The organism is Pantoea folii (assembly GCF_056678875.1).
Window position 1 is genome coordinate 1 of sequence record NZ_JBWXON010000009.1, and the last position, 57,671, is coordinate 57,671.

Annotated in this window: 46 protein-coding genes, 1 riboswitch and 1 other annotated feature (1 of these 48 running past the window's edge); of the genes, 26 read left to right on the top strand and 20 right to left on the bottom strand. The window is 54.4% G+C overall.

The window, feature by feature from the left end:
- Positions 1-99: 99 nt before the first annotated feature.
- Positions 100-981 carry an MDR efflux pump AcrAB transcriptional activator RobA gene (gene robA / locus AC1MDE_RS11995; RefSeq protein WP_058959375.1) on the bottom strand — a complete coding sequence of 294 codons (882 nt, stop codon included), beginning with the start codon at positions 979-981 and terminating at the stop codon, positions 100-102.
- A gap of 194 nt (positions 982-1,175) precedes the next feature.
- Here robA and creA point away from each other — a divergent pair, with 194 nt between their 5' ends.
- Complete coding sequence (gene creA, locus AC1MDE_RS12000; RefSeq protein WP_479398009.1) at positions 1,176-1,649, top strand: protein CreA; 474 nt, start codon at positions 1,176-1,178, stop codon at positions 1,647-1,649.
- A 48-nt stretch (positions 1,650-1,697) separates the two neighbouring features.
- On the opposite strand, the gene arcA is transcribed toward creA, so the two are convergent.
- On the bottom strand, positions 1,698-2,414 hold the full coding sequence (arcA, locus tag AC1MDE_RS12005) for a two-component system response regulator ArcA (protein ID WP_034826183.1): 717 nt from the start codon (positions 2,412-2,414) through the stop codon (positions 1,698-1,700).
- 609 nt (positions 2,415-3,023) lie between these two features.
- Between arcA and AC1MDE_RS12010 the strand changes: the two genes are divergently transcribed.
- The 5 genes from AC1MDE_RS12010 (at position 3,024) to thrC (ending at position 8,753) form a co-directional block, all read left to right on the top strand.
- On the top strand, positions 3,024-3,713 hold the full coding sequence (locus AC1MDE_RS12010) for a tRNA/rRNA methyltransferase (RefSeq protein WP_038649173.1): 690 nt from the start codon (positions 3,024-3,026) through the stop codon (positions 3,711-3,713).
- Between the two features lie 202 nt (positions 3,714-3,915).
- A complete protein-coding gene (gene thrL / locus AC1MDE_RS12015) occupies positions 3,916-3,987 on the top strand; it encodes a thr operon leader peptide (protein WP_128601299.1) in 72 nt (23 codons plus the stop codon).
- Positions 3,923-4,045, top strand: a sequence feature (Thr leader region). (Overlaps the previous gene by 65 nt.)
- A gap of 26 nt (positions 4,046-4,071) precedes the next feature.
- A complete protein-coding gene (gene thrA, locus AC1MDE_RS12020; RefSeq protein ID WP_479398010.1) occupies positions 4,072-6,534 on the top strand; it encodes a bifunctional aspartate kinase/homoserine dehydrogenase I in 2,463 nt (820 codons plus the stop codon).
- Positions 6,535-6,536: 2 nt separating this feature from the next.
- A complete protein-coding gene (gene thrB / locus AC1MDE_RS12025; protein WP_045815960.1) occupies positions 6,537-7,466 on the top strand; it encodes a homoserine kinase in 930 nt (309 codons plus the stop codon).
- A gap of 3 nt (positions 7,467-7,469) precedes the next feature.
- A complete protein-coding gene (gene thrC / locus AC1MDE_RS12030) occupies positions 7,470-8,753 on the top strand; it encodes a threonine synthase (RefSeq protein ID WP_058959372.1) in 1,284 nt (427 codons plus the stop codon).
- A 62-nt stretch (positions 8,754-8,815) separates the two neighbouring features.
- Here the strand turns inward: thrC and yaaA are convergent, their stop codons facing one another.
- Entirely contained in the window at positions 8,816-9,592 is a 777-nt protein-coding gene (gene yaaA / locus AC1MDE_RS12035; RefSeq protein ID WP_058959371.1) for a peroxide stress protein YaaA, read from the bottom strand.
- A gap of 213 nt (positions 9,593-9,805) precedes the next feature.
- On the opposite strand from yaaA, the gene tal reads away from it, so the two are divergent.
- From tal to nhaR, 7 genes are all read left to right on the top strand, one after another.
- A complete protein-coding gene (tal, locus tag AC1MDE_RS12040) occupies positions 9,806-10,759 on the top strand; it encodes a transaldolase (protein ID WP_034826122.1) in 954 nt (317 codons plus the stop codon).
- A 123-nt stretch (positions 10,760-10,882) separates the two neighbouring features.
- A complete protein-coding gene (gene mog, locus AC1MDE_RS12045; protein WP_058959370.1) occupies positions 10,883-11,470 on the top strand; it encodes a molybdopterin adenylyltransferase in 588 nt (195 codons plus the stop codon).
- 113 nt (positions 11,471-11,583) lie between these two features.
- Complete coding sequence (locus tag AC1MDE_RS12050; RefSeq protein WP_058959369.1) at positions 11,584-12,885, top strand: MFS transporter; 1,302 nt, start codon at positions 11,584-11,586, stop codon at positions 12,883-12,885.
- 212 nt (positions 12,886-13,097) lie between these two features.
- On the top strand, positions 13,098-15,008 hold the full coding sequence (gene dnaK / locus AC1MDE_RS12055; RefSeq protein ID WP_058959368.1) for a molecular chaperone DnaK: 1,911 nt from the start codon (positions 13,098-13,100) through the stop codon (positions 15,006-15,008).
- A 103-nt stretch (positions 15,009-15,111) separates the two neighbouring features.
- On the top strand, positions 15,112-16,257 hold the full coding sequence (gene dnaJ, locus AC1MDE_RS12060; protein ID WP_034826114.1) for a molecular chaperone DnaJ: 1,146 nt from the start codon (positions 15,112-15,114) through the stop codon (positions 16,255-16,257).
- Between the two features lie 167 nt (positions 16,258-16,424).
- Complete coding sequence (gene nhaA, locus AC1MDE_RS12065; RefSeq protein WP_058959367.1) at positions 16,425-17,603, top strand: Na+/H+ antiporter NhaA; 1,179 nt, start codon at positions 16,425-16,427, stop codon at positions 17,601-17,603.
- A gap of 34 nt (positions 17,604-17,637) precedes the next feature.
- Complete coding sequence (gene nhaR, locus AC1MDE_RS12070; RefSeq protein ID WP_058959366.1) at positions 17,638-18,540, top strand: transcriptional activator NhaR; 903 nt, start codon at positions 17,638-17,640, stop codon at positions 18,538-18,540.
- Positions 18,541-18,592: 52 nt separating this feature from the next.
- Here the strand turns inward: nhaR and rpsT are convergent, their stop codons facing one another.
- Positions 18,593-18,856, bottom strand: coding sequence for a 30S ribosomal protein S20 (gene rpsT, locus AC1MDE_RS12075; RefSeq protein ID WP_034826107.1), 264 nt, complete (start codon positions 18,854-18,856; stop codon positions 18,593-18,595).
- A 318-nt stretch (positions 18,857-19,174) separates the two neighbouring features.
- Here rpsT and ribF point away from each other — a divergent pair, with 318 nt between their 5' ends.
- The 10 genes from ribF to folA all read left to right on the top strand — a co-directional run bounded on the left by ribF (position 19,175) and on the right by folA (position 32,918).
- Positions 19,175-20,113, top strand: a complete 939-nt coding sequence (gene ribF / locus AC1MDE_RS12080; protein ID WP_058959365.1) for a bifunctional riboflavin kinase/FAD synthetase — start codon at positions 19,175-19,177, stop codon at positions 20,111-20,113.
- 27 nt (positions 20,114-20,140) lie between these two features.
- Entirely contained in the window at positions 20,141-22,960 is a 2,820-nt protein-coding gene (gene ileS / locus AC1MDE_RS12085; protein WP_097118314.1) for an isoleucine--tRNA ligase, read from the top strand.
- Positions 22,960-23,463, top strand: a complete 504-nt coding sequence (gene lspA / locus AC1MDE_RS12090; protein ID WP_058959362.1) for a signal peptidase II — start codon at positions 22,960-22,962, stop codon at positions 23,461-23,463. The genes ileS and lspA overlap by 1 nt, the downstream gene beginning before the upstream one ends.
- Before the next feature lie 3 nt (positions 23,464-23,466).
- Positions 23,467-23,937, top strand: coding sequence for an FKBP-type peptidyl-prolyl cis-trans isomerase (gene fkpB, locus AC1MDE_RS12095; RefSeq protein ID WP_034826099.1), 471 nt, complete (start codon positions 23,467-23,469; stop codon positions 23,935-23,937).
- Positions 23,918-24,871: a 4-hydroxy-3-methylbut-2-enyl diphosphate reductase gene (gene ispH, locus AC1MDE_RS12100; protein ID WP_034826097.1), complete on the top strand. Its 954-nt coding sequence runs from the start codon at positions 23,918-23,920 to the stop codon at positions 24,869-24,871. The genes fkpB and ispH overlap by 20 nt, the downstream gene beginning before the upstream one ends.
- A 222-nt stretch (positions 24,872-25,093) precedes the next feature.
- Positions 25,094-25,909 carry a 4-hydroxy-tetrahydrodipicolinate reductase gene (gene dapB, locus AC1MDE_RS12105; RefSeq protein WP_058959361.1) on the top strand — a complete coding sequence of 272 codons (816 nt, stop codon included), beginning with the start codon at positions 25,094-25,096 and terminating at the stop codon, positions 25,907-25,909.
- A 471-nt stretch (positions 25,910-26,380) separates the two neighbouring features.
- Complete coding sequence (gene carA / locus AC1MDE_RS12110; RefSeq protein ID WP_058959360.1) at positions 26,381-27,529, top strand: glutamine-hydrolyzing carbamoyl-phosphate synthase small subunit; 1,149 nt, start codon at positions 26,381-26,383, stop codon at positions 27,527-27,529.
- A 13-nt stretch (positions 27,530-27,542) separates the two neighbouring features.
- The gene (gene carB / locus AC1MDE_RS12115) at positions 27,543-30,767 is read left to right on the top strand and encodes a carbamoyl-phosphate synthase large subunit (protein ID WP_058959359.1); all 3,225 of its coding nucleotides are present in this window, start codon (positions 27,543-27,545) and stop codon (positions 30,765-30,767) included.
- Between the two features lie 241 nt (positions 30,768-31,008).
- Entirely contained in the window at positions 31,009-32,151 is a 1,143-nt protein-coding gene (locus AC1MDE_RS12120) for a porin (RefSeq protein ID WP_479398011.1), read from the top strand.
- 287 nt (positions 32,152-32,438) lie between these two features.
- The gene (folA, locus tag AC1MDE_RS12125; RefSeq protein ID WP_058959357.1) at positions 32,439-32,918 is read left to right on the top strand and encodes a type 3 dihydrofolate reductase; all 480 of its coding nucleotides are present in this window, start codon (positions 32,439-32,441) and stop codon (positions 32,916-32,918) included.
- A 185-nt stretch (positions 32,919-33,103) separates the two neighbouring features.
- Here folA and apaH read toward each other — a convergent pair whose 3' ends face one another.
- The 6 genes from apaH to lptD are packed head-to-tail and all read right to left on the bottom strand — an operon-like array spanning position 33,104 to position 39,928.
- Positions 33,104-33,973: a bis(5'-nucleosyl)-tetraphosphatase (symmetrical) ApaH gene (gene apaH / locus AC1MDE_RS12130; RefSeq protein WP_058959356.1), complete on the bottom strand. Its 870-nt coding sequence runs from the start codon at positions 33,971-33,973 to the stop codon at positions 33,104-33,106.
- A gap of 51 nt (positions 33,974-34,024) precedes the next feature.
- Positions 34,025-34,402 carry a Co2+/Mg2+ efflux protein ApaG gene (gene apaG / locus AC1MDE_RS12135; protein ID WP_034826077.1) on the bottom strand — a complete coding sequence of 126 codons (378 nt, stop codon included), beginning with the start codon at positions 34,400-34,402 and terminating at the stop codon, positions 34,025-34,027.
- 4 nt (positions 34,403-34,406) lie between these two features.
- The gene (gene rsmA / locus AC1MDE_RS12140) at positions 34,407-35,231 is read right to left on the bottom strand and encodes a 16S rRNA (adenine(1518)-N(6)/adenine(1519)-N(6))-dimethyltransferase RsmA (protein WP_034826076.1); all 825 of its coding nucleotides are present in this window, start codon (positions 35,229-35,231) and stop codon (positions 34,407-34,409) included.
- Entirely contained in the window at positions 35,224-36,216 is a 993-nt protein-coding gene (gene pdxA / locus AC1MDE_RS12145; protein ID WP_058959355.1) for a 4-hydroxythreonine-4-phosphate dehydrogenase PdxA, read from the bottom strand. Before pdxA ends, rsmA begins: the two co-directional genes overlap by 8 nt.
- Positions 36,206-37,501 (bottom strand): peptidylprolyl isomerase SurA, encoded by a 1,296-nt coding sequence (gene surA / locus AC1MDE_RS12150; protein ID WP_034826072.1) that lies wholly within the window; start codon positions 37,499-37,501, stop codon positions 36,206-36,208. The genes pdxA and surA overlap by 11 nt, the downstream gene beginning before the upstream one ends.
- A gap of 54 nt (positions 37,502-37,555) precedes the next feature.
- Entirely contained in the window at positions 37,556-39,928 is a 2,373-nt protein-coding gene (gene lptD / locus AC1MDE_RS12155) for an LPS assembly protein LptD (RefSeq protein ID WP_058959354.1), read from the bottom strand.
- A 181-nt stretch (positions 39,929-40,109) separates the two neighbouring features.
- Between lptD and djlA the strand changes: the two genes are divergently transcribed.
- Positions 40,110-40,922: a co-chaperone DjlA gene (djlA, locus tag AC1MDE_RS12160; protein WP_058959353.1), complete on the top strand. Its 813-nt coding sequence runs from the start codon at positions 40,110-40,112 to the stop codon at positions 40,920-40,922.
- 67 nt (positions 40,923-40,989) lie between these two features.
- Here the strand turns inward: djlA and rluA are convergent, their stop codons facing one another.
- From rluA to polB, 3 genes are all read right to left on the bottom strand, one after another.
- Positions 40,990-41,649, bottom strand: coding sequence for a bifunctional tRNA pseudouridine(32) synthase/23S rRNA pseudouridine(746) synthase RluA (rluA, locus tag AC1MDE_RS12165; RefSeq protein ID WP_058959352.1), 660 nt, complete (start codon positions 41,647-41,649; stop codon positions 40,990-40,992).
- A 20-nt stretch (positions 41,650-41,669) separates the two neighbouring features.
- On the bottom strand, positions 41,670-44,576 hold the full coding sequence (rapA, locus tag AC1MDE_RS12170; protein WP_058959351.1) for an RNA polymerase-associated protein RapA: 2,907 nt from the start codon (positions 44,574-44,576) through the stop codon (positions 41,670-41,672).
- Positions 44,577-44,728: 152 nt separating this feature from the next.
- Positions 44,729-47,089, bottom strand: coding sequence for a DNA polymerase II (gene polB / locus AC1MDE_RS12175; RefSeq protein ID WP_480344577.1), 2,361 nt, complete (start codon positions 47,087-47,089; stop codon positions 44,729-44,731).
- 166 nt (positions 47,090-47,255) lie between these two features.
- Here polB and AC1MDE_RS12180 point away from each other — a divergent pair, with 166 nt between their 5' ends.
- On the top strand, positions 47,256-48,020 hold the full coding sequence (locus tag AC1MDE_RS12180) for a DedA family protein (protein WP_058959349.1): 765 nt from the start codon (positions 47,256-47,258) through the stop codon (positions 48,018-48,020).
- Here the strand turns inward: AC1MDE_RS12180 and thiQ are convergent.
- The 4 genes from thiQ to sgrR form a co-directional block, all read right to left on the bottom strand.
- Entirely contained in the window at positions 48,017-48,718 is a 702-nt protein-coding gene (gene thiQ / locus AC1MDE_RS12185) for a thiamine ABC transporter ATP-binding protein ThiQ (RefSeq protein WP_058959348.1), read from the bottom strand. The genes AC1MDE_RS12180 and thiQ overlap by 4 nt on opposite strands.
- Positions 48,702-50,288: a thiamine/thiamine pyrophosphate ABC transporter permease ThiP gene (thiP, locus tag AC1MDE_RS12190; protein ID WP_479398014.1), complete on the bottom strand. Its 1,587-nt coding sequence runs from the start codon at positions 50,286-50,288 to the stop codon at positions 48,702-48,704. The genes thiQ and thiP overlap by 17 nt, the downstream gene beginning before the upstream one ends.
- Positions 50,288-51,274, bottom strand: a complete 987-nt coding sequence (thiB, locus tag AC1MDE_RS12195) for a thiamine ABC transporter substrate binding subunit (RefSeq protein WP_058960913.1) — start codon at positions 51,272-51,274, stop codon at positions 50,288-50,290. Before thiB ends, thiP begins: the two co-directional genes overlap by 1 nt.
- A 47-nt stretch (positions 51,275-51,321) precedes the next feature.
- A riboswitch (TPP riboswitch) is annotated at positions 51,322-51,416 on the bottom strand.
- 35 nt (positions 51,417-51,451) lie between these two features.
- On the bottom strand, positions 51,452-53,113 hold the full coding sequence (gene sgrR, locus AC1MDE_RS12200) for an HTH-type transcriptional regulator SgrR (protein WP_058960912.1): 1,662 nt from the start codon (positions 53,111-53,113) through the stop codon (positions 51,452-51,454).
- 253 nt (positions 53,114-53,366) lie between these two features.
- Between sgrR and AC1MDE_RS12205 the strand changes: the two genes are divergently transcribed.
- On the top strand, positions 53,367-54,548 hold the full coding sequence (locus AC1MDE_RS12205) for an MFS transporter (protein ID WP_479414743.1): 1,182 nt from the start codon (positions 53,367-53,369) through the stop codon (positions 54,546-54,548).
- An 83-nt stretch (positions 54,549-54,631) separates the two neighbouring features.
- Here the strand turns inward: AC1MDE_RS12205 and leuD are convergent, their stop codons facing one another.
- The 3 genes in view from leuD to leuB are tightly spaced (at most 4 nt apart) and all read right to left on the bottom strand, a layout consistent with a single transcriptional unit that may run on beyond the window.
- Positions 54,632-55,237 (bottom strand): 3-isopropylmalate dehydratase small subunit, encoded by a 606-nt coding sequence (leuD, locus tag AC1MDE_RS12210; protein WP_038649091.1) that lies wholly within the window; start codon positions 55,235-55,237, stop codon positions 54,632-54,634.
- Between the two features lie 3 nt (positions 55,238-55,240).
- Positions 55,241-56,647 (bottom strand): 3-isopropylmalate dehydratase large subunit, encoded by a 1,407-nt coding sequence (leuC, locus tag AC1MDE_RS12215; RefSeq protein ID WP_058960909.1) that lies wholly within the window; start codon positions 56,645-56,647, stop codon positions 55,241-55,243.
- A gap of 4 nt (positions 56,648-56,651) precedes the next feature.
- Positions 56,652-57,671, bottom strand: partial view of a 3-isopropylmalate dehydrogenase gene (gene leuB, locus AC1MDE_RS12220; protein ID WP_058960908.1) — the 3' portion only. 72 nt of this gene lie beyond the right edge of the window; 1,020 of the gene's 1,092 nt are visible here — the last part of the coding sequence; its start codon lies beyond the right edge, outside the window; the stop codon is at positions 56,652-56,654.

Here is a 57,671-nt window from a genome sequence, read left to right on the forward strand (position 1 = left end):
ACCCAAGGGCGGTAAAAAAGAAGCCGCAACGTTATCCGTTGCGGCCTCCATTAAGATCTTAACTGACAAGCATTACGTCATCATGACGGCATTTTCATATCAGCGATTCTGCTGCGGGCGAATGGGAATCAGGTATTCGCAACGGATTTCCGTTGGCGGCTCGCTGCGTTTCTTACCGCCATGCGTGAAGAAACGCTCAATATCCTGGCCCTGACGACGCACCAGACCCAACGTTGGCATACAGGTGCCGTATAGCAGCAGAATGAACTCACCTAGTGCGCTGCGCGCACCGTTATAGGTGAACTGCACGTAATCCCCGGCTTCGAGAATCACCTTTTGATTCGACTGCATGCTCAATGCCTGTTGATCGGCAGGCACTGCCGTGGTGTAGAGAATCTCCTGCTCATCATCCTTTTCATGGCTGGCACGTACCTGATGCAGACCGTATAACACCGGTGGCACGGTATCAGTTTCCAGCAGGAACTGTTTCCAGAAATGGATGCGCATTTCGTCACGGTAGCTGGAAATTTGCTCCAGCGTACAGGTGTAACTTTGCGTTTGCCCGACCAGCACCGTTTCCGGCAGCGTGACAAACGTGGCCTCAGGCATGTGGTGATCGTCGAGACGAATCGGCGGGCGAATGCCGAAGGAGTTCCATTCCGATGAGCGACGATACCAGGCGGGCGTTTGATTAAACTGCTTTTTAAACGCACGGGTAAAAGTCTGCTGTGAATCGAAGCGGTATTGTAAAGCGATGTCGAGGATCGGGCGGCTGGTCAGGCGCAAGGCCACAGCGGCTTTCGACAGGCGACGCGCGCGGATGTAAGCGCCGATGGCGTGGCTCGTCACTTCCTTGAACATACGCTGCAGGTGCCACTTGGAGTAGCCCGCTTTCAACGCAACATTATCTAATGAAAGGGGTTGATCCAGATGGCTCTCCAGCCAGACAAGCAAATCGCGAATGATACCGGCTTGGTCCATAAAACATCCTCATAACTCTCTGGTGGCGCAACTATGAAGTCGTCGAATAATAGCACGAAATGCACAAAAGCGTGGGGGCGGTTTGTCAATCGGCTGTGTTAAATCAATGCGGGCTACAACCCGTTTAGGTTTGGTTCCGGGTTCAATTGACAGTACATTACAGTCTCATCTATTCGATTGGCAATGGTAACTCAATGACAATAGCTCGCTTTCTTATAATCACGCTGGTAACGGCTGTGTTCAGCGCGGGTGTCCAGGCCGAGGAAGTTGGCTCGGTAGACACGGTGTTCAAGATGTTTGGCCCCGATCATAAGATCGTGGTGGAAGCCTTCGATGACCCCGACGTAAAAAATGTAACCTGTTATATCAGCCGGGCGAAAACAGGTGGGATCAAGGGCGGATTAGGTCTGGCGGAAGATACTTCCGACGCGGCCATCTCCTGCCAGCAGGTTGGGCCTGTAGAGCTTAGCGATAAAATCGCACAAGGCAAGGCGCAAGGAGAAGTGGTCTTCCAAAAGCGCACTTCATTGGTATTTAAGAAGCTGCAGGTGGTGCGCTTCTATGATCAAAAACGTCATGCGCTGGTTTACCTGAGCTACTCAGATAAAGTGGTGGACGGTTCGCCGAAGAATGCGCTGAGCGCTGTGCCAATCATGCCGTGGCATTGAGGCATAAAAAAACGCCCTGATGGGCGTTTTTCTTTTACTGCAGCAAACTTAATCCTGCAATTCACCACAGAAGCGATACCCTTCGCCATGAATGGTGGCGATGATTTCTGGCGTATCCGGGGTGGATTCGAAATGCTTACGAATGCGGCGGATGGTGACATCCACGGTGCGGTCATGCGGCTTCAGCTCACGACCCGTCATCTTCTTCAGCAGATCGCCACGGGTTTGAATCTTGCCCGGGTTTTCGCAGAAGTGCAGCATCGCGCGGAACTCACTGCGTGGCAGCTTATACTGTTCACCGTTCGGGCTGATCAGTGAGCGGCTGTTAATATCCAGCTCCCAGCCGTTAAAGCGATAGCTTTCAACCGCGCGACGTTCTTCACTTGGCATCGCCAGATTCATGGTGCGCGATAACAGGTTGCGTGCACGAATCGTCAGCTCACGTGGGTTAAACGGTTTAGTGATGTAATCATCGGCGCCAATCTCCAGGCCGAGGATTTTATCCACTTCGTTATCACGACCTGTCAGGAACATCAGCGCAACGTTTGCTTGTTCACGCAATTCGCGTGCCAGCAGCAAACCGTTTTTGCCTGGCAGGTTGATATCCATGATCACCAGATTGACGTCATTTTCCGTCAAAACCTGATGCATCTCGGCGCCGTCGGTGGCTTCATAGACCACGTAACCTTCCGCCTCAAAAATACTTTTGAGGGTGTTACGCGTGACCAGTTCGTCTTCAACGATAAGAATGTGCGGGGTCTGCATGTTTCGCTACCTAAAATTTGCCAACAAATCGAAAACAGGGCGTACGATGGCTGCGTTTACTGTTCATCAAAACAGCGTGCCTTACGCAACCGGTGTACGAAATAATCTTCGGAATACACCATCCATCTATGTCAACTTCAGTGTTAGCTCAGCCAGTCAGGATGAATATTTGCGTGCCCCGTGGGTATCGGACTGGCGCTTATCCTAACCGTATTAACAGCAACCTAACAGCACCAACAACAACCGATAAGCATAAAAACAACGCTTCGTTGACTTATATCAAATGCAAGTGTAGCACGTTAACACTTTTATGAAAAACTTCTCCAGGAATGCCAGCTTAGCTCACAAAAAGCAGCATTTTTGCTACATTTTGGCTGCATAACGGTAAAACTAAAACCTGCAGGAAATAATATTTTAATAATATGAAAAACAATAGATTTATATTAATTAAGCGTGAAAATTTTAGTTATATCCCACAATATCTTCTCCCCATCGCTTTTATCCTCTTTTAACATCCTTAACATCTTATTTTCTCTTGTCCGTGCGGTTGGTATTTTTGCCACTGCATGCCAACATAGGGCGAGTTGTTAACAGTTCGATGGAAAAATCATGCATTTCCCCCTAATCCTTGTCTCACCCGCCCGTCCGGAAAATATCGGCGCGGCCGCTCGTGCCATGAAAACCATGGGTTTTAGCGAACTGCGTATTGTCGCCAGCGATGCCTGGCAAGACCCGGCTGCGCGTCGTGTTGCGCACGGTGCCGGTGAGATTCTCGATAACGTCAAAACCTACGCCACGCTGAGTGAGGCGCTGGCCGATGTCGATTTCTCGGTCGCCACCACCGCCCGCAGTCGTGCGAAGTTCCGCTACTACGCCACGCCGGCGCAAGTCGAAACCATTCTGCAGGAGAAGCGCCAGTGGCTGAGCCGAATCGCGCTGGTATTTGGTCGTGAAGACAGTGGCTTAACCAATGAAGAGCTGGATCAGGTCGATCTGCTGACCGGCATTCCAATGGCCAATGATTATCCTTCACTCAACCTCGGACAGGCGGTAATGGTGTACTGCTATCAGCTGTCGGCGCTGAATCAGGTCGCGGCAGAAGTGAAAGAAGTGGCGAACGAACACCAGCTGCAGGCGCTGCGCGAGCGCTTCCACCAGCTGCTGGTGAAACTGGAGGTGAGCGACGATGCCAAAATGGCGGACTGGATCGATCAGCGCATTGGCCTACTGGAACAGCGCGATAGCGCCATGCTGCATCGCCTGCTACATGATGTAGAAAAAAAACTTATAGATAAATAATCGGTGAATATCGTTTTTAATAGTGACTGATCGGGAAACAGGGCGATCAGTCGAACGATCCCAATATGATTTATGCGCAGACACCGAACTCTGCGCAGTCGCCTCAAAATAGCGGCTAAGACAAATTCGTTGACTTAACGTGCGCTTTGCTTTACTTCTGGAAGGCAGACGGACAAGACAAAGACAGACAGAAAAAATATCAATGCGTAATCACAGCCTGAACACCACAATTATTATTACCACCACCATTACCACAGGTAACGGTGCGGGCTGACGCATACAGGAAAAACAAAGAAAAAAGCCCGCACCTAAACAGTGCGGGTTTTTTTTTCGGCAAAAATTCAGGAGAGCTTCAATCATGCGAGTGCTGAAATTCGGCGGAACCTCAGTAGCCAATGCGGAACGTTTTCTCCGCGTGGCAGATATTCTGGAAAGCAACGCGCAACAGGGACAGGTTGCCACCGTGCTCTCTGCGCCAGCGAAAATCACCAATCATCTGGTGGCGATGATTGAGAAAACCATCAGCGGCCAGGACGCACTGACGAATATCAGCGATGCCGAACGTATTTTTGCCGATCTGCTGCAGGGCCTGGCGGAGGCTCAGCCGGGCTTCGATTATGATGGCCTGAAAACCCGCATCGAGCTGGAATTTGCCCAGCTGAAACAGGTGCTGCACGGCATCAGCCTGCTGGGACAGTGTCCGGATGCAGTGAACGCCGCCATCATCTGCCGTGGTGAGAAGCTCTCTATCGCTATCATGGAAGCGCTGCTGCAGGCGCGCGGCCATAAAGTCACGGTGATCGATCCGGTGGAGAAACTGCTGGCCGTTGGTCACTACCTCGAATCCACCGTGGATATCGCCGAGTCAACCCGTCGCATCGCGGCCAGCCAGATCCCAGCCGATCACATGATCCTGATGGCCGGTTTTACCGCCGGTAACGAGAAGGGCGAACTGGTGGTGCTGGGCCGTAATGGCTCTGACTACTCGGCGGCGGTGCTGGCTGCCTGCTTGCGTGCGGACTGCTGCGAGATCTGGACTGACGTAGACGGTGTTTACACTTGCGATCCACGCCAGGTGCCGGATGCGCGACTGCTGAAGTCGATGTCCTACCAGGAAGCGATGGAGCTGTCTTACTTCGGCGCGAAAGTCCTTCATCCGCGCACCATTGCTCCGATTGCCCAGTTCCAGATTCCTTGTCTGATCAAAAATACCGCCAACCCGCAAGCGCCCGGCACTTTGATCGGTGGCGAAGGCGAGCTGAATGAGAACCCGGTGAAAGGCATCACCAACCTGAATAATATGGCGATGTTTAACGTCTCCGGTCCTGGTATGAAAGGCATGGTCGGCATGGCAGCACGCGTGTTTGCCGCGATGTCGCGTACCGGTATCTCGGTGGTGCTGATCACCCAATCCTCTTCTGAATACAGCATCAGTTTCTGCGTACCGCAGAGCGAGCAGGCGCGTGCGCGCCGTGTATTGGAAGAAGAGTTCTATCTGGAGCTGAAAGATGGCCTGCTGGATCCACTCGATGTGCTGGAGCAGTTGGCGGTGATTTCCGTGGTCGGCGATGGCATGCGCACCTTGCGCGGCATCTCCGCCAAATTCTTCTCGGCGCTGGCGCGTGCCAACATCAATATCGTGGCGATTGCGCAGGGTTCCTCTGAGCGTTCCATCTCGGTGGTGGTGAGCAATGATGAAGTGACCACTGGCGTGCGCGTGGTGCATCAGATGCTGTTCGCCACCGATCAGGTGATCGAAGTGTTCGTTGTCGGTGTCGGCGGTGTCGGCGCGGCGTTGCTGGAGCAGCTGCATCGTCAGCAGGCGTGGCTGAAAGAGAAGCACATCGATCTGCGCGTGTGCGGTATCGCCAATTCTCGCGCGCTGTTAACCAATGTGCACGGCATCGATCTCAGCGACTGGAAAGGCGCGCTGAGCGAAGCCAAAGAGCCGTTCAATCTCGGTCGTCTGATGCGTTTGGTGAAGGAGTATCACCTGCTGAACCCGGTGATTGTGGACTGTACTTCCAGCCAGGCGGTGGCCGATCAATATGCTGACTTCCTTGCTGAAGGTTTCCACGTGGTGACGCCGAACAAAAAGGCCAATACCTCGTCGTGGAATTACTATCAGCAGATGCGTGCGGCCGCGGCGAAATCGCGTCGTAAGTTCCTGTACGACACCAACGTCGGTGCTGGTCTGCCAGTGATCGAAAACCTGCAAAATCTGCTGAATGCCGGTGACGAGCTGATCAAATTCTCCGGTATTCTCTCCGGTTCACTCTCCTTTATCTTCGGGAAACTGGACGAAGGCGTTTCACTGTCTGAAGCCACCAAAATGGCGCGTGAGATGGGCTTCACCGAGCCGGATCCGCGTGACGATCTTTCAGGCACCGATGTGGCGCGTAAACTGCTGATTCTGGCGCGTGAAGCGGGTCATCAACTGGAGCTGAGCGATATCGAGATTGAGCCGCTGCTGCCAGCTGAACTCACCGACATCGCTGACGTCGAGCAGTTTATGGCCCGCCTGCCGGAACTGGATGATGCTTTTGCCGCCCGCGTTGCCAAAGCGCGTGATGAAGGTAAAGTGTTACGCTTCGTCGGCGCCATTGAAGAAGGCGGCGTCTGCAAAGTGAAAATCGATGCGGTGGACGGCAACGATCCGCTGTACAAAGTGAAGAACGGCGAGAACGCGCTGGCGTTTTACAGCCGCTATTATCAGCCGATCCCGCTGGTTCTGCGTGGATACGGCGCGGGGAATGATGTCACAGCGGCCGGCGTGTTTGCCGACTTGCTGCGTACACTGTCGTGGAAGTTGGGAGTTTGATGATGGTAAAAATTTATGCACCGGCCTCAATAGGTAACGTCAGCGTCGGCTTTGATGTGCTGGGCGCGGCGGTTTCGCCGGTGGATGGCACTCTGTTGGGTGACTGCGTATCGGTAGAAGCGGCCGACAGCTTCAGCCTGGTGAACACCGGGCGCTTTGTCAGCAAGCTGCCAACCAATCCGCAAGAGAACATCGTTTATCAGTGCTGGGAACGTTTCTGCCAGGCGATTGGTAAAGAAGTGCCTGTCGCGATGACACTGGAAAAGAATATGCCGATCGGTTCCGGTCTGGGTTCCAGCGCCTGCTCGGTGGTCGCGGGTTTAATGGCGATGAACGAGTTCTGCGGCAAGCCATTGAACGATACCGAGCTGCTGGCCTTGATGGGCGAGCTGGAAGGGCGTATTTCCGGCAGCGTGCACTTTGATAACGTCGCGCCTTGCTTCCTCGGCGGTGTACAGCTGATGATTGAAGAAAACGGTATCATCTCACAGGATGTGCCGTGCTTTGATGACTGGCTGTGGGTGATGGCCTATCCAGGCATTAAAGTCTCAACCGCTGAAGCACGCGCGATTCTGCCTGCGCAGTACCGCAAAGACGATGCCATCAAGCATGGCCGTCTGTTAGCGGGCTTTATTCACGCCTGTCATACCCGCCAGCCGCTGCTGGCGGCTAAACTGATGCAGGATGTGATTGCAGAACCTTACCGCACCAAACTGCTGCCGGGCTTCGCTGAGGCGCGCCAGGCGGCTGCCGACATCGGCGCGTTGGCCTGTGGTATTTCGGGCTCCGGCCCGACACTTTTCGCCGTTTGCAACGAGATGGCAACGGCACAGCGGATGGCAGACTGGCTGAGCCAGCACTATCTGCAGAACGATGAAGGCTTCGTCCATATCTGCCGTCTTGATACGGCTGGCGCACGTAACTTGGGATAACGCATGAAACTCTACAACCTTAAGGATCACAACGAGCAGGTTAGTTTTGCTCAGGCCGTTAAACAGGGCCTCGGCTCGCAGCAAGGGCTGTTCTTCCCGCTCGAACTGCCGGAATTCGAACTGACCGACATCGATGCGATGCTGGAGATGGATTTCGTCAGCCGCAGCAGCAAAATTCTCTCTGCTTACATTGGCGATGAGATTGCCGCGCACCAGTTGGCTGAGCGCGTGAAAAACGCCTTTGCCTTCCCCGCGCCGGTGGCGAAAGTCAGTGCAGATGTGGCGTGCCTCGAACTGTTCCACGGCCCCACGCTGGCATTCAAAGACTTCGGCGGCCGTTTCATGGCGCAAATGCTCTCTTATGTGTCAGGCGCTGATGAGCAAATCACCATTCTGACCGCGACCTCCGGTGATACCGGCGCCGCCGTGGCACATGCCTTCTACGGCATGGAAAACGTGCGTGTCGTTATCCTCTATCCGCAGGGCAAAATCAGCCCGCTGCAGGAAAAGCTGTTCTGTACGCTGGGCGGCAACATTGAAACCATCGCGGTGGAAGGCGATTTCGATGCCTGCCAGGCGCTGGTGAAGCAGGCGTTTGATGATGAAGCGCTGAAGAAAGCGATTGGCCTGAACTCGGCTAACTCCATCAACATCAGCCGCTTGCTGGCGCAGATTTGCTATTACTTCGAAGCGGTGGCGCAACTGCCACAAGAGCAGCGCAATCAATTGGTGGTTTCCGTGCCAAGCGGTAACTTTGGTGACCTGACCGCAGGCCTGCTGGCGAAATCCCTCGGCTTGCCGATCAAGCGCTTTATCGCTGCCACCAACGCCAACGACACCGTGCCACGTTTCCTGGGCAACGGCGAATGGCTGCCGAATGCGACAGTGGCAACCCTGTCTAACGCTATGGACGTCAGCCAGCCGAACAACTGGCCGCGCGTGGAAGAGCTGTTCCGTCGTAAAACCTGGCGCCTGACCGATCTGGTGTCTGGCGCGGTATCGGATGAGACCACCAAAGCCACCATGCGTGAGCTGGCGGAAATTGGCTACATCTCTGAACCGCACGCGGCGATTGCCTATCGCATGCTGCGCGACAACCTGCAGGAAGGCGAGTTCGGCCTGTTCCTCGGCACCGCGCATCCGGCCAAGTTTAAAGAGAGCGTGGACGAGATTCTGGGTCAGGAATTGCCGCTGCCAAAAGAGCTGGCAGAGCGCGCTGAGCTGCCACTGCTGTCGCATAATATGGCGGCAGACTTCGCTGAACTGCGTAAGTTCTTGATGAAGTAATGCAAACAGGCGCGCGACCATGCGCGTTTTGAAGAGTAAGGTCGCCATGATGGCGACCTTTTTTATTTCTGTTCGTGGCGCTTAAACACCAGCTCGTTACCTTTGCTCTCATCAGCCGCAAAGAAGTAGCCATCAACATCAAACTGTTTCAGCTGCTCGGGCTTGCTCAGGCGGTTCTGAATTACATAGCGGCTCATCAGGCCACGCGCTTTCTTGGCGTAAAAACTGATCACTTTAAACTTGCCGTTCTTCTCATCAAGGAACACCGGCTTGATCAACTCACCGTTCAGTTGCTTCGGCTTCACCGCTTTGAAGTACTCATCAGATGCCAGGTTGATCAGCACCTCATCGCCTTGCTCGGCCATCGCTTCATTGAGTTTCTGCGTCAGTAAATCACCCCAGAAACCGTAGAGATCTTTCGCCGCCGGGTTGGCCAGCTTGATGCCCATTTCCAGACGATAAGGCTGCATCAAATCCAGTGGGCGCAGCACGCCGTATAAACCGGACAGCATGCGCAGGTGCTGCTGGGCAAAATCGAAATCTGCATCACTGAACGTTTCAGCCTGCAAACCGGTGTACACGTCGCCTTTAAACGCCAGAATTGCCTGTCGGGCATTTTCGAGCGTGAAGGGCGGCTGCCACTGGTTGAAGCGATCGGCATTCAGATGTGCCAGTTTGTCGCTGATGCTCATTAGTGAACTGATCTGCGCCGGTGAAAGATCGCGCGCAACATCGATCAGCTGTTGTGATTTTTCTAACAGTGTTGACTGCGTAAAGCGCTGTGTCGCCAGCGGGCTTTCAAAATCCAGTGTCTTCGCTGGCGAGATAACCATCAGCATCGTGTTTGTCCTTGTTGACCCGCCTGTTTACAGGGGATTGGTGGGAATTAAGTTGCGACGAGTGTAGCAAAAAAGCTGCACGGATCGGCAAATCGCTCCCATTTGTTAGCGCTATCGTAATGAGGCACTTCGTGATGTTGCGCACTGAATTGTGCGTGATATTATCCCAACAGCCTTTTACACCCTGACAGTCAACCTAAGAGAAAGAGAACCATGACGGACAAACTTACTTCCTTGCGTCAGCTGACTACTGTGGTCGCCGACACCGGTGATATCGCGGCGATGAAGCTTTATCAGCCGCAAGATGCGACCACCAACCCTTCTTTGATCCTCAACGCCGCTCAAATCCCTGAATACCGCAAACTGATTGACGAAGCCATTACCTGGGCACGTCAGCAGAGCAGCAACAAAGAAGAGCAGCTGGCACTGGTTTCTGACAAGCTGGCCGTCAACATTGGTCTGGAAATTCTGAAACTGATCCCAGGCCGTATCTCTACCGAAGTTGACGCTCGTCTCTCCTACGACACCGAAGCGAGCATCGCGAAGGCACGTAGCCTGATCAAGCTGTACAACGATGCTGGCATCAGCAACGACCGTATCCTGATCAAACTGGCCTCAACCTGGCAGGGCATCCGTGCTGCTGAGCAGCTGGAAAAAGAAGGCATCAACTGTAACCTGACTCTGTTGTTCTCCTTCGCACAGGCGCGTGCTTGTGCTGAAGCAGGCGTGTTCCTGATCTCGCCATTCGTAGGCCGTATCCTCGACTGGTACAAGCAGAACACCGATAAGAAAGAGTACGCTGCGCATGAAGATCCAGGCGTGGTGTCAGTGGCGGAAATCTACAACTATTACAAACAGCACGGTTATGAAACTGTGGTAATGGGTGCCAGCTTCCGTAACATCGGTGAAATCATCGAACTGGCCGGCTGTGACCGTCTGACCATCTCTCCGGGCCTGCTGAAAGAGCTGGCAGAGAGCGAAGGCGCGGTTGAGCGCAAGCTGAGCTATACCGGTGAAGTCAAAGCGCGCCCTGCGAAAATGACCGAAGCTGAGTTCTTCTGGCAGCACAACCAGGATCCAATGGCCGTGACCAAACTGGCTGAAGGTATCCGCAACTTTGCCATCGATCAGGGCAAACTTGAGAAGATGATCGCCGAACTGCTGTAAGGTGATTTGCCGTGGCGCCACCCGTCGCCACGGTTTTACGCTTTCCCCTCGCTTCCGCTTTGTATTATCCTTTTTGCATTCCCCTTCAATTGCCGCATTGCGGTCAACCACAGCGATAACTTAATGGATACTTTACGTATTGGATTAATTTCCGTTTCCGATCGTGCTGCTAATGGCATTTATCAGGATCAAGGCATTCCGGCGCTGGAAACCTGGCTCGCCGCCGCGCTGACTACCCCGTTTGAAATCGAAACCCGTTTAGTGCCCGATGAGCAGCCGATGATTGAACAGGCGATCTGCGAACTGGTCGATGAACTGTTCTGCAATCTGGTGTTGACCACCGGCGGAACCGGTCCTGCGCGCCGCGATGTGACGCCCGATGCCACTCTGGCAGTCGCCGATCGTGAGATGCCGGGTTTTGGCGAACAGATGCGTCAAATCAGCCTGCAGTTTGTGCCGACTGCGATCCTTTCGCGTCAGGTGGGGGTGATACGTAAACAGTCGCTGATCCTCAATCTGCCGGGCCAGCCCAAATCCATCAAAGAGACGCTGGAAGGGCTGAAAGCAGAAGATGGTGCAGTGAAAGTGCCAGGCATTTTTGCCGCCGTACCTTATTGTTTACAGTTACTGGAAGGGCCCTATGTGGAAACCGATCCCGAGGTGGTAGCAGCATTTCGCCCTAAAAGTGCAAGGCGTGAGACAAACGTCTGAAAATCGCCGTTTTCAGGCATAAAATCCAACGCCGCTGGTGTGGCGAAATATTGACGGTATAGTAACTCCAGCTTTACAACCATACTGACTTTGCCTCTGGATACCGCACGACTATGGATGCACACACAATGCGCCGTCTCAACGGCCAGGATTATAAAACCCTGTCGCTGGCCGCCCTCGGCGGGGCGCTGGAATTCTACGACTTCATCATCTTCGTTTTCTTCGCCACCGTAATTGGCGAGCTATTTTTCCCGCCGGATATCCCAGAGTGGTTGCGTCAGGTGCAGACCTTCGCGATTTTCGCCGCAGGTTATCTGGCGCGTCCTCTGGGCGGCATCATCATGGCGCACTTTGGTGACAAAGTTGGGCGCAAGAAGATGTTTAGTCTGAGCATTCTGTTAATGGCGTTACCCACGCTGGCAATGGGCGCACTGCCGACTTATGCCAGTATTGGCATCGCAGCGCCGATTTTGATGCTGCTGATGCGCGTGCTGCAGGGCGCCGCGATTGGTGGCGAAGTGCCGGGTGCGTGGGTCTTCGTGGCTGAACATGTGCCGGAAAAACGCATCGGTTTTGCCTGTGGCACGCTGACAGCAGGTTTAACGGCGGGCATTTTGCTGGGTTCGCTGGTGGCGACGGTGCTGAACACCACACTTTCACCGGCTGCAATTCGCGATCACGGCTGGCGCATTCCATTCTTCCTCGGTGGCCTGTTTGGTTTACTGGCGATGTATCTGCGCCGTTGGCTGCATGAAACGCCAGTGTTTAAGCAGATGCAGGAACGTAAAGCGTTATCCGATAAGCTCCCGTTGCAAACCATTTTGACCAGCCATAAACGCGGGATTGTGGTGTCGATGTTGGTCACCTGGCTGCTTTCGGCCTGCATTGTGGTGGTGATCCTGATGGCACCCACATTAATGCAGAAGCAGCATGCGATTCCCGCAGCGTTAAGTCTGCAGGCGAATAGCGTTGCTACCATCATGTTGCTGATTGGCTGCGTCGTCGCTGGCTGGCTGGTGGATCGCTTCGGCGCGGCATTAACGCTGATGGGCGGTTCGTTGCTGTTGGCCATCTTCAGCTGGAACTTCTTCCATCAACTGGGTGGCTCGCCTGAGATGCTGTTCGTCTGGTACGGCCTGGCGGGATTGAGCGTGGGCGTGGTGGGTGTGGTGCCCTTTGTAATGGTCAAAGCGTTCCCGGCGGCGGTGCGTTTCACCGGTATCTCATTTTCCTACAATGTGGCCTATGCGATTTTCGGCGGTCTGACACCGATCAGCGTGACGCTGATGATGCAACTCACGCCGATGGCGCCGGCCTGGTATGTGCTGGCGTTGGCGCTGATTGGCTTGCTGGTTGGCCTGTGGCTGCAGAGCGAAAAACAGCGATCGACGCTGCTCAATCAGGTGAATGTCTAACCTAAGGCGCGTAAGCGCCTTTTTCTTTTCCGCATTTTTTTAAAATTATTTTAGTTTTAACCCTTGATGCGCTCTGAAGCGGCCCCATTTACTTGTCATCGAGTGATGTCAGGCAGCAAAAAAAGCCTGTCACAGCAGTTGAAAAGGGTCAGTTTGACCACATATCTGCTAACAACGCTAATTGACAAAGAATTTAAGTGGGAGACGTTTAGATGGGTAAGATTATTGGTATTGACTTGGGTACAACCAACTCATGTGTTGCGGTTATGGATGGTGGTAAAGCACGTGTGCTTGAAAACGCCGAAGGCGATCGCACCACACCGTCAATCATTGCATATACACAAGATGGCGAAACTCTGGTCGGTCAGCCGGCTAAACGTCAGGCGGTGACTAACCCGCAGAACACCCTGTTCGCGATCAAGCGCCTGATTGGCCGTCGTTTCCAGGACGAAGAAGTGCAGCGTGATATCAAAATCATGCCTTACAAAATCATCGGTTCTGATAACGGTGACGCATGGTTGAACGTGAAAGACCAGAAAATGGCACCACCGCAGATCTCTGCTGAAGTGCTGAAAAAGATGAAGAAAACCGCGGAAGATTTCCTCGGTGAAGCGGTAACCGAAGCGGTTATCACTGTTCCAGCTTACTTCAACGATGCACAGCGTCAGGCAACCAAAGATGCCGGCCGTATCGCGGGTCTGGACGTAAAACGTATCATCAACGAACCTACCGCAGCCGCACTGGCTTACGGTCTGGATAAAGGTCAGGGCAACCGTACTATCGCGGTATATGACCTGGGTGGTGGTACTTTCGATATCTCTATCATCGAAATCGATGAAGTTGATGGCGAGAAAACCTTCGAAGTACTGGCGACCAACGGTGACACTCACCTCGGTGGTGAAGACTTTGATAGCCGTCTGATCAACTACTTAGTCGCGGAATTCAAGAAAGATCAGGGTATCGATCTGCATAACGATCCGCTGGCGATGCAGCGTCTGAAAGAAGCGGCTGAAAAAGCGAAGATTGAACTGTCTTCAGCGCAGCAGACCGACGTGAACCTGCCGTACATCACTGCAGATGCAACCGGTCCTAAGCACCTGAACATCAAAGTGACCCGTGCGAAGCTGGAATCACTGGTTGAAGATCTGGTGACCCGTTCTATCGAGCCACTGAAAGTTGCTCTGCAGGACGCTGGCCTGTCTGTTTCTGATATCAACGACGTAATCCTCGTCGGTGGTCAGACACGTATGCCAATGGTTCAGGCCAAAGTGACCGAGTTCTTTGGTAAAGAGCCACGTAAAGACGTGAACCCGGATGAAGCCGTTGCTGTAGGTGCTGCGGTTCAGGGTGGCGTGCTGGCAGGTGACGTGAAAGACGTTCTGCTGCTGGACGTGACTCCACTGTCACTGGGTATCGAAACCATGGGTGGCGTGATGACTGCGCTGATTAGCAAGAACACCACCATCCCAACCAAGCACAGCCAGGTGTTCTCAACCGCTGAAGATAACCAGTCTGCCGTGACCATTCACGTGCTGCAGGGTGAGCGTAAGCGTTCAGGTGATAATAAATCTCTGGGCCAGTTCAACCTCGACGGTATCCAGGCTGCACCGCGCGGTATGCCGCAGATCGAAGTGACCTTCGATATCGATGCCGATGGTATCCTGCACGTGTCTGCGAAAGACAAAAACAGCGGTAAAGAGCAGAAGATCACCATCAAAGCTTCTTCAGGTCTGAACGAAGAAGAGATCGAAAAAATGGTGCGTGACGCAGAAGCCAACGCCGAGTCTGACCGTAAGTTCGAAGAGCTGGTGCAGACGCGCAACCAGGGTGACCAGATTTCTCACAGCACCCGTAAGCAGTTGGACGAAGCCGGTGACAAACTGTCTGCTGAAGACAAAGCACCGATCGAATCTGCGCTGACCGAGCTGAACACTGCGCTGAAAGGCGAAGACAAAGCGGAAATCGAAGCCAAAATGCAGGCATTGATGGAAGTCTCAAGCAAACTGATGGAACTGGCACAGCAGCAGGGCCAGGCGGGCGCAGCAGATGCTGGCGACGCTTCAGCGAAGAAAGATGACGACGTTGTCGACGCTGAATTCGAAGAAGTTAAAGATAAAAAATAATTGCCCCTGACCGGGCGCGACGGCTGGCCTGACAGCCGTTGAAACCAGCACGGGCGTAGGAGATCTCTCCACGCCCGTGCGATCATGTTAAGGGCAGAACAAAATGGCTAAGAGTGATTTTTACGAGATCTTAGGCGTCTCTAAATCCGCAGATGAGCGTGAAATCAAAAAGGCCTATAAGCGCCTGGCGATGAAATACCATCCGGACCGTAACCCGGACAATAAAGAAGCCGAAGCTAAGTTTAAAGAGATTAAAGAAGCCTACGAAGTCCTGACCGATGCGCAGAAGCGTGCGGCCTATGACCAGTACGGCCATGCAGCCTTTGAACAGGGTGGCATGGGCGGTGGTGGATTCGGTGGCGGCGGCTTTGGCGGCGGCGGTGCTGACTTCAGCGATATCTTTGGCGACGTATTTGGCGATATCTTTGGTGGTGGACGCCGTCAGCGTGCTGCCCGTGGCGCCGATTTACGCTACAACATGGAGCTGTCGCTGGAAGAAGCGGTACGCGGCGTGACCAAAGAGATCCGCATTCCTACCCTGGAAGAGTGTGATGTCTGCCACGGCAGCGGGGCTAAAGCGGGTACGCAGCCACAGACCTGTTCAACCTGTCATGGTGCGGGTCAGGTGCAGATGCGCCAGGGCTTCTTCACCGTACAGCAGGCGTGTCCGACCTGTCACGGTCGTGGTTCGGTAATCAAAGATCCGTGCAACGCCTGTCATGGGCATGGTCGCGTTGAACGCCAGAAAACCTTGTCGGTGAAAATCCCGGCAGGCGTGGATACCGGCGATCGCATTCGTCTGAGCGGCGAAGGTGAAGCGGGTGAACACGGCGCGCCAGCGGGCGATCTGTACGTTCAGGTTTCGGTGAAGAAACACCCGATCTTCGAACGTGAAGATAACAACCTGTACTGTGAAGTGCCGATCAACTTCGCGATGGCGGCATTGGGTGGCGAGATCGAAGTGCCTACTCTTGATGGTCGCGTGAAGCTGAAAGTGCCGTCTGAAACGCAAACCGGCAAGCTGTTCCGCATGCGCGGTAAAGGTGTGAAGTCGGTGCGTGGCGGAGCCGTTGGCGATTTGCTGTGCCGTGTGGTAGTGGAAACGCCAGTTAGCCTCAACGACAAACAGAAAGCGTTGTTGCGTGAGCTGGAAGAGAGCTTTGGCGGCCCAACGGGTGAGAAAAACAGCCCGCGCTCTAAAAGCTTCTTCGATGGTGTGAAAAAGTTCTTTGACGATCTGACCCGCTAATCGGGTAAGTGGTTCACAATGAAGCGGAGAGGCGACTCTCCGCTTTTTTTATGGCTGTGATTTAATAGATCGTTATTACCGATCTATAAACGAGACATAAGCTGCTTTTAACGAGGTATTTACGCCGCTAAACTAGCCGCTAAAAATTGTCCTGCTCAGGAGGAGTTGTGAACAAACCCCGTAGTATTCGAAGCTTACTGAAGAGCTTTATCGCGAGTGATGCCAGCAACGGCATCGTGCTTATTATTGCCGCTGTTGCGGCAATGATCCTCGCCAACAGTGCAGAAACCGCGCAAGGTTATCAATCGTTCCTCGCTGAGCCGGTGCAAATTCGTTTTGGCGCACTGGATATCAGCAAAAACCTGTTGCTGTGGATCAATGATGCGTTGATGGCGTTGTTCTTCTTGTTAATCGGCCTTGAAGTGAAGCGTGAGCTGATGATTGGTGAATTAGCCAGTCGCGACCGTGCCATCTTCCCGGTGATTGCAGCGCTCGGTGGTATGGTGGTTCCCGGGCTGATCTTCTTCGGTTTCAATCATGCTGATGAAATCGCTCGCAACGGCTGGGCGATCCCAACTGCCACTGACATTGCCTTTGCTTTAGGTGTGCTGGCACTGCTCGGCAGCCGCGTACCTGCCGCACTGAAAGTGTTCCTGATGGCACTGGCGATTATTGATGATCTCGGCGCTATCGTGATCATCGCGCTGTTCTATACCAGCGATCTCTCGGTGCTGTCGCTGAGCGTCGCAGCTGGCGCTATCGTATTGCTGGCGATATTGAACCGCTGCGGTGTGCGTAACATTGCGATTTACATGCTGGTGGGCGTGGTGCTGTGGACCGCTGTGCTTAAATCCGGCGTGCATGCCACGCTGGCAGGGGTGATCGTGGGCTTCTTCGTGCCGCTGGAAGAGAAGGATGGCCATTCGCCTGCAGAACATTTGGCACACGGTTTGATGCCCTGGGTGAACTGGCTGATTCTGCCGCTGTTCGCTTTCGCTAACGCCGGTATCTCTTTAAGTGGCATTACCTTTGGCGACGTGCTGTCACCGGAGCCACTGGGCATTATCCTCGGCCTGTTGATCGGTAAACCGCTGGGCATCACGTTGTTCTGCTGGCTGGCAGTGAAGTGGCGACTGGCGGTGTTGCCGAACGGCACCACAATACGCGATATCATGGCGATCGGTGTACTGTGTGGTATTGGCTTCACCATGTCGATCTTCATTAGTTCACTGGCCTTTGACGCCGCACATGAGCAGTTGGTGACCTTCTCGAAACTCGGTATCCTCAGTGGCTCGCTGCTGTCGGCAGTAATTGGTTACACGCTGCTGCGTATCAAACTGCGATAAACAGGGAAGGAGGCGTAAGCCTCCTTTTTTTATAATGAATCAGCTCAATTTCAATCATCTCTATTATTTCTGGCAGGTGTGCAAAACCGGCTCCGTGGTACGCGCCGCTGATGTCCTGTGCCTGACGCCCCAAACGGTGACGGGTCAGATTAAGGCACTGGAAGAGCAATTGGGTGGCGCGCTGTTTCGTCGGCAGGGACGTGGTTTAGTGCCTAATGAACTCGGACAATTGGTGTTTCGCTACGCCGATCGCATGTTCATGCTCAGCCAGGAGATGCTGGATATCGTTAACTATCGCAAAGAGTCGCATCTGTTGTTCGACGTGGGTGTGGCGGATGCATTATCGAAGCCACTGGTGAGCAAAGTGCTGGAAGCGGCCGTGGTGTCTGAGGAGAAAATTCATCTGCGCTGTTTCGAGTCAACGCACGAGATGTTGCTGGAGCAACTGAGCCAGCACAAGCTCGACATGATTGTCTCGGATTGCCCAATCGACTCCACTCAGCAGGAAGGTTTGTTCTCAGTGAAACTCGGCGAATGCCCAGTCAGTTTCTGGTGCAATGCACCGCTGCCCGATCGTCCTTTCCCGGCATGTTTAGAGCAGCGTCGCCTGCTCATTCCCGGGCGTCGCTCGATGCTCGGCCGTAAGTTGCTGAACTGGATTCACAGCCAGGGGTTGCAGGTGGATATTCTGGGTGAGTTTGATGATGCGGCTTTGATGAAGGCCTTTGGTGCGCAGAACAATGCGATTTTTGTCGCGCCGACACTCTATGGCGCTGAGATCTATCGCGATGATACGATCCGTGAAATAGGGCGCCTGGAGGCGGTCATGGAGGAGTATCACGTGATCTTTGCCGAGCGTATGATTCAACATCCGGCGGTGCAACGCATCTGCAATCGTGATTTCAGCGCACTCTTTAATGCTAAATCGCAGGCATAAAAAAACCGGCTAAGCGCCGGTTCTTTCGACAAAGCGATAACCTAACAGGCGATTAAGCCAGTTTGGTGATCTGTGCAGCCAGGTTTGCTTTATGGCGTGCAGCTTTGTTTTTGTGGATCAGACCTTTAGCAGCCTGACGGTCCACGATTGGTTGCATTTCGTTGAATGCGTTCTGCGCAGCAGCTTTGTCGCCTGTTGCGATAGCCGCGTATACTTTCTTGATGAAAGTACGCATCATTGAACGGTTGCTTGCGTTATGCTTGCGACGTTTCTCAGATGTTACGGCGCGTTTCTTAGCTGATTTGATATTAGCCAAGGTCCAACTCCCAAATGTGATCTATATGGACAAATCAAAGGCCGAGGACTATGCCTTTTGCGCCTTCTTTTGTCAATGGATTTGTGCAAATAAGCGTCGTTTTAGCAACGGCGCTTGATTACGTAATTGATGGCGCAGGATTCTACCAGCAACACGTCGCTGAATACAGTATTTCGCATTAAAAATCTTCATTACCTGCCTGAGCAATGGGTTGCGTGCGCATTAAGCCGCACCATACGCAGGAAAGGCACGCAGACGGGTTAACCTGAAGGCCATTCAAGGGTATAATCCGCCGATTTCCACCGGTTTGAGTCAGCCATGAAGTTTATCCGCGGTATTTATAATCTGAAAGAGCAGCATCGCGGCTGCGTCCTGACCATTGGCAATTTTGACGGCGTACATCGCGGCCACCAGGCATTGATGGCGGAGTTGATTGCTGAAGGACGTCAACGCAATCTGCCGGTGGTGGTGATGCTGTTTGAACCGCAACCACTTGAATTGTTTGCCGGTGACAAAGCCCCGGCACGCCTGACTCGTTTGCGCGAGAAGCTGAAGTATCTCGAGCTGGCGGGTGTTGATGCGGTGCTCTGCGTCCGCTTTGATCGCCGTTTTGCGGCACACTCCGCACAAAGTTTTATCGCAGAACTGCTGGTCGATAAACTCAACGTGAAGTTTCTCGCAGTGGGTGATGATTTCCGCTTTGGCGCTGGTCGCCAGGGAGATTTCCTGTTATTACAGAAAGCCGGTGTCGAGTATGGCTTCGACGTCATCAGCACCCAGACCTATTGTGATGGCGGTGCGCGTATCAGTAGCACGGCGGTACGTCAGGCACTGGCACAGGATGATTTTGCGCAGGCGGAAGCGCTGCTGGGCCATCCATTCAGCATTTCAGGGCGCGTGGTGCACGGTGATGCACTGGGGCGCACCATTGGTTTCCCCACCGCTAACATTCCATTACGCCGCACAGTAACGCCGGTGAAAGGGGTGTTTGCGGTAGAAGTGTTAGGCCTGGGCGACAAGCCCATCGCTGGCGTGGCCAACATTGGCACACGTCCGACGGTAAAAGGTCTGCGTCAGCAGCTTGAAGTTCATCTGCTTGACACACATATGAATCTTTATGGCCACCACATTGAGGTGGTGCTGAAACAGAAGATTCGCGACGAACAGCGTTTCGCTTCGCTGGACGCGTTGAAAGAACAAATTGCGAAAGATGTGGTGACGGCCCGCCAATTTTTTGGGCTTAACGCACCGGCTTAATGACCGAAATACGGAACCGAGAATCTGATGAGTGACTATAAATCTACCCTGAATTTGCCGGAAACGGGGTTCCCGATGCGTGGCGATCTGGCCAAACGCGAACCGGGAATGCTGCAACGTTGGACTGATGACAACCTGTACGGTATCATCCGCGAAGCCAAAAAAGGGAAAAAAACCTTTATTTTGCATGATGGCCCTCCTTACGCGAACGGCAGCATTCATATTGGTCACTCCGTTAACAAGATTCTGAAAGACATTATCGTTAAGTCGAAAGGCATGGCGGGCTATGACTCGCCGTATGTGCCGGGTTGGGACTGCCATGGTTTGCCTATCGAGCACAAAGTTGAGCAGATGATCGGTAAGCCAGGCGAGAAAGTCTCCGCCGCGGAATTCCGTGCCGCCTGCCGCAACTACGCTGCTGAACAGGTTGAAGGCCAGAAGAAAGACTTCATCCGTCTCGGCGTGCTGGGCGACTGGGATCGTCCCTACCTGACCATGGACTTCAAAACCGAAGCCAACATCATTCGTGCGCTGAGTAAAATCATTGGCAACGGCCACCTGCACAAAGGCGCGAAGCCGGTGCACTGGTGCATGGATTGCCGCTCGGCGCTGGCTGAAGCGGAAGTGGAGTACTACGACAAAACCTCCCCATCTATCGACGTGATGTTTAACGCCGTCGATGCCGATGCGGTGCGCGCGAAGTTTGGCGTTGCCGCCTCTGAAGGCCCGGTTTCTCTGGTGATCTGGACCACTACCCCGTGGACCATGCCGGCCAACCGCGGTATCTCACTGCATCCTGAGTTCGAATACCAGTTGCTGCAAATCGAAGGCCGCAGCTTGATCCTCGCCAAAGAGATGGTTGAGGGTGTGATGAAGCGCGCGGGCATCACTGAGTGGAAAGTACTGGGCGAATGCAACGGTGCGGCACTTGAGCTGCAGCTGTTCCAGCACCCGTTCCTTGAGCAGATCCAATCCAAAGTCGTATTGGGCGAGCACGTTACGCTGGAAGCGGGTACCGGTGCAGTGCATACCGCACCTGGCCACGGCCCAGATGACTATGTGATCGGCCAGAAATACGGTCTGGAAACCGCTAACCCGGTCGGCCCGGATGGCGCGTACCTGCCAGGCACCTATCCAACGCTGGACGGCGTGAATGTCTTTAAAGCCAACGACATGATCGTTGAGCTGCTGAAAGAGAAAGGCGCACTGCTGCACGTTGAGAAACTGCTGCACAGCTATCCACACTGCTGGCGTCACAAAACCCCGATCATCTTCCGTGCCACCCCGCAGTGGTTCATCAGCATGGATCAGAAAGGCCTGCGTGCGCAGTCGCTGAAAGAGATCAAAGGCGTGCAGTGGATCCCGGATTGGGGCCAGGCGCGTATCGAAGCGATGGTGGCGAACCGCCCAGACTGGTGTATCTCACGTCAGCGTACCTGGGGCGTGCCGATGGCGCTGTTCGTGCATAAAGAGACCGAGCAGCTGCACCCGGATACGCTGGAGCTGATGGAGAAAGTCGCGAAGTGCGTTGAGCAGGATGGCATTCAGGCATGGTGGGATCTCGATCCGCGCGATCTGATGGGCGATGACGCTGATCACTATGTCAAAGTGCCAGATACGCTGGATGTGTGGTTCGATTCAGGATCAACCAGCTACTCTGTGGTCGATGCGCGCCCAGAATTTGGTGGCCATGCGCCGGATATGTATCTGGAAGGTTCAGATCAGCATCGTGGCTGGTTCATGTCTTCGCTGATGATCTCGACGGCGATGAAAGGCAAAGCGCCTTACCGTCAGGTACTGACGCACGGTTTCACCGTGGACGGTCAGGGCCGCAAAATGTCGAAATCCATCGGTAACACCGTGGCTCCGCAGGATGTGATGGACAAACTGGGTGCGGATATCTTGCGTCTGTGGGTCGCCTCAACGGATTACTCCGGTGAAATGGCGGTGTCCGATGAGATCCTGAAACGTGCAGCGGACAGCTATCGCCGTATCCGTAACACCGCGCGTTTCCTGCTGGCTAACCTCGCGGGCTTCAACCCGGCGACCGATTGCGTGAAACCCGAAGAGATGGTGGTGGTAGATCGCTGGGCGGTTGGCCGTGCGCTGGCTGCACAGCAGGACATCGTCCAGTCTTACGAGAACTACGATTTCCATGAAGTAGTGCAGCGTCTGATGCACTTCTGCTCCATCGAAATGGGCTCGTTCTATCTTGATGTGATTAAAGATCGTCAGTACACCGCGAAAGGTGACAGCCTGGCGCGTCGCAGTTGCCAGACCGCGCTGTGGCACATTGTTGAAGCGCTGGTGCGCTGGATGGCGCCAATCATGTCCTTCACTGCTGATGAAATCTGGGGCTACCTGCCGGGTGAACGTGCTAAATACGTATTCACCGAAGAGTGGTATGAAGGCCTGTTTGGTCTGGCAGATAACGAAGCACTGAACGACGCTTATTGGGATGAGCTGCTGAAAGTGCGCGGCGAAGTCAACAAAGTGATCGAGCAGGCGCGTAGCGATAAACGTATCGGTGGCGCACTGGAAGCCACAGTAACGCTTTACGCGGATGCTGAACTGGCCGCTAAACTGCAGGCGCTGGGCGATGAGCTGCGTTTTGTCCTGCTGACTTCCGGCGCGACGGTGGCGGATTACGCCACTGCCAGCGATGAAGCGCAGCAAAGCGAAGTACTGAAAGGTCTGAAAATCGCACTGCATAAAGCAGAAGGCGAGAAATGTCCGCGTTGCTGGCATTACACTACTGACGTTGGCCAGAATCCGGAGCATGCTGCGGTCTGTGGACGTTGTTACACCAACGTAGCCGGCAACGGTGAAGTGCGGAAATTTGCCTGATGAGTAAACTCTGCTCTACCGGATTGCGCTGGTTGTGGCTGGTGCTGGTGGTGATCGTGGTCGATTTCGCCAGCAAGCAGTGGATCATGAATAACATGATGCTGCATGAAACTCAGCCGCTGATACCGTTCCTGAATCTGTTCTACGCGCACAACTATGGCGCGGCGTTCAGCTTCCTGGCGGATAAAGGTGGCTGGCAGCGTTGGTTCTTTGCCGGCATCGCGATTGCGATTGTGGTCGCGCTGGTGGTGATGATGTATCGCAACCGTGCAAGTCACAAATTAACCAATATTGCCTACGCGCTGATTATCGGCGGGGCGTTGGGTAACCTGTTTGACCGTGCATATCACGGCTTCGTGGTGGATTTCATCGACTTCTACGTTGGTGACTGGCATTTCGCCACCTTCAACATCGCTGACTGCGGTATCTGTATTGGTGCGGCGTTGGTGGTGCTGGAAGGATTCCTCACGCCGAAAGACAAACAGGTCAAAGAGAAAGGGTAACAAATGACTGAGTCCGTACAGCGCGATAGCGCGTTGCTGGTGCATTTCACGCTGAAGCTGGAAGATGGCTCAACAGCGGAATCAACACGCGCCAACGGCAAACCAGCGCTGTTCCGTCTGGGAGATGGCAGCTTGTCTGGTGCATTGGAACAGGAACTGTTAGGGCGTAAAGTCGGCGATAAGCATGCCTTTACGCTGGCACCGGAAGATGCCTTTGGTGGCACCAGTCCGGACCTGGTTCAGTACTTTTCGCGCCGTGACTTTAAAGATGCTGGCGAACCGGAAGTCGGTTCCATCATGCTGTTCAGCGGCAGAGGTGGTAGCGAGATGCCGGGTGTGATCCGTGAAATTTCCGGTGACTCGATCACCGTTGATTTCAACCACCCGTTAGCCGGTCAGCGCATTCAGTTTGAAATTGAAGTGCTGGAGATCGATCCGGTACTGGAGGCCAGCGATGCAAATCCTGTTAGCTAACCCTCGCGGTTTCTGTGCAGGCGTGGATCGCGCCATCAGTATTGTAGAGCGCGCGCTGGAGATGTACGGTGCACCGATCTACGTGCGTCACGAAGTGGTACATAACCGCTACGTGGTGAGCAGCTTGCGCGATCGGGGAGCGATCTTCATTGAAGAGATCAGCGAAGTGCCGGACGATGCCATCCTGATCTTCTCTGCTCACGGCGTTTCTCAGGCGGTGCGGGCGGAAGCGAAAGCGCGCAATCTCACGATGCTGTTTGACGCCACTTGTCCGCTGGTGACCAAGGTACATATGGAAGTGGCGCGCGCCAGCCGTAAAGGTGTGGAAGCCATTCTGATTGGTCATGCCGGACACCCTGAAGTGGAAGGCACCATGGGGCAGTACAACAACCCCAACGGTGGCATGTATTTGGTGGAGTCACCGGAAGATGTGTTCAAGCTGAGCGTTAAGGACGAAGGCAATCTGTGCTTCATGACGCAGACAACTTTATCGGTTGATGATACGTCAGATGTGATTGATGCACTGCGTCAGCGCTTCCCGGCAATTATTGGCCCACGCAAAGATGATATCTGTTACGCCACGACTAACCGCCAGGAAGCCGTGCGTGTTCTGGCGCGTGATGCGGAAGTGGTGCTGGTGGTGGGCTCGAAAAACTCCTCTAACTCCAACCGTCTGGCCGAACTGGCACAGCGTGCGGGGAAACTGGCGAAGCTGATCGATTCAGCAGATGACATTCAGGAAGAGTGGGTTAAAGGCAAGCAGATCATCGGTGTGACGGCGGGTGCCTCGGCACCGGATATTCTGGTGCAGCAGGTGATTCAGCGCTTGAAAGAGTATGGTGGCGAAGCCGCGATTGAGCTGATTGGCCGCGAAGAGAACATTGTGTTTGAAGTGCCGAAAGAGTTGCGTGTCGAAGTGCGCAACGTCCAGTAAGCGTTTGCTATCGAAACAGAATCAGGCCGACATCGTTCGGCCTTTTCTTTATCTGTCGTCGCCAAATAGACCACTTCCAGCAGGTGGGATTGCTTTTACTGATAATGTTTGGCGGCTGGCATAAAATTCTTATTATCCCTTTTTTATTGTGGCGTGACGGTTATCTGACCGTTAACCTGTTTACGCTTTGCATGCATAGATTTGTATCAGGAATGAATAATTATGAGTGATATCCGCATTGCTATCGTTGGTGCGCCAGGCCGCATGGGACGCAATTTAATTCAGGCCGTGCAGCAAGCGGAAGGGGTTGCGCTGGGCGCAGCGCTGGCACGTAGCGGTTCTTCACTGCTGGGAGCTGACGCAGGTGAACTGGCTGGCATTGGTAAAACCGGTATTGCCGTTACCGATGATTTGCTGAAAGTGGTCGATGATTTTGATGTGCTGATCGACTTTACTCGCCCGGAAGGCACGCTGGAATATCTGGCGTTCTGCCGCCAGCATCATAAAGCGATGGTGATCGGCACCACCGGTTTTGATGAAGCGGGCAAAGAAGCGATTTGCGCCGCTGCGGAAGAGATCGGCATTGTGTTTGCCGCCAACTTTAGCGTGGGCGTGAACCTGGTGCTGAACCTGCTGCAGCAGGCAGCCAAAGTGATGGGTGACTACGCGGATATTGAAATCGTGGAAGCACACCACCGTCATAAAGTTGATGCACCATCAGGTACCGCGTTAGCGATGGGCGAAGCGATTGCCGATGCCATGAACTGGAAATTAGACGAGCACGCGGTTTACGCACGCGAAGGCCATACCGGCGAGCGTCAAGCACAGACCATCGGTTTTGCTACCGTGCGCGCGGGCGACATCGTCGGTGAGCATACTGCGATGTTTGCTGATATTGGCGAGCGTGTAGAGATTACCCATAAGGCTTCCAGCCGCATGACCTTTGCTAATGGCGCAGTTAAGGCGGCAAATTGGTTGAAGAACAAGAAATCTGGCCTCTATGATATGCGGGATGTGCTGGATTTATCGATGTTGTGAGTGTTGTGAACCATCGTGATGTGGTTATTTCAATCGGTAAGATGATGATTGAATAGGGCAATGTGATCATTGCCCTTTATTTTACTTATTAAAATGATGTCTTAATTGTATTTTTGTCTTTTGATGTCTATTTTTCAATGTTTAGTTCTATCGGGAGGTCAGTAAGATGCGATTTTTGACCATTTGGTCAAAAATTTATGCGCGGTAGCACGTGTTTGCGATTATTGCCGCTTAGCAACCGTTTATTTTCCTCACTTATCTCACTCTTTTATCGCCTTTCTCGCTTTTTAACATTCAAAAGCCTTAAAAATACAAAAAAATAGCCACTCAGGGTAGACAAGCTGAAGGTCGATCATTAGAATGCGCGCAATTTGCCAAAATTCGAGCATTCAGGCGGATTTTGCATTGATTCGGACATGTATTTTGAATTAATATGCAAATATTGTGACTGTTTATTCCCTGGAGGATGTTTTGATTAAGTCAGCGCTCTTGGTTCTGGAAGACGGAACCCAATTCCACGGTCGGGCCATCGGGGCAACGGGGTCGGCAGTGGGGGAAGTCGTTTTCAACACGTCAATGACTGGTTATCAAGAAATCCTCACTGATCCTTCCTATTCCCGCCAAATCGTTACCCTCACTTATCCCCATATCGGCAATGTTGGCGTTAATGCCGCCGATGAAGAATCCAGCCAAATCCATGCTCAAGGCCTCGTTATTCGCGACCTGCCGCTGATCACCAGCAACTTCCGTAGTGAAGAAAGCCTGTCAGCTTACTTGCAACGCAATAACATTGTCGGCATCGCCGATATCGACACGCGCAAACTGACCCGTTTGCTACGCGAGAAGGGCGCTCAGAGCGGCTGCATTATCGCGGGTGATAATCCGGATGCGGCACTGGCGCTGCAAAAAGCGCAGGCCTTCCCGGGCTTGAAAGGCATGGACCTGGCGAAAGAAGTGACCACGGCGGAAACTTACGCGTGGCAGCAGGGTAGCTGGACACTGGAAGGGGATTTGCCTGAGCAGAAAACGGCTGCAGAGCTGCCATTCCACGTTGTCGCCTATGACTTCGGCGCTAAGCGCAACATCCTGCGCATGCTGGTGGATCGCGGTTGCCGTTTGACGGTTGTCCCGGCAAAGACCAGCGCAGAAGAGGTGCTGGCACTCAATCCAGACGGCATTTTCCTGTCGAACGGTCCTGGTGACCCGGAGCCTTGCGATTACGCCATCAACGCCATTCAGGCCTTCCTGAAAACTGATATTCCGGTGTTTGGTATTTGCCTCGGCCATCAGCTGCTGGCGCTGGCAAGCGGTGCAAAAACCGTGAAGATGAAACTCGGTCACCACGGCGGCAACCACCCGGTCAAAGATCTCGACAACAATGTGGTGATGATTACCGCGCAGAACCACGGTTTCGCGGTTGATGACAGCCAGCTGCCAGCGAATCTGCGTGTCACGCATGTGTCGCTGTTCGACCAGACGGTGCAAGGTATTCACCGCACAGATAAACCGGCCTTCAGCTTCCAGGGACATCCTGAAGCGAGCCCAGGCCCGCACGATGCGGCGCCGCTGTTCGATCACTTTATCGAACTGATCGAAGCTTACCGTTCTAACGCGAAGTAATCAGGAGCCCACGATGCCAAAACGTACAGACATAAAATCCATCCTGATCCTTGGCGCTGGCCCGATCGTTATCGGCCAGGCATGTGAATTTGACTACTCCGGTGCACAGGCGTGTAAAGCGCTGCGTGAAGAGGGTTACCGCGTCATTCTGGTCAACTCCAACCCGGCCACCATCATGACCGACCCGGAAATGGCCGATGCGACCTATATTGAGCCGATTCACTGGGAAGTAGTACGTAAGATCATCGAAAAAGAGCGCCCGGATGCGGTCCTGCCGACCATGGGTGGCCAGACTGCACTGAACTGTGCGCTGGAGCTGGAGCGTCAGGGTGTGCTGGCTGAGTTCGGCGTCACCATGATCGGTGCGACCGCGGATGCCATCGATAAAGCTGAAGACCGCCGCCGTTTCGACGTGGCGATGAAAAGCATCGGCCTCGGCACCGCGCGTTCCGGTATCGCGCATACCATGGAAGAAGCACTGGCCGTGGCCGAAGATGTTGGCTTCCCGTGTATCATTCGTCCTTCCTTTACCATGGGCGGCACCGGTGGCGGTATCGCTTACAATCGCGAAGAGTTCGAAGAGATTTGCGAGCGTGGCCTGGATCTTTCCCCTACCAATGAGCTGCTGATTGATGAGTCGCTGATTGGCTGGAAAGAGTACGAGATGGAAGTGGTGCGTGATAAAAACGACAACTGCATCATCGTCTGCTCAATCGAAAACTTCGATGCGATGGGTATCCACACCGGCGACTCGATCACCGTGGCACCGGCGCAAACCCTGACGGATAAAGAATACCAAATCATGCGTAACGCCTCGCTGGCGGTACTGCGTGAAATCGGTGTGGAAACCGGTGGTTCTAACGTGCAGTTCTCGGTTAACCCAAAAGACGGCCGTCTTGTGGTTATCGAAATGAACCCGCGCGTGTCGCGCTCGTCGGCGCTGGCTTCCAAAGCGACCGGTTTCCCGATTGCAAAAGTCGCCGCGAAACTGGCGGTGGGCTTCACTCTCGATGAGCTGATGAATGACATCACCGGCGGTCGTACGCCGGCGTCGTTTGAGCCGTCAATCGACTACGTTGTGACCAAGATTCCTCGCTTCAACTTCGAGAAGTTCGCTGGTGCCAATGACCGCCTGACCACGCAGATGAAATCTGTGGGTGAAGTGATGGCGATTGGCCGCACCTTCCAGGAATCAATGCAGAAAGCGCTGCGCGGTCTGGAAGTGGGGGCAAACGGCTTCGACCCGAAAGTGGATCTGGATGATGCCGAAGCCCTGACCCGCATCCGCCGTGAGCTGAAAGATGCCGGTTCTGACCGTATCTGGTACATTGCGGATGCGTTCCGTGCCGGGATGTCGGTGGATGGCGTGTTCAACCTGACTAACATTGACCGCTGGTTCCTGGTGCAAATCGAAGAGCTGGTACGTCTGGAAGAGAAGGTTGCGCGTGAAGGTGTCAACTCACTGAATGCTGATTTCCTGCGTGCACTGAAGCGCAAAGGCTTTGCTGACGTGCGTCTGGCAAACCTGGCGGGCGTGGCAGAGAGCGAAATTCGCAAACTGCGTCAGCAGTTCAACCTGCACCCAGTCTACAAACGCGTAGACACCTGTGCGGCAGAATTCTCCACCGATACCGCTTATATGTACTCCACTTATGAAGAAGAGTGCGAGGCCAATCCAAACCAGGATCGTGACAAAATCATGATTTTGGGCGGCGGTCCAAACCGTATCGGTCAGGGTATCGAGTTCGATTACTGCTGCGTACATGCGGCACTGGCGCTGCGCGACGACGGTTACGAAACCATTATGGTGAACTGTAACCCGGAAACCGTATCGACTGACTACGACACCTCCGACCGTTTGTACTTCGAACCGGTGACGCTGGAAGACGTGCTGGAAATCGTGCGCATCGAGAAGCCTAAAGGCGTCATCGTGCAGTATGGCGGCCAGACCCCGCTGAAGCTGGCTCGTGCGCTGGAAGCAGCAGGTGTGCCCGTGATAGGTACCAGCCCAGATGCGATTGACCGTGCTGAAGACCGTGAACGTTTCCAGCAGGCGGTTGATCGCCTGAGCCTGAAGCAACCGGCTAACGCCACCGTGGCTACGCTGGAGCAAGCTGTTGAGAAAGCGGCAGGTATCGGTTATCCGTTGGTGGTACGTCCTTCCTATGTGCTGGGCGGTCGTGCAATGGAAATCGTTTATGATGAAATCGACCTGAAGCGTTACTTCCAGACCGCGGTTTCGGTTTCCAATGATGCGCCGGTTCTGCTGGACCGCTTCCTGGATGATGCAGTGGAAGTCGACGTGGATGCGATTTGCGACGGTGAACGTGTGCTGATTGGCGGCATCATGGAGCACATCGAACAAGCCGGCGTTCACTCAGGTGACTCCGCTTGTTCACTGCCGGCTTATACGCTGAGCACTGAAATCCAGAACGTGATGCGTCAACAGGTCGAGAAACTGGCTTTCGAGCTGAACGTACGCGGTTTGATGAACGTGCAGTTTGCAGTGAAGGACAACGAGGTTTACCTGATTGAGGTGAACCCACGTGCGGCGCGTACCGTGCCATTCGTGTCTAAAGCGACCGGCGTACCTTTAGCGAAAGTGGCTGCGCGCGTGATGGCAGGTAAAACCCTGGCTGAGCAGGGCGTCACGAAAGAAATCATTCCACCGTATTATTCGGTGAAAGAAGTGGTGCTACCGTTCAACAAGTTCCCGGGTGTTGACCCGATTCTTGGTCCAGAGATGCGTTCTACCGGCGAAGTGATGGGTGTCGGTCGTACCTTTGCGGAAGCGTTCGCCAAAGCGATGCTGGGTGCGCAGAGCAACATGAAGAAAACCGGTCGTGCGTTACTGTCTGTGCGCGAAGGCGATAAGAAACGTATCGTTGACCTGGCGGCGAAGCTGCAGAAGTTTGGCTTCGAGTTGGACGCCACACACGGCACCGCTGTGGTGCTGGGTGAAGCCGGTATCAACCCACGTCTGGTTAACAAGGTGCATGAAGGTCGTCCACACATTCAGGACCGTCTGAAGAATGGCGAATACACCTACATCGTCAATACCACCGCAGGTCGTCAGGCGATTGAAGATTCCAAACTGATTCGCCGCAGTGCACTGCAATATAAAGTGCATTATGACACCACGCTGAATGGTGGATTTGCTACCGCGATGGCGTTGAATGCAGATCCGACAGAGAAAGTGATTTCAGTGCAGGAAATGCATGCGCAAATCAAAGGTTAATCAATAAGTTGACCGACTGAAAACGGCTCCTTTGGGAGCCGTTTTTTTTCGCCTGTTTATCATTGATTGAATAAGGTTATGTGTGAAAAATATATTGATTTGACATAGTTTTTATCAGTTGATGCGGTACTGGTTACATGTCGGATTATTCGCACAAATTTATAAATACGATTCCGGTAAGCGCACCTTACTATCTCGGACGCTCATTAATAGAGCGCTCACCTTAACTGGGATATAAAAAATGAAAATGCGTGCTTTCACCCTCAGCGCAGTGGCTGCGTTATTAGTTGCTGCGCCTCTCGCCAGCCAGGCGGAAATTACCCTGCTGAAGCAGGATCCGCAGACAGGCGATCCACTTAGTCGTCTTGATTTCAAAGTCGGCGGCAGTATTCGTCCTCAGTTCCAGCATCAGGCTGGCGTCAGTGACCAATCGTACAAGCGTAACGGCTACGATGGTGGTTCACGTTTCCGTTTTTCCGCGGATTACTACCTGTTTGATGACATCAGCTGGGTCAGCTACTACGAGCTGGGCGTGAACTTCCCGGCCTGGTGGGGTTGGGATAACCACTATGCCGATGGCCAGAACAACACCACGCGTCGTCAGCTGTACACGGGTCTGAAGAGCAAAACCTGGGGTCAGTTGACCTTTGGTCAGCAGAACAGTGTTTACTATGATGTGGTCGGTGCGAAGACCGATATCTGGGACTACGACATGCTGGCTCAGGCACCGGGCAACGGTATCAACGGTGACTACGACGGTTCATACCGTTCACGTAAGATGCTGAAGTACAAAAACACCTTCGGCGACGTTGATGTTTATGCTTCATACCTGTTTGAAGATAACAACTACCTGCCAGGCAACGGCCTGCGTTACAAGCGTAAAGGCGGCGGCTCACTGGGTGTGAACTATCACATCACCAAAGATCTGGCATGGGGCACGGCATGGAACTACACCCGTGCAGATATCCATAACCCAGGCACCGGTGAAAGCAAAGACTATGACCAGAACATCTACGGTACCGCGCTGAGCTGGACCCCGGATAACTGGACGCTGTCTGCAGGTGCAGGCTGGTATCAGAACTTCTCACCAACCAAGAAGAACACCGTTAACAACTACTTCGCCGATGATGCGTGGGGCGTGGAGTACTTTGCTGGCTACAAATTCGCTATCAATCAGTACGCGGTCAAGTCTATTCAGCCTTACTTCATGGGCGACCGTCTGGAGTTCGTCAATGGACGTAACTACAAGCGTATCGACAATGGCGTCGGTATCAGCACTAAACTGGATTACGGCTTCCAGGTGGACTACGAATACGTGATCACCTCAAGCACCGACAAATCACTGGGTAACATGAACCTGGTGCGTCTGCGCTACGATTTCTAATTGGCGTGACTACGGCTCCTGCGGGAGCCGTTTTCCTTTGTCGCAGACAGTGCGGTTTTCTTTACACTCCATCACGTCAAAGCCTCATTTCACCCTGAATTGTAGCGTTCCGCTGGACTAATCTGGCGTCTATTTCCATGTATGGTGGGAAAGTCGGTGTAAAACTCTGTCCAATAACAAAAATGCGGTCGCATAGGAGCTTTACGCAAATAGCGGGGGCGGCCTATCGACGAAACTTTCGCCTTTACGTATGATGGCGCCAATTTTTTTCCTGTAGGTCTTTTAACATGATTAGTCTGATCGCAGCACTGGCAGCCGATCGCATTATTGGTATGGAAAACGCCATGCCCTGGAACCTGCCTGCTGATTTGGCGTGGTTTAAACGTAATACGCTGAATAAACCGGTGATTATGGGGCGTCTGACCTTTGAATCAATCGGCCGCCCGCTACCGGGACGTTTGAATATCGTGGTGAGCAGCCAGCCGGGCACCCATGAAGGCGTGACCTGGGTGACTTCGCTGGACGAAGCGGTGAAAGCGGCGGGCGACGTAGAAGAGATGATGGTGATTGGTGGCGGTCGTGTTTACGAACAGATGCTGGCCCGTGCCGATCGTTTGTACCTGACGCACATTGATGCCGAAGTGGAAGGCGATACCCAATTCCCGGATTACGAGCCGGATGAGTGGCAGTCGACCTTTAGCGAGTTCCATGACGCCGATGCGCAGAACTCGCACAGTTATTGCTTTGAGATTTTAGATCGCCGTTGATGCTGGTCCCGGTGCGTATCAGTGCGTCACCTACGAAAATCGTGCCATTTCGTCGTAGTGTCGCCATTTATGGCAACCGGGAAATCTCAGCATCATCGTTTATGACGAACGAAAAAAGCCCCGCTCAATTTGCGGGGCTTTTTGTTTATGACATGTGGCTCAGTGGCCATTTGGACGGGCTTTTATTAATGCATGTCGCTCAACGGCGGATGGGCGCTGGCAGCACTCTCTGCCATCGCCTTTTCACGGTTAGAAGCCTGCACATAATAGCGTTGCGATTCCCAGTGCAGCAGCGTCAGCGTGCCGCCCCAGCAGCAACCGGTATCCAGGCCGACAATGTGTTCAGGCGTCCCCTTGCCCTCCAGTGAAGCCCAGTGACCAAACACCTGCGTGTAGTCACTGCCGATCTTGCCGGGAACAAGGAACCAGGGTTTCAGCGGCGGTGGAGCAGAGTTGGGGGCTTCTTTGCAGATCATATCCAACTGACCGTTGGGGAAGCAGAAGCGCATACGCGTCAGGGCATTGGTACTGAAGCGCAGACGCGCCAAGCCGCTCAATTCCGGCGTCCAGTTGTTTGGCATGTCGCCATACATCGCATCCAGGAACAGCGGATAGGTGTCGCTAGCCAGCACGGCTTCAACTTCACGTGCACAGAGTTTTGCCGTGTCGAGATCCCATTGCGGCGTGATCCCTGCGTGAGCCATCAACAACTTTTTCTCTTCATCCACTTGTAGCAGCGGCTGGCGACGTAACCAGTTGATCAGCTCATCCGCGTCCTGCGCCTCTAACAATGGCGTCAGACGATCTTTAGGTTTGTTACGGCTGATGCCCGCATAAACCGCCAGCAGATGCAGATCGTGATTGCCGAGCACCAGTCGTACGCAATCTCCCAGCGATTTCACATAGCGCAGCACATCCAGCGAACCCGGGCCACGCGCCACTAAGTCGCCGGTTAGCCAAAGCTCGTCTTGCTGCGGATCGAAATCAACCTGCGCCAGCAGCGCACGTAGCTCGTCATAACAGCCGTGAATATCGCCAATCAGGTATGTACTCATTACGTCAGTCCGATCAAAACGCGCCGCCCGGACTGGCCGGGCGGAGGGGGATTAATGTATGTGGGTTTGCACGGCGAGTCGGAACACCGGAATGTCGACGTGAAATTCTTCACCTTCATCGTCGATCATCACATAGTGACCTTGCATGGTGCCCATAGGGGTTTCCAGAATCGCACCGCTGGTGTACTGATACTCACCGCCAGCGGCAATGTGCGGTTGCTCGCCAACCACACCTTCCCCCTGAACTTCAGTCTCACGACCGTTGCCATTGGTGATAAGCCAGTAGCGACTATGCAGTTGAACGCTATTTCGTCCCAGATTACGTATGGTGATGGTGTAGGCAAACACGTAACGATCCTCGTCGGGCAAGGATTGTGATTCCACATATTGACTCAATACATGAATACAGACGCGGGCCAGTTCACTCATACACTTATTTCTCCGGGGTTTCAGCCTGATGATTGCCCAGCCAATTCGCCAATTGGCAATACTGCGCCACGGTGACATTCTCAGCACGCAGCGAGGCATCAATGTTCAGTTCATCCAACGCACCCGCAGTAAACATATGTGCAAGGCTGTTACGCAGGGTTTTACGGCGTTGACCAAAGGCTTCAGTAGTGATGCGGCTCAGCAGGCGAATATCGCTCACCGGATAAGGTGGCTCTGGGTAAGGCATCAAACGCACCACGGCGGAATCAACTTTTGGCGCAGGCGTGAAGGATTCGGGTGGAACTTCCAGCACCGGAATCACCTGGCAATAGTACTGTGCCATCACGCTAAGACGGCCATAGGCTTTGCTGCCTGGCCCGGCAACCAAACGGTTGACCACTTCTTTTTGCAGCATAAAGTGCATGTCTTTAATCGAACCAGTATAGCTGAAAAGGTGGAACATCAGCGGGGTCGAAATATTGTACGGCAAGTTGCCAAAGACGCGCAGTGGCTGACCTTTCTCTTGCGCCAGCGCCGAGAAATCGAAAGTCATGGCATCTTGCTGATAAATGGTCAGCTTCGGTCCGAGGAACGGATGGGTCTGCAAACGTGCAGCCAGATCGCGGTCCAGCTCTACAACGGTCAGTTCATCGAGGCGTTCGCCCACCGGTTCAGTTAAGGCACCCAGGCCGGGACCAATCTCCACAATCGCTTCTCCCTTCTGCGGGTGAATAGCGGAGACAATGCTGTCGATAATGTACTGATCGTTCAGGAAGTTCTGCCCGAAACGTTTACGGGCAAAATGCCCCTGATGGACGCGATTATTCATTACTGCTCTTGATCATAGTGATGGCGAGATTAAGCGCCGTGATAAAGCTGCCCGGTTCTGCCTTGCCCTGGCCGGCTAATTCCAGCGCGGTACCATGGTCGACAGAAGTCCGGATAAAGGGCAGGCCAAGGGTGATATTCACCGCGCGGCCAAACCCCTGAAATTTTAGCACCGGTAAGCCCTGATCGTGATACATCGCCAGGACCGCATCGGCATGCTGTAAGTATTTCGGCTGGAACAGCGTATCAGCCGGTAACGGGCCGGTAAGCTGTATACCTTGCTGACGCAGTTCGTCGAGCGCCGGAATGATAGTATCAATTTCTTCACGGCCCATATGGCCGCTTTCGCCCGCGTGCGGATTCAGGCCGCAGACGAAGATATGGGGATGGGGTAAACCGAACTTCTGCTGTAAATCCTGATGCAGAATCGTGATCACCTCATGCAGGCTGTCGCGAGTAATCGCATCAGCGACATCTTTTAACGGCAAATGCGTAGTGGCGAGCGCGACGCGCAACTCTTCGGTTGCCAGCATCATCACCACGCGATCGCCACCGGCACGCTCGGCGAAGAATTCGGTATGGCCGGTGAACGGAATACCGGCGTCATTGATCACGCCTTTGTGCACCGGACCGGTAATCAATGCGGCAAACTCGCCGTTGAGACAGCCGTCACAGGCACGCGCCAGCGTTTCCAGCACGTAGTGGCCATTCGCTACGGTTAATTCACCGGGCGTGATCGGCTGTGCGGTATCAACCTGCAGCAGCGTTAACGTACCGGCCTGCTGTGCTTGTGCCGCAACACCAGGTTGGTAATCGCGCAGCGTCAGCGGTAAGCCCAGTTGCTGGGCGCGCTGACGCAGCACATGGCCATCGGCACAGACCACCAGTTCAACTGGCCAGTCGAACTGAGCCAGTTGAACGGTGAGATCAGGACCAATCCCGGCGGGTTCGCCGGGGGTGATCACGACACGGTAATTACTGACCATTGTTGTCCAGAATCTTCACGTAAGCACTGGCGCGTTGTTCCTGCATCCAGGTTTGTGCTTCTTCGGCAAATTTACGGTTAAACAGCAGACGATAAGCACGCTCTTTCTGCGCCGCATCGGTTTTATCAACCTGACGGGTATCCAGCAGCTGAATCAAATGCCAGCCGAAAGAAGAGTGTACCGGCTCGCTGACCTGACCTTTTTGCAGCTTCAGCAGTGCATCACGGAAGGCCGGATCGTAGATTTCCGGGGTTGCCCAGCCGAGATCGCCGCCCTGATTGGCTGAACCCGGATCGTCAGAGAACTGTTTTGCTGCGGCGGCAAAGGTGGTTTTACCACTTTTGATATCTGCAGCAATCTGCTCGATCTTCGCTTGCGCCTGCGCGTCAGTGAGAATCGGAGAAGGCTTCAGCAGAATGTGACGCGCATGCACTTCGGTGACAGAGATGTTTTTGCTCTCACCGCGCAGATCGTTCACTTTCAGAATGTGGAAGCCGACGCCAGAACGGATGGGGCCGACGATGTCGCCTTTCTTCGCGGTGCTTAACGCTTGCGAGAACAGGGTAGGCAGCTCTTCAATTTTTGCCCAACCCATGTTGCCGCCTTTCAGCGCTTGCGGATCGGCAGAGTAAGTCACTGCCATTTTGCCGAAATCGGCACCGCTTTTCAGTTGACCCACTAATTGACGCGCCAGCGCTTCCTGATCGTCAACCTGCTGTTGCGTCGGATTTTCTGACAGCGGCAGCAAGATCTGGCTCACGTTCAGTTCAGTACCCTGAGTGTTCTGAGAACCAATCTGCGTTGCCAGCGTATCCACTTCCTGCGGCAGGATGGTGACACGGCGGCGCACTTCGTTATTACGCACTTCGGAGATCAGCATTTCCTGACGGATCTGCGCACGGTAAGCGTTGTAGTTCATTCCGTCGTAGGCCAGGCGGCTACGCAACTGGTCCATGCTCATCTTATTTTGTGCGGCAATATTTTGAATAGCCTGATCTAACTGCTGATCGGTGACCTGCAAGCCGGCTTTCTCGCCCATCTGAAGAATGATGGCATCCATGACCTGACGCTCAAGGATCTGATGACGCAAGGTTTTGTCATCAGGTAACTGTTGATGAGCCTGCTGCGCCTGTGATTTCACGGTGCGCATCATGTTATCAACGTCACTTTCCAGTACCACGCCGTTATTCACGACGGCAGCAACTTTATCAACCTCTTGTGGGGCTGCGAACGCAGTGTTAGCGGTGATCGCTACACCAAGAATCAGCATTCTCCAGTTCTTCATACTTTATCCATTGTTGTTTCCGCACTGCGGGATAGCCTGTCAAACATCACAACATCAGAAAGCGCGCTGGTAAGGGATGATGCCCTGACGCAGCATTTCATTGGTGCCTAAGCCATAGTTAGAACTCAGACCACGTAGCTCAATGTTGAATGAGATTTGGTTGTCGTACTTACTGTCGTTGTTTTCCCAACCGTTGATCTTGCGCTCGTAACCCAGACGAATGGCGTAGCAGCACGAGCTGTACTGCAGGCCTACCAGTTGTTCAGCCGGACGACTGTTGCGGGTATCGTAGTAATAACCACCGACCAGTGACCAGGCATCAGCAATTGGCCAGCTCGCGGTTGCGCCAACTTGTGAAATCCCGTTTTTGTAGATCGGGTTCGTCAGCAAGCTGGAGTTGTTTAACGCCTGCGCCACGTATTCCGGGCTGCTATAGCGATAGCTCAACTGCACCATACGATCGGCATCCTGACGATATTCCAGGATGGCGTTGCCTTGTGCAACGTTATCGAGACGGGTGTCATACTGAAGCCCGCCGCGTGCGCCCCAGCGATCGCTGATTTTCCAGTAGGTGTCACCCGCCCACACCAGGCTGCCGGTATCATCTTCATCACTCGTCTGGTTTACGCCGGTACGAGACGGGGTAAACGAGTAGATTTGACCCACAGAAACGTTAAAACGTTCAACCAGATCGTTATCATAAATTCGCGTGGTCACACCGGTTGAAACTTCGTTAGCCGAAGCGATGCGATCCAGACCACTGTAAGTACGATCGCGGAACAGACCGGTATAGTCGGTTTGCAGCAGGGTGGAGTCGTACGGATAGATGCTGCTCTGGTTACGATACGGGATATAGAGGTACTGCACACGCGGTTCCAGCGTTTGCGTGTAGCCTGGTTCCCAATCCATATCGCGGTCAAACACCAGGCGACCATCCACTTTGAACTGCGGCAAGGTACGATTAACGGAGTTTTTCAGCAGGCCGCTAGCACTATTTTCATCCACAGTGCTGTTGTAATTGTCGATACCATCCTGCTGATAGTGGGTAGCGAGGAATTTTGCTTCGGTATCGAGACTGGCCCAGCCATTGGATAGTGGCAAATTCAACGTCGGTTCGATATGAAGGCGCGTGGCTTCAGGCATTTCACTGTTTACGTTGGTAAATTTAACCGCCTGAGCAAAAATACGACCGTCAAAGGGACCAATGTCATTCTGATAGAAATTCAGGTCAAGCTGAGGCATCGCGCGATAAATATTTCGTGTGCTGGTACTGCCAAACACCTGGAAATCTTTGGTCGACAGCGTGGCGTCCCAGTTTGTGTCCGCGTAGCCAAAGCTGAATTTCTGCGTCGCATAACCGTCAGTAGAGTTGTAATACTTCGAGTCGAGATCGTTGAAGTAATACGGGTCACTTACCTTGGTGTAATTGGCATTGAAGCGCCAGTGCTGCTCATAGACACCAGCATGCTGCCAGTAGAACAGCCAGCGATCTGAGTTATCATTTTCGGCGATGCCACGCACCGCTTTGTCGTTGTCGTACTGCTTATCGGACGGCAGATAATCCAGTTCCATCAAACCGGCACCAAACACGGTCAGATAGCGGAATTCGTTCTGCAATTGCAGACCACGTTTGCTCATGTAATGCGGCGTAATCGTGGCATCGGCCTGTGGCGCGATGTTCCAGTAATACGGCAGCATAAATTCGAAGCCGTTGTTACTACCGTACTTCGCATTCGGGATCAGGAAACCGGAGCGACGGCGATCGCCAATCGGTAACTGCAAATATGGGCTGTAAAACACCGGCACATTGCCGAGTTTAAAGCGGGCGTTCCAAATCTCCGCCACTTCTTCCTGACGGTCCTGGATCACTTCAGAACCGACCACGCTCCAGCTATTAGAGCCGGGCAGGCAAGAGGTGAAGCTGCCGTTTTCCAGAATGGTATAACGGTTGTCGCCACGTAGTTTCATCTGGTCGGCAACACCACGGCCCTGACGGCCCACCATCTGGTAATCACCGTTCCACACGTTGGTGTCTTTGGTGTTCAGATTGGACCACGCTTTCGGACCTTTCAGGATGACCTGGTTGTCGTCATAGTGCACATTACCCAGCGCATCCACGGTACGCACTGGCGTGGTCTGTCCATCCTGCTGACGCTGATGCAGTTGCATCTCATCGGCACGTAAGCGGCTGTTGCCCTGCTGCACATCAACATTGCCCGTGAATACCGCGTCATTCGGGTAGTTACCCTTGGCCGAGTCAGAGTTGATGGTGACAGGCAGGGAATTGGTGTCGCCGCTGACCAGCGGACGGTTGTAGCTCGGCACGCCCAGCATACATTGCGACATAAGATCGTCGGCGAATGACTGCTGACTGTAGAGCGCTGCACCAATCATGGTTGCCAGCAGGGTAGGTATCTGTTTTTTCATACGCGGTTCGGGATTTCCATGAGAACGGGCATCATGCCGACAATCGGCTCAGAGACTAACTTACTGCCCGGCGTTGTGCCAGTGTTAATCCTTGTCTGATCGCGTTGCTGTTAGGCACTGAAGTAAATGAAAGGTATGATAATGCAATTTTCAGCCGCAAGCATGGCGAATTGAGGAGTTTATGCGCTACTGGGGAAAAGTTATTGGTCTGGCTCTCGGCTTACTTTCCGGAGCAGGCTTCTGGGGCATTGTACTGGGTCTGATCATTGGTCATATGTTTGACAAAGTGCGCAGCGTAAAAGGACAGGGCTATTTCGCCAATAATCAGGCGCGACAGACGCTGTTTTTCAGTACCACTTTTCAGGTGATGGGTCATTTGACCAAGTCAAAAGGGCGCGTCACCGAGGCAGATATCCAGATTGCTTCCTTATTTATGGATCGTATGCAACTGCATGGCGATGCCCGCATGGCTGCGCAGCGTGCTTTCCGCGAAGGCAAGCAAAGTGACTATCCGCTGCGGAATAAATTGCGTGAACTGCGCAGCGCCTGTTTTGGTCGTTTTGATCTGATTCGGATGTTTCTGGAAATTCAGATTCAGGCGGCATTTGCTGACGGTTCGCTGCATCCCAATGAACGCCAGGTGCTGTATGTAATCGCGGAAGAGCTGGGCATTTCGCGGGCACAGTTCGATCAGTTCCTTCGCATGATGGAAGGTGGGCAACAATTTGGTGGCGGTGGCTCCTCTTATGGCGGTGCTTATCAACAGGCGAAACGCGGACCGACGCTGGATGACGCCTGTAGTGTGCTGGGGGTAAAAAGCAGCGATGACAGCACCACGATTAAACGAGCCTACCGCAAGCTGATGAGTGAGCACCATCCGGACAAACTGGTGGCGAAAGGGTTACCGCCAGAAATGATGGAGATGGCGAAGCAGAAAGCGCAGGAGATTCAGGCGGCTTACGATTTGATTCGTAAGGAGAAAGGATTTAAATAGCCTGGAACGTTAAGATTGAATTTGAAAGGGCCGTCATGACTGACGGCCCTTTTTTATGACCTGCAGATTAAAAATCTGCTGGCTGCTTAAACGTCATGCTGTTGCCAAACGCCGGATGGGTAATGGTTAATGACTCCGCGTGCAGTTGCAGACGCGGCGCCATGCTCAGTGCTTCTTCATGGGCATAAAAGCGGTCGCCCAAAATCGGGTGACCCAGCGCCAGTAGATGCACGCGCAACTGGTGCGAGCGCCCGGTAATTGGTTTGAGCCGCACGCGGGCACTGTTGCTCGCTTCGTATTCCAGCACCTGATATTCGGTCTGCGCGGCTTTACCGTTCTCGAAGCACACCATTTGCTTAGGGCGATTAGGCCAGTCGCAAATCAGCGGCAGATCGATCAATCCCTCTTCCGCCGCAGGATGGCCCCACACGCGTGCCACATAATACTTAGATGGCTCACGTTCGCGGAACTGCCGCTTGAGCTCTCTTTCCGCAACCTTATTCAGCGCCACCACGATCACGCCGCTGGTGGCCATATCCAGCCGATGCACCGATTCCGCCTGGGGGAAATCACGTTGAATGCGCGTCATCACGCTATCTTTGTGCTCCTCCAGCCGACCCGGCACCGACAACAAGCCACTTGGCTTGTTGACCACCATAATGTGCTCGTCCTGATACAGAATATGTAGCCAGGGTTCGAGCGGCGGATTGTAGGCTTCCATCAACATGTCGTAGTGGCCTTCAGCAATTATTGGTGCGTGACAACGATCAGACGCAGTGCGTCCAGACGCCAGCCCGCATCACCGAGGCTCGCCAGCACCTGCTCGCGATTACTTTCCAGCGCTTCAACCTCATCATCACGGATGTTGGGGTTGACCGCTCGCAGCGCTTCAAGACGTGATAGCTCGGCACTCAGCTTCTCATCCGCCTCGACTTTCGCCGCTGCGATGATCGCCTGTGCTTCCGGAATCACCACTTTTTCGGCCTGGGTCAGAATCTCGTGCACTTCCTGCTGCACGGCGTTAACCAGTTTGCTACCGGTATGACGATTCACGGCGTTTAACTGGCGGTTAAAGCTTTCAAACTCCACTTTGCCTGCCAGGTTGTTGCCCGCACGATCCATCAGCAGACGCACCGGCGTTGGCGGCAGGAAGCGGGTGAGTTGCAGGCTTTTCGGAGCCTGCGCTTCAACCACGTACACCATCTCAACCAGCAGCGTCCCAACCGGCAGCGCTTTGTTCTTCAGCAGTGACAATGCACAGCTGCCGGTATCGCCGGACAGGATCAAATCGAGACCATTACGGATCAGCGGATGTTCCCAGGTGATGAACTGGGTGTCTTCACGCGACAGCGCCTGGTTACGGTTGAAGGTCACGGTGCAGCCATCTTCCGGTAAACCTGGGAAATCCGGCACCAGCATATGATCGGATGGCGTCAGCACAATCAGGCTGTCACTGCGGTCTTCCTGGTTGATGCCGACGATATCGAACAGGTTAAGCGCGAAGTTAACCAAATCGGTGTCATTATCCTGTTCGCCGATAGCATTCGCCAGCGCCTGCGCTGCTTCGCCGCCGTTGGAGTTCAGCTCCAGTAAGCGGTCACGACCCTGCTCCAGCTGCGCTTTCAGCGTGTCGTGCTGTTTACGACTCTCTGCAATAAATTCATCCAGCCCCTGTGGATTCTCAGGTGCGGCGAGGTATTCGATTAACTTGCTGTATTCGCTGTCATAAATGGTGCGACCGGTTGGGCAGGTATGCTCAAACGCATCCAGACCTTCATGATACCAGCGCAGCAGTACCGCCTGAGCGGTTTTTTCCAGCCAAGGCACCAGAATCTGGATATCGTGCATCTGGCCGATACGGTCGAGACGACCAATACGCTGTTCCAGCAGATCCGGGTTAAACGGCAGGTCGAACATCACCAGACGGCTGGCGAACTGGAAATTACGGCCTTCAGAACCGATCTCCGAGCACAGCAGTACCTGTGCGCCTTCTTCTTCTGAGGCGAAGAACGCCGCAGCGCGGTCGCGTTCCAGAATGGATAATCCTTCGTGGAACACTGCAGCACGAATACCTTCGCGCTCGCGCAGCACCTGCTCCAGTTGCAGCGCAGTGGCAGCCTGAGCGCAAATCACCAGCACTTTCTCTTTACGGTTGCTGGTCAGGTAGCCCATCAGCCACTCAACGCGTGGGTCGAAGTTCCACCAGGTACCGCTATCACCTTCAAATTCCTGATAAATCTTTTCCGGATACAGCATGTCACGCGCGCGTTCTTCTGCGCTCTTGCGCGTGCCCATAATGCCGGAAACTTTAATCGCGGTTTGATACTGCGCAGGCAGTGGCAAACGAATCTGGTGCAGTTCGCGTTTCGGGAAGCCCTTCACGCCGTTACGGGTGTTACGGAACAGCACGCGGCTGGTGCCGTGGCGGTCCATCAACATCGAGACCAGCTCTTTGCGTGCGTCTTCTTTGCCTTCACGATCGCTGTTCGCCACCTGCAGCAGCGGCTCGATGTCCTGTTCACCGATCAGGTCATTGATCAGGTTCATCTCTTCTTTGGTGATAGCCTGATCGGCAAGCAGCGAACTCACCGCATCGGCCACCGGGCGATAATTCTGCTGCTCAGCCACGAACTGGCTGAAGTCGTGGAAGCGATTTGGATCGAGCAGACGTAAACGGGCAAAGTGACTTTCCAGACCCAGCTGTTCCGGCGTGGCCGTCAGCAGCAATACGCCTGGCGTTTTTTCCGCCAGCTGTTCAATCACCTGGTATTCTCGGCTCGGCGCCTCTTCGCTCCAGGCCAGATGGTGAGCTTCATCGACCACCAGTAAATCCCAGTCGGCATCAGCCAGTAATTCCAAACGCTGCTTATTGCGACGCACGAAGTCTAGCGAGCAGATAATTAATTGCTCGGTTTCAAAAGCGTTATCGCTGTCGTGCTGGGCTTCGGTGTAGCGGTCGTCATCAAACAGGGCAAAGCGCAGGTTGAAGCGGCGCAACATCTCAACCAGCCACTGGTGCTGCAGCGTTTCCGGCACCACGATCAGTACGCGATCGGCACGACCGGCCAGCAGCTGTTGCTGAATAATCATCCCGGCTTCAATGGTTTTACCCAGGCCCACTTCATCCGCCAGCAACACGCGTGGCGCATGGCGACGGCCAACATCATGGGCGATATGCAGCTGATGCGGAATCAGGTTGGTGCGCATACCGCGCAGGCCGCTGATCGGCAGGCGATACTGCTCACTCTGGTATTTACGCGCACGGAAGCGCAGGGCAAAACGGTCCATACGGTCGAGCTGACCGGCGAACAGACGATCCTGAGGTTTGCTGAACACCAGCTTGCTGTCCAGCATCACTTCGCGCATCACCACGCCACTTTCTTCGGTGTCGAGACGCGTGCCGATGTAAGTCATTAATTCGTTATCGTTGCGGACTTCATCGACGCTCATCTGCCAACCTTCGTGGTTGGTGATAGTGTCGCCCGGATTGAAAATCACACGGGTGACGGGAGCATCATTACGGGCATACAGGCGGTTTTCGCCGGTTGCCGGAAACATCATGGTGATCATGCGGGTATCAATCGCCACCACCGTTCCTAATCCCAGTTCACTTTCCGTATCACTAATCCAGCGCTGACCCAGTGTAAAAACCATATATTTTTAGCTCGACTCTCTGACATGCCATAAAGAAGTTCACCTGCACTCAGGCAATACAACACCGCCAAACAAGAGTTTGGTCAGGGTGTCTATGCGGTGAGAAACAGGAAGGGCGCTATGGTACTGGATGGCAGGGCATTCGTCACCTGTCAAAAAAGCCCCAGCTGCCCGGTAATAAGTGTAGCAAAGTCATCGCCGACGAAAGGTAAAATGCCATCTGCCACCGGTTGTAACTGTTTGGTGACATAGTGATCATAGTCGAGCGGCGTGGTGCGTGCTTCCAGCGGTTCCGGGCCAGCGGTCGCCATCACATAGCGAATGGACCCGCCATTTTGATGCTGTAATGGACGCTGTAATTTCCGATTTTGCTCATCGGCGAGGCGAGCAGCGCGTACATGGGGTGGCACGTTTTTTTCATAATCTTTTAACGGGCGGCGCAGGCGCTTTTTGTAGACCAGTAATTCATCCAGTTCGCCCGCCAGCAGCTGCGCCACGGTCTCTCGGATGTAATCCTGCCATGGCTCACCACGAAAAATTCGGCCATACAGATTTTGCTGGAACTGCTGCGCCAGCGGTGTCCAGTCGGTGCGCACTGACTCCAGCCCTTTAAACACCAGCCGCTCTGTTCCGTCGCTGCGAATCATGCCGGCGTAGCGCTTTTTACTGCCTTGTTCAGCACCGCGAATGGTGGGCATCAGGAAGCGACTGAAATGGGTTTCGTACTCTAATTCAAGTGCGCTCTCCAGCCCGTAAGTCTGCTGCAGATGTTGCTGCCACCACGCATTGACCTGTTTAGCCAGACGATGACCAATGGCGGCGGCCTCCGCCTCGCTGTGCGCGCCTTTGAGCCAGACAAAGGTGGAGTCGGTGTCGCCATAAATCACATCAAACCCTTCGGCTTCAATCAGCTCGCGTGTTTGCTGCATGATGGCGTGGCCACGCAGGGTAATAGAAGACGCAAGGCGTGGATCAAAGAAGCGACAAGCGCTGGTGCCAAGCACGCCGTAAAAGGCATTCATGATGATTTTCAGCGCCTGTGACAAAGGCTGATTGCCGTTGCGTTTAGCCGCTTCACGCCCTTGCCAAATCTGCTCCACAATCGCTGGCAGGCAATGGGTTTGGCGTGAGAAGCGCGCATGGCGAAACCCGGGCACGGTATCGGCATCGTCTGGATGCGCCAGCCCCTCCACCAAACCGACAGGATCGATCAGAAAGGTGCGAATAATGGAGGGATAAAGGCTTTTGTAATCCAGCACCAGCACCGAATCATACAGGCCGGGCCGTGAGTCCATCACATAACCGCCGGGGCTGGCTTCGGGTGCCACTTCACCAAGGTTAGGCGCCACGAATCCTGCGCGATGCATACGCGGAATATAAAGATGACCAAACGCCGCCACCGAACCGCCGTGACGATCGACCGCCAGGCCATTTACCGTGGCGCGTTCCAGCAGAAACGGCATGATGGCAGTGTGATGGAAAATGCGCGTCACCAGTTCGCAATCTTTCAGGTTGTACTTCGCGAGCGCGGGTTTGTCATGGGCAAAACGCCAGTTGATCTCCTCCATGCGCTGCCACGGGTTGTCGATGTCTTTTCCTTCGCCGAGGAGCTGGCGTGACACCGCCTCAAGACTGAAAGAGGGAAAGTCCCAGAACGCGGATTTCAGCGCTTCAATACCATCAATCACCAACCGTCCTGTTGCTTGTGCGAAGAAGACGCCAGGCTTAAAGCCGTGCTCGCGCCACTCCAGCGCCTGATTTTGGCGTCCTAAGCGCAGCGGAATGCCATAACGATCGGCGTGTTTTTGCAGGACGCGCAGATCGAACTGCACTACGCTCCAGCCGATGATCACGTCAGGATCGTGACGGGCGAACCAGGCATTGAGCTGATCCAGCAACTGCGGGCGGCTATCCACATAGATGAGATCGAAATCGAGCGTGCTGGCATCGCCATTGGGTGGACCCAGCATATACACCTGGCGCTGACCGCAGCCCTCCAGCCCGATGCAATACAGTTCACCGTGTTCCGTGGTTTCGATATCCAGCGAAACCCATCTTAGCTGCGGGCGGTAATCTGGATGCGGTTTCAGGCGAGCATTGACCACGCTATCGCCGTGTACCTCGCCGCTGAACCACACCGGCGCAGTGATAAAACGCTCCATCAAATAGCGCTCTGGCGGGCGGATATCGGCTTCATACAGCGCGATGCCATTTTCGCGCAGGCGCTTTTCCAGGTTTTGCAGCTGGCGATGGCTGCGGCAATAAAGGCCAAAAACCGGACGACGGCGAAAATCTTTCAGTTCGAGCGATTGCACACGAATATGCCGCTCGTCACGGATCAACGCTTCGGTTTGCTGGCGGAACTCTTCTGGAATGAAAGCCACGGACTCTTGTGCCGGTAGCACCAGCCGCTGCGGTCCCTGATCAGTCGCCAGCCACAGCACCACTTCGCTGCCGGTTGGGGTATCTCGCCAGTGGCGGGTAAGCAAAAAACCTGCGCGTGGTTCGGTCACGTGAACTCCGGGAAATGAATTGCCTGAAGTATATCATGGATGTTTATACAGTGCCTGTGTGTGGCGACATTGTCAGTACTCTGTCAACATCGTCCTACAATTCTTGCCTTGACGGGTTGGCGCTGGCTCCGGACAATCCAGCCTCTATATTCCGCAGAGGATAGTTATGGAAGCCTGGATTCAACATCTGTTTTCGCAATCGCTGGAGTACGCGCTGATGGCCGTGGCGCTGGTGACCTTCCTTGAGTCACTGGCGTTCGTGGGATTGCTGTTGCCAGGAACCGTATTAATGGCCAGCCTTGGGGCGCTGGTGGGCAGCGGACAGATTGGCCTTTATCCTGCCTGGGCGGCAGGTTTCGCCGGTTGCCTTATTGGTGATTGGGTCTCGTATGGCATCGGCTGGAAGTTTCAGGGGCCATTACACCGCTGGAAATATCTGAAAAAGTATCAGGGCCTGCTGGATAAAACTGAGCACGCGCTGCATGAACACAGCATGTTTACCATTCTGGTGGGGCGCTTCGTCGGCCCGACGCGTCCGTTGATTCCACTGGCGGCGGGTATGCTGGAACTGCCGGTGCGCAAGTTCCTGCCGCCCAACCTGATTGGCTGTATTCTCTGGCCGCCGGCTTATCTGATGCCGGGCATTCTGGCGGGAGTGGCGATTGATGTGCCACAGGCCGCGCAAGGCGGTAATTTTAAGTGGCTGCTGTTGCTGGTGGCGTTGCTGGTGTGGATGGGATTCTGGCTGATGTGGCGCTGGTGGCGCAGTGGTAAAACCACTGACTGGGCGACGAAATATCTGCCGCAGGCGCGTTTGCGCTGGCTGGCACCGCTGGCGGCGGCTATCGGCGTGGCGGCATTTATCGCCATTCAGTATCACCCGATGATGCCTATCTTCCGCCAGCTATTGTGGAAGGTGTTCTTCGCTTAAGGCTTTTTCACGCCAAGGATGGTAGCCGCTTCACTCTCTCCACTGATCAAGCTCGCCGTGCTGCCATCCCAGTAAATCCGCCCATCGACCACCACCAGACTGCGCGGCGCAATTTGCTGGGCGTCTTCCAGGCTGTGCGACACCATCAGCAGCGTGATATTGCGGCTTTCACACACCGTACGCACCAGTTGCAGCATCTCACCGCGAAGCGCCGGATCGAGCGCAGAGAAGGGCTCATCGAGCAGCAGGATCGGCCGATCGCGCAACAGGCAGCGCGCTAAGGCCACGCGCTGACGTTGACCGCCGGAAAGCTCGACGGGCAAGCGGTTCAGCATCTCCGCTAACCCGGTCTGCTCAGCGATGGTGGCCAGCTGTTGCTGCTGTTCCCGCGTCAGTTTCAAGCCTGGATGCAAGCCTAATCCCATATTTTGCTGCACCGTCAGGTGTGGGAAGAGGTTGTTTTCCTGAAACAGCATCGACACCGGCCGCGCCGACGGCACGCTGCGCGTATGATCGACGCCATTCATTATCAGGGTTCCCTGGCTCACTGGCAAAAAACCGCCGATCAGACTGAGCAAGGTGCTTTTGCCTGCGCCGCTGGGACCAAGGATTGCCAGACGTTCACCCGCCTGGGCTTCAAAACGGAAGCGCATTGGCAGATGCTGGTAAAGGTAAGTGAGATTATTCAGTGTCAGCATGACGACCCGGCAGTTTTTCCATCAGGGTAAAGAGTAACAGGCACAGCGATAACAGCAGCAGTGCGGTTACGGCACCGTCTGCGCCGCGATAGGCACCAATTTGCTGGAACAGATAGAACGGTAGCGTGCGGAAATCGGCGCTGCCAAACAGGGCCACCACGCCGAAATCACCAATCGACAGCACGCAGGCAAACGCCAGCGCTTGTGCAATGGGCCGCTTCAGCGCGCGCAGTTCAATCAGTTTCAGGCGATTAATACCAGCAATGCCCAGTGATGCGCAGAGCGGGGTGTAGCGAGCGCTGATATCGCGCATCGGGTTCTCCAGTACCTTCATCGCATAGGGGATGGCAATCAGCGCATTGGTGAAAATCACTAAGCCATCGGCGCGCTGCGGCAGGCCGATGGTGGCGTTGAACAGCAGGAAAAAGCCGCTGGCCAGCACGATGCCGGGCATCGCCAGGATCAGCATACCGCTTAGCTCCATTGCCTGTGCCGCAACTTTGCGCTGACGCTGACGCAGCTCGCGACTGCTCCATAGCAACATGATGGTCAGCACCACGCACAGCAATCCGGCGCCGATGGCGATGCGCAGTGAGGTGAAGGTCGCTTGCCATAACGCGGGCTGTTGCAGGGCACCTGCAACACCACCGCGCAAGCCATCAACGATCACCGCAGCGAGCGGCGGCAGCAACAGCAGTAGCGCACAGACAATCAGTAGCGTGTCGCCGATCCGGGCATGCCAGCAATCCTGCGGGTCACGCCAGCCACGAATATTTTGGCTGCCGGTAGGGATGGCTTTACTGAAACGTTGGCTGAGCAGCACCAGCAGCAAACAGCATCCGAGTTGTAACAGTGCCAGTAGCGCCGCACGACTGGGATCGTAATCAAAACTCAGCGCCTGATAAATCGCTAGCTCTAACGTGGTGGCGCGCGGTCCACCGCCCAATGCCAGTACCGTGGCAAAGCTGGCGAAGCACAGCATAAAAATTAGGGCTGCGGTGGGCAGGATCTGACGTCGCAACCATGGCCACTCGACCAAACGAAACAGATTCCAGCCGCGCAGGCCAAGCTGGGCGGCTAACTGGCGCTGCTCGCCAGGAATGCTTTCCAATGCCTGCAACAGCATGCGGGTGGCAAGCGGCAGATTGAAGAACACATGTGCCAGTAAAATGCCCTGCAAGCCATAGGGCGAGAAGGTGTAATCAATGCCAGGCAGGCTGCAGAGGTGCGCCAGCCAGCCGCTGCGACCGTAAACACTGAGCAAACCAAATACGGCCACTAAAACCGGCAATACCAGCGTCATGGCACACAGGCGCAGCAGCAGATTACGTCCCGGAAAGCGGCGACGATACAACGCGCGTGCCAGCAGAATCGACGGCAGCACCGAGAGCAGGGCAGATAAAAGCGCCTGCTCAAACGAGAAGGCCAGGACGTGGTGCAGATAACTGTCTGACAGCAGAGCGCGCCAGTCAGTGACCGGCGCCGCCATCACTAAGGCGCCAAACGCCAGCAGTGCCACTGCGCACAATAGCAGCGCAACGGCACTTCCAGGAATTAACCAGGCTGGCATTAACGGCTAACGGCTTGTTGCCAGGTGCGAATCCAGTCCGCGCGATGATCGGCCACTTCGGCTGAGCTGTATTGCAGCGCATTCGCCGGCACGGTCAGTGACTGATAACCGGTAGGCAGATCGCTTTTGATCACCGGATACATCCAGTTGCCAGTCGGAATGGTCTGCTGGAAAGCTGGCGACACCATAAATTGCATAAACTGCTGCGCCAGTTTGGGCTGTTTGCTGCTAGCGAGCTGTGCAGCGACTTCCACTTGCAGATAATGGCCTTCGCTAAACGGCGCAGCGGCGTAGTTATCTTTCTTCTCTTCGATGATGTGATATGCCGGAGAGGTGGTGTAACTCAGCACCAGATCGCCTTCGCCTTTCAGGAACAGGCCATAGGCTTCGCTCCAGCCCTTAGTGACGGTGACCGTTTTCTGTGCCAGCTTCTGCCAGGCGTCAGGTGCTTTATCGCCATACACTTTTTGCATCCACAGCAGCAGGCCTAATCCCGGTGTGCTGGTGCGTGGATCTTCATAGATCACACGCCACTTTTCCGGGCTTTCAACCAGTTCTTTCAGGCTTTTCGGTGGGTTCTTCAGCTTGTTTTTATCGTAGACGAAGGCGAAGTAGCCGTAATCGAACGGAACGAAGGTGTCGTTATGCCAGCTATCAGGCAGTTGCAATTTACTGGTGTCGACGGTGCTTTTTGCGAACAGGCCGGTTTTTTCGGCGGCTTGCACGAGGTTGTTATCGAGGCCCAGCACCACATCGGCTTTGCTGTTTTTGCCTTCCATCCGCACGCGGTTGAGCAGCGACACGCCATCTTCCAGCGCCACATAGTTCAGTTCGCAGCCGCACTCGGCTTCAAAGGCTTTTTTAACGGCAGGGCCGGGGCCCCAATCTGCAGAGAACGAGTCGTAGGTGTAAACGGTAAGAACAGGCTTGGCAGCCAACGCCGGGGCAGAGATCAACAGCAACACGGGCAAGACTTTGTTTAACACTTTGCGCTCCTTGAGGAGAAGATAAAGTTGAGTCGCAAAGGATCTGAGTTATCGCTCATCTCAAATCCCTACGCCGGTATGAGCCGGATCAGGTTCGACGGGTTTCTCTCAGCCCAATACCAGGGCACCCCGTTGAGAACGGCTTATTTTAGACACTTCTGTGACAGCGCGAAAGTGTCACAGCTCCGGTGGTGCAAACCAGGCCGATTTAAAGTCAAACCAGCCGAGCGTGTTGAGCCGCACACCGCGCATACTGCGCTGGCCTTCCAGCAGTAACCAGTGATGGAAGAGCGGATGAACAAAGTCGCTGTTCACCAACTGTTTGCTCCACTCGGCCAGAGGCAAGGCTTTCTGTCGCCACTGTTGTGCATCTGCGTGCCAGTCAATCGGAACGCAGTGATGCATGAGCGGCAATTCGTAGAGCTGCGCAAACAGTGCGTAGTCGAGCGGCAGAGTGAAGTTGACGCTGCCGAGCCAGATGTCACTCTCTCCTTCACCTTCGAACCACTCTTCGTAGCTCAGCTCGCGCGTGATCAGCTCAACGCCCTGTTCAGCCAGCAGCGGGCGCAGGGCGTTAGCAATGCCTTCATGCTCGACATGATGGCTGTACCAGCTGATGGTCAGTTGCGTGAGTCCATCGGGCTTTTCGGCTGGGGTGAGATCGCGGCGATGATGCCAGCGCGGTAAGAAACCGTATGCAGGGAACCAGTAGCGCTGATAGCCCACACCCGCATGGTTGAGCAGGGCAATCGGGTTAAGCAGATAGCTCACCCAGCGTCGAAAATGGGCATCCTTACCACGCTCTGAGCGCTGGTCGAACAGCAGGAAATAGCAGCCTTCTTCCAGACGGCTCTCTTCGGATTTCTCATCGGCGGTTTCCCCCTGCAGCTTCACGCCGGCATACACCAGCTCGTCGCTGATTTCCGGCAGCACCCAAATCGACACGTCATCAATCAGAGCGCGATAGCCAAAATAGTCATCAAAGGCGGCGATTTTCAGCTGCGTCTGCTGGTTGCGTACCACGCTGTACGGACCAGTGCCGATGGGTTGACGGGCGAAATGGCGCAACGTCGGCCATTCGCGCGGCAGGATCATCGCGCTGACGCTGGCCAATAGCCACGGCAGCCAGCTATCGGGCTGTGACAGATGAATATCCAGCGTCCAGGGCGCGGGAGAGTGCAGTTTGTCGATATGCGAGAACAGCGGCTGACTGCGTACACGTTCCAGTGAAGCGATGATGTCTTCCATCTCCAGTTCGCGGCCGTGGTGGAAGCGAATCGCGGGTCGTAAAAAGAAACGCCAATGGAGTGGGGAGGTTTGTTGCCAGTGATGGGCGATATCCGCTTCGATTTCCCCCTTTTCCTCATTTATTCGCGTCAGGCCGTTAAAGATTTGTCGCGCCAGATGGGTTTCCGAACGACGCAGCGGCGAGCCCGGCAGCAGATTGGGCAGCGGACGGTAATAGAGCACGCGCAGGATGTGCTTGCCCTGGCGGAAACTGCGCCCGAGATGCGCCGCAATCATCTGCCGCACCTGATTCTTATCGCCCACCAGTTGCACCAACTGTTCAATGCGATCCTGCTCCAGTAGATCCTCGGCGCGCTGCTGCTGCAGTGCTAAGCCGGTGTAATTGAAGCTCAGGGTCGAACGCTTACCGCGCCCGGCTTCTGCCTGCCAAATCAGCCAGCCCGCATCCTGCATGGCATTCAGCAGGTTACGCATGTGGCGGCGCGAGCAGTGCAGTCGTTCAGCCAGATCGCTTAAGGTGGTTTCCTGATCCAGCCCCTGGCAGCTTTGCCACAGACGGATGAACTGCTGTTGCAGTCGCGCAGAGGACATAAAAGGGGAACTCCTTCTCAGAATCGCTCAGTTTTTCCTGCCCCATATTAGAGGCATACTGCCAGGCAATGGAAGAGCGGGAGGCATTCAGCAATGAATGGCGCTCTGCCAGCGGTTCCGCCGACGTGGAGCCTTTTCTGAGTAGGGTGCATTTCACCGCCAGCAGCGTTTTCTCTGCTGGCTTTTTTCGTTTTGCTGTGAAATCTTCTACCCTCTTTGTCTTAGCCTCATTTCTCCGCAAAGGGATTTCTGCATGAAATCGCTGTTAACGCGCCAGCGTCGTATTAATCCGGTTTATCTCTCTTTTATGGCGGTGTCGTTTATGACCGGTGTTGCCGGTGCGTTGCAGGCACCCACACTGAGTTTGTTTTTGACGCGCGAAGTGCAGGTGCGACCGTTTTGGGTCGGGCTATTTTTTACCATCAACGCGATTGCCGGGATTGTGATTAGCCTGCTGATGGCGAAACGTTCGGACAATCGCGGCGATCGTCGCAATCTGATCCTGTTTTGTTGCCTTATGGCGGTACTGAATGCGCTGCTGTTTGCCTTTAATCGTCATTATCTGACGTTGATCAGTGTGGGCGTGTTGCTGTCAGCGCTGGCCAGCGTGGCGATACCGCAGATCTTTGCGCTGGCACGCGAGTATGCCGATCAGTCGGCGCGTGAAGTGGTGATGTTCAGCTCGGTGATGCGTGCGCAGCTGTCGCTGGCATGGGTGATTGGCCCGCCGCTGTCGTTCGCCTTAGCGCTTAACTATGGCTTCGTCACACTGTTCTGCGTGGCGGCGGCGATTTTCCTGCTCAGCATGCTGCTGATTTGGCGCACTCTGCCGTCGGTGCCGCGCGTGGCCGCGACGCCAGAGCAGGTACTGACCCAACTGAGCCCGTGGAAAGATAGCCAGGTGCGAATGCTGTTTATCGCCTCGGTGGTGATGTGGGCGTGCAACACCATGTATATCATCGACATGCCGCTGTATATCAGCTTCACATTGGGGTTGCCGGAAAAACTGGCGGGCTTATTAATGGGAACGGCGGCAGGACTGGAGATTCCTATCATGCTGCTGGCTGGGCACTACGCGAAGCGCTTCGGTAAACGTAAATTGGTGCTGTTAGCGCTGGTGGCAGCGATTCTGTTCTATCTTGGGCTGGTGTTGTTCCAGTCACGCACGGCGTTAATGGTGCTGCAGCTGTTTAACGCGGCGTTTATTGGCATCGTCGCAGGGATTGGCATGCTGTGGTTCCAGGATTTGATGCCGGGACGAGCAGGCGCGGCGACCACGATGTTTACCACCTCGATATCGACCGGTTTGATTATTGCAGGATTGATACAGGGCACGCTGAGCGAGCGCTTTGGCCATGAGTCGGTGTATTGGCTGGCATTAGCGATGGCACTTGTGGCGTTGGGGCTGGCGTCGCGCGTGCGTGATGCCCAATAAATATAAAGTCGCCCGCAAAGGCGACTTTATAAACATCCAGTGCGTCTCTATTCGGTGCGCATTCAAACGCACCGAATAAGGCATTAACGCAGGAACGCTGGCTGAGTGGTCTCGTAGTTGGAGATGGACGCTTCGTGTTGCAGTGTCAAACCAATGCTGTCGAGACCGTTAATCATGCAGTGACGGCGGAAGCTGTCGATTTCAAAGCTGTAAGACTTATCACCCGCCGTGACGGTCTGGGCTTCCAGATCCACGGTAAAGGTCACGCCTGGCTGCGCGGCCACCAGTTTGAACATCTCATCCACTTCTTCATCGCTCAACTTCACTGGCAGCAGCTGGTTGTTAAAGCTGTTGCCATAGAAAATATCCGCGAAGCTTGGCGCAATCACCACGTGAAAACCGAAATCGGTCAGTGCCCATGGGGCGTGCTCACGTGATGAGCCGCAGCCAAAGTTTTCACGCGCCAGCAAGATGCTGGTGCCTTTAAATTCCGGCTTGTTCAGCACGAAACCTGGGGTTGGCACGGTGCCCGCATCATCTTCGAAGCGCCAGTCGTGGAACAGGTGCGCGCCAAAACCGGTGCGCGTCACTTTCTGCAGGAACTGTTTTGGAATGATGGCATCGGTATCGACGTTCGCCGCATCCAGTGGCGCCACAATTCCGGTGTGTTGGGTAAATTTGTTCGCCATGGCTTAAGCTCCCTGAGTCAATTCACGAATGTCGGCAAAACGACCGGTTACTGCCGCCGCTGCAGCCATCGCCGGGCTCACTAAGTGAGTGCGACCGCCACGGCCCTGACGACCTTCAAAGTTACGGTTACTGGTGGAGGCACAACGCTCGCCTGGGTTCAGACGGTCATTGTTCATCGCCAGACACATGGAGCAACCCGGCAGACGCCATTCAAAACCCGCTTCCAGGAAGATTTTGTCCAGACCTTCGGCTTCGGCTTGTGCCTTCACTGGGCCTGAGCCAGGGACGACCATGGCAACAACGCCTGGTGCGACTTTGCGGCCTTTAGCGATGGCTGCCGCCGCGCGCAAATCTTCAATACGTGAGTTGGTGCAGGAGCCGATAAAGACTTTGTCGATAGCGACTTCAGTCAGTTTAATACCCGGCTGCAAATCCATGTAAGCCAACGCTTTCTCGGCAGAAGCACGCTCAACCGGATCGGCAAAGGACTGAGGATTTGGGATCGCCTGATCCACCGCCATCACCTGGCCTGGGTTGGTGCCCCAGGTCACCTGCGGCGCGATATCGGCCGCGTTCAGGGTGACAATGGTGTCGAATTTGGCATCGCTGTCGGACTTCATCGTACGCCAGTAAGCGACGGCTTCATCCCACTGCTCGCCCTTCGGTGCGAACTGCTTGTCTTTCAGGTAAGCGAAAGTGGTTTCATCCGGCGCGACCAGGCCCGCTTTGGCACCCATCTCAATCGCCATGTTGCACAACGTCATGCGGCCTTCCATGCTCAACGCTTCAATCGCCGGGCCACAGAATTCCACCACGTGACCAGTACCGCCGGCGCTGCCGGTTTTACCAATAATCGCCAACACGATATCTTTCGCCGTAATGCCCGGCGCCGCTTCGCCCAGCACTTCAATCTTCATGGTTTTGGCACGGCCCTGTTTCAGGGTCTGCGTGGCAAACACATGCTCAACTTCGGAGGTACCGATACCGAATGCCAGCGAACCGAATGCGCCGTGGGTCGCGGTGTGGGAATCGCCGCAGACGATGGTCATGCCTGGCAGCGTCATCCCTTGTTCAGGCCCGATCACGTGCACGATACCCTGGAACGGGTGATTCAGGTCATACAGCTGAATGCCGAACTCAGCACAGTTCTTGATCAGCTCTTGCATCTGAATACGCGCCATCTCACCCGACGCGTTAATGTCTTTGGTCTGGGTAGAAACGTTGTGGTCCATGGTGGCGAACGTCTTCGACGGCTGGCGCACTTTGCGGCCGTGAGCGCGCAGGCCATCGAAGGCCTGCGGTGACGTCACTTCATGGATCAGATGGCGATCGATGTACAGTAACGGGGTTTCGTTTGGTGCTTCGTGGACGACATGTGCATCAAATAACTTCTGGTATAAGCTTTTCATTTTATTATTTTTCCTCAGCGATGAAACCGGCAATGATGCTGCCCATTTCATCTGTGCTCACAGCTGGGCCGTTACCGGCTAAATCGCGGGTACGATGGCCCGCTTCCAGCGCACGGCTGACCGCACGCTCGATACTGTCTGCAGCTTCAGCGGCATTCAGGCTGAAGCGCAACAGCAGAGACAACGAAAGAATCTGAGCAATTGGGTTGGCAATGTTCTGACCGGCGATATCGGGTGCGGAACCGCCTGCAGGCTCATACAGACCGAAACCTTCTTCGTTCATGCTGGCAGAAGGCAGCATGCCCATTGAACCGGTGATCATCGCGCATTCGTCTGACAGGATGTCACCGAACAGGTTAGAACAGAGCAGCACGTCAAACTGTGATGGATCTTTAATCAACTGCATGGTGGCGTTATCGATGTACATGTGGCTCAACTGCACATCCGGGTAATCTTTTGCCACTTCATTAACGATTTCACGCCACATCACTGAAGTCTGCAGCACGTTGGCTTTATCCACTGACGTCACTTTGTTACGACGCTTGCGTGCGGCTTCAAAGGCGTTACGTGCGATACGCTCGATCTCGAAACGGTGATACACCTCGGTATCAAATGCACGCTCATGTGGACCGCTACCTTCGCGCCCTTTCGGCTGACCAAAGTAGATGCCGCCGGTTAATTCACGCACGCACAGGATGTCGAAACCGCGTGCGGCGATGTCGCTGCGCAGTGGGCAAAACGCTTCCAGGCCTTTATATAAGGAAGCGGGGCGCAGGTTGCTGAACAACTTGAAGTGCTTACGCAGTGGCAACAGTGCACCACGCTCAGGCTGGCCCGCTGGCGGCAGGTGTTCCCATTTTGGACCACCGACAGAGCCGAACAGAATCGCATTCGCTTGCTCTGCACCGGCAACGGTGGCAGGCGGCAGCGGTTCACCGTGACGATCGATGGCGATACCGCCAACATCATATTCGCTGGTGGTGATACGCATGTCGAAGCGCGCGCGAATTGCGTCGAGAACCTT

Coding starts and splice junctions, on each gene's coding strand:
- robA (WP_058959375.1), bottom strand. CDS start 981: ATGGACCAAGCCGGTATCATTCGCGATTTGCTTGTCTGGCTGGAGAGC.
- creA (WP_479398009.1), top strand. CDS start 1,176: ATGACAATAGCTCGCTTTCTTATAATCACGCTGGTAACGGCTGTGTTC.
- arcA (WP_034826183.1), bottom strand. CDS start 2,414: ATGCAGACCCCGCACATTCTTATCGTTGAAGACGAACTGGTCACGCGT.
- AC1MDE_RS12010 (WP_038649173.1), top strand. CDS start 3,024: ATGCATTTCCCCCTAATCCTTGTCTCACCCGCCCGTCCGGAAAATATC.
- thrA (WP_479398010.1), top strand. CDS start 4,072: ATGCGAGTGCTGAAATTCGGCGGAACCTCAGTAGCCAATGCGGAACGT.
- thrB (WP_045815960.1), top strand. CDS start 6,537: ATGGTAAAAATTTATGCACCGGCCTCAATAGGTAACGTCAGCGTCGGC.
- thrC (WP_058959372.1), top strand. CDS start 7,470: ATGAAACTCTACAACCTTAAGGATCACAACGAGCAGGTTAGTTTTGCT.
- yaaA (WP_058959371.1), bottom strand. CDS start 9,592: ATGCTGATGGTTATCTCGCCAGCGAAGACACTGGATTTTGAAAGCCCG.
- tal (WP_034826122.1), top strand. CDS start 9,806: ATGACGGACAAACTTACTTCCTTGCGTCAGCTGACTACTGTGGTCGCC.
- mog (WP_058959370.1), top strand. CDS start 10,883: ATGGATACTTTACGTATTGGATTAATTTCCGTTTCCGATCGTGCTGCT.
- AC1MDE_RS12050 (WP_058959369.1), top strand. CDS start 11,584: ATGGATGCACACACAATGCGCCGTCTCAACGGCCAGGATTATAAAACC.
- dnaK (WP_058959368.1), top strand. CDS start 13,098: ATGGGTAAGATTATTGGTATTGACTTGGGTACAACCAACTCATGTGTT.
- dnaJ (WP_034826114.1), top strand. CDS start 15,112: ATGGCTAAGAGTGATTTTTACGAGATCTTAGGCGTCTCTAAATCCGCA.
- nhaR (WP_058959366.1), top strand. CDS start 17,638: ATGAATCAGCTCAATTTCAATCATCTCTATTATTTCTGGCAGGTGTGC.
- ribF (WP_058959365.1), top strand. CDS start 19,175: ATGAAGTTTATCCGCGGTATTTATAATCTGAAAGAGCAGCATCGCGGC.
- ileS (WP_097118314.1), top strand. CDS start 20,141: ATGAGTGACTATAAATCTACCCTGAATTTGCCGGAAACGGGGTTCCCG.
- lspA (WP_058959362.1), top strand. CDS start 22,960: ATGAGTAAACTCTGCTCTACCGGATTGCGCTGGTTGTGGCTGGTGCTG.
- fkpB (WP_034826099.1), top strand. CDS start 23,467: ATGACTGAGTCCGTACAGCGCGATAGCGCGTTGCTGGTGCATTTCACG.
- ispH (WP_034826097.1), top strand. CDS start 23,918: ATGCAAATCCTGTTAGCTAACCCTCGCGGTTTCTGTGCAGGCGTGGAT.
- dapB (WP_058959361.1), top strand. CDS start 25,094: ATGAGTGATATCCGCATTGCTATCGTTGGTGCGCCAGGCCGCATGGGA.
- carB (WP_058959359.1), top strand. CDS start 27,543: ATGCCAAAACGTACAGACATAAAATCCATCCTGATCCTTGGCGCTGGC.
- AC1MDE_RS12120 (WP_479398011.1), top strand. CDS start 31,009: ATGAAAATGCGTGCTTTCACCCTCAGCGCAGTGGCTGCGTTATTAGTT.
- folA (WP_058959357.1), top strand. CDS start 32,439: ATGATTAGTCTGATCGCAGCACTGGCAGCCGATCGCATTATTGGTATG.
- apaH (WP_058959356.1), bottom strand. CDS start 33,973: ATGAGTACATACCTGATTGGCGATATTCACGGCTGTTATGACGAGCTA.
- apaG (WP_034826077.1), bottom strand. CDS start 34,402: ATGAGTGAACTGGCCCGCGTCTGTATTCATGTATTGAGTCAATATGTG.
- rsmA (WP_034826076.1), bottom strand. CDS start 35,231: ATGAATAATCGCGTCCATCAGGGGCATTTTGCCCGTAAACGTTTCGGG.
- pdxA (WP_058959355.1), bottom strand. CDS start 36,216: ATGGTCAGTAATTACCGTGTCGTGATCACCCCCGGCGAACCCGCCGGG.
- surA (WP_034826072.1), bottom strand. CDS start 37,501: ATGAAGAACTGGAGAATGCTGATTCTTGGTGTAGCGATCACCGCTAAC.
- lptD (WP_058959354.1), bottom strand. CDS start 39,928: ATGAAAAAACAGATACCTACCCTGCTGGCAACCATGATTGGTGCAGCG.
- djlA (WP_058959353.1), top strand. CDS start 40,110: ATGCGCTACTGGGGAAAAGTTATTGGTCTGGCTCTCGGCTTACTTTCC.
- rluA (WP_058959352.1), bottom strand. CDS start 41,649: ATGTTGATGGAAGCCTACAATCCGCCGCTCGAACCCTGGCTACATATT.
- rapA (WP_058959351.1), bottom strand. CDS start 44,576: ATGGTTTTTACACTGGGTCAGCGCTGGATTAGTGATACGGAAAGTGAA.
- AC1MDE_RS12180 (WP_058959349.1), top strand. CDS start 47,256: ATGGAAGCCTGGATTCAACATCTGTTTTCGCAATCGCTGGAGTACGCG.
- thiQ (WP_058959348.1), bottom strand. CDS start 48,718: ATGCTGACACTGAATAATCTCACTTACCTTTACCAGCATCTGCCAATG.
- thiP (WP_479398014.1), bottom strand. CDS start 50,288: ATGCCAGCCTGGTTAATTCCTGGAAGTGCCGTTGCGCTGCTATTGTGC.
- sgrR (WP_058960912.1), bottom strand. CDS start 53,113: ATGTCCTCTGCGCGACTGCAACAGCAGTTCATCCGTCTGTGGCAAAGC.
- AC1MDE_RS12205 (WP_479414743.1), top strand. CDS start 53,367: ATGAAATCGCTGTTAACGCGCCAGCGTCGTATTAATCCGGTTTATCTC.
- leuD (WP_038649091.1), bottom strand. CDS start 55,237: ATGGCGAACAAATTTACCCAACACACCGGAATTGTGGCGCCACTGGAT.
- leuC (WP_058960909.1), bottom strand. CDS start 56,647: ATGAAAAGCTTATACCAGAAGTTATTTGATGCACATGTCGTCCACGAA.